Source organism: Rhodococcus sp. NPDC059234 (assembly GCF_042754225.1).
GTDB lineage: Bacteria > Actinomycetota > Actinomycetes > Mycobacteriales > Mycobacteriaceae > Rhodococcus_G.
The window spans coordinates 1-56,224 of the sequence record NZ_JBHZAH010000019.1; the positions used below are offsets into that span (position 1 = coordinate 1).

Consider the following 56,224-nt stretch of genomic DNA (forward strand, 5'->3'; position numbering starts at 1 on the left):
GCCCGGCACCGCTTGCACCCACTCGGTGTCCGCGTCGGTCCAGCCCTCCCGCATGCCTTCTCGCGCGCGCTAGTCCCGTGCGCCGGCGGTCGGGTCCTCTTCCTCGTCGGTGTGGTGGCGTTCCTCGGACCGGGGCGGGAACAGGCCCGGGTGATGCCCGAGTAGTCCCGCGGTCGGTCCGCCGTGCGCGAGGACGGCGTGCTCGTAGGCGGACTCGGCGTGCAGGGCCAGGTCGACGCCGGTGATCTCCTCCTCGGCCGTCACCCGGAAGCCGAGGTAGCGGTCGAGGAGTTTGCCGAGGCCGTAGGTGACACCGAACGCGTAGAGCCCCACCACCGCGACCGCGAGGACCTGCTTGCCGAGCTGTGCCAGCCCGCCGCCGAACAGCAGCCCCGCCGCCCCGTTCGTCATCACCTTGGCGGCGAGCAGGCCGATGAGCACGGTACCGACGATGCCGCCGACCAGGTGGACGCCCACCACGTCGAGGGAGTCGTCGTAGCCGAAGCGGAACTTCCAGCCGACGGCGAAGGAGCAGACGACGCCGGCCACCGTGCCGACGACCGCGGCGCCGAGGACGGTCACCCAGCCGCAGGACGGGGTGATGGCGACCAGGCCGGCGACCACGCCGGAGGCGGCGCCGAACGTGGTGGGGTGTCCGTCGCGGCGGGACTCGACCAGCACCCAGCCGAGCATGCCGGTGCAGCCGGCGACGAGGGTGTTGAGGAACACCGCGGCCGCGGTGCCGTTCGCGGACAGTGCGGAGCCCGCGTTGAAACCGAACCAGCCGAACCACAGCAGCCCCACGCCGAGCAGCACGAACGGCAGGTTGTGCGGGCGCATCGGCTCGGACCGGAAGCCGATCCGCGGGCCGAGGACGAGGGCCAGGGCGAGGCCGGAGGCGCCCGAGACGATCTCCACGACCAGTCCGCCCGCGTAGTCGAGGGCGCCGAGCTTGGCGATCCATCCGTCCGGCCCCCACACCCAGTGCGCGACCGGGACGTAGACGACCAGCGTCCACACCGGGACGAACACCATCCACGCCGAGAACTTGGCGCGGTCCGCGATCGCACCGCTGATCAAGGCGGCTGTGAGGATCGCGAACGTGAGCTGGAAGGTCGCGAACAGGAACTCCGGGACCGTCCCGTGCACGGTGTCCGGATCGATGCCGGCCATGCCGAGGTGTTCGAGGCCGCCGAGCAGGCCGCCGCCGAGGTCGTCGCCGAAGGCGAGGCTGTACCCGGCGACCAGCCACACCACCGTGACCAGTGCGATCGCGACGAAACTCATCATGATCATGTTGAGCACGCCCTTCGAGCGCACCATGCCGCCGTAGAACAGGGCGAGGCCGGGCGTCATCAGCAGGACCAGCGCGGTGCTCACCAGCAGCCAGGCGGTGTCTCCGGTGTCGATCGAATGCACGTCAACTCTCCTCACGCGCGGATCGGCCGCGCCGGGGATTGACGATGGCGGTTCGGGGTTTCCTCGGCACTGCAGGCGTGTTGCGGCTGTGTTTCGCGATCCTCACCGTGCCCGATTCGTCCCGAGTGCAGGGCCGATCGCCGCCGGGGAGCCGTTCCGGGGCGGCGATCGGCCGAGCGGGGCGGCCTACTCCGCGGCCACCGGACGGTAGGTGCACACGTGCACGCCGGTGCCGCTGATGGCCGTGGAGACCAGTTCGAGGGTGTGCAGCCCGCCGTCCGCGGGGAAGATCGTCTTGCCGCCGCCGAGGAGCACCGGCATGACCATCAGGCGGAGTTCGTCGACCAGGCCCTCGCTGAGCAGGGTGCGCACGAGCGTCGGGCTGCCCATCACGAGCAGGTCGCCGCCGTCGGTCGCGCGGAGCTCCCGGATCCCGGCGACGGCGTCGCCGCCCGGGACGCGCGTGGTGTTGTCCCAGGTCAGCTCGTCCTCGCCGAGAGTCTCGGACACGACGTACTTCGGGATGGCGTTCATTCGGTCGGCGAACGGGTCGCCCGCGCGCTCGGGCCAGGCCGCGGCCATCGTCTGCCACGTGCGACGCCCGAACAGCAGCGCTTCCGCCTTGGAGAGCGCGTCCTCGAAGGCCCCACCGACCACCTCGGGATCGAAGAACGGATGGGACCAGCCGCCGTGGGCGAAGCCGCCGGCGGTGTCCTCGTCGGGTCCACCGGGGGCCTGCACGACGCCGTCCACGCTGATGAACTCACTGATCACGATGCGCATGGGTCTCGCTCCTCTTGTCGATTCGGGGTGTCCTGGAGTGGAGACCGTCGCGCGTGTCCGAGGTCATCGTCGCCCACGCGATCACAGGGTGTGATGTGGGGCACACGGCGGTCCGGGTCTGTCGGCGAGGTGTCGGGGTTCGCCGGTACCCTCACCGCGTGGCCCTCTACCGGAAGTATCGACCGGCGACCTTCGCTGAAGTGGTGGGGCAGGAGCACGTCACCGAGCCCCTGAGCACGGCACTCGACGCCGGACGCATCAACCACGCGTACCTGTTCTCGGGTCCGCGCGGATGTGGCAAGACGTCGTCCGCCCGCATCCTCGCCCGCTCGCTCAACTGCGTCGAAGGTCCGACGTCCACGCCGTGCGGGGTCTGCAACTCCTGCGTCGCGCTCGGCCCCGGCGGTCCGGGCAACCTCGACGTGATCGAACTGGACGCGGCCAGCCACGGCGGCGTCGACGACACCCGCGAGCTGCGGGACCGTGCCTTCTACGCGCCCGCAGAGTCCCGCTACCGAATCTTCATCGTGGACGAGGCGCACATGGTCACCACGCAGGGCTTCAACGCCCTGCTCAAGATCGTGGAGGAGCCGCCGGAGCACCTCATCTTCGTGTTCGCGACCACCGAGCCGGAGAAGGTGCTGCCGACCATCCGCTCGCGCACCCACCACTACCCGTTCCGGCTGCTGGCGCCCAACACCATGCGCGGGCTGCTGGAGAAGATCTGCGCCCAGGAGAGCGTGACGGTCGAGCCCGCGGTGTACCCGCTGGTCATCCGCGCGGGCGGCGGCTCGCCGCGCGACTCGCTCAGCGTGCTGGACCAGCTGCTGGCCGGCGCCGGGCCCGAGGGCGTGACCTACGCCCGGGCGCTCGCGTTGCTCGGGGTCACCGATGTGGCCCTCATCGACGACGCCGTGGACGCCCTCGCGGCCGCGGACGGCGCCGCGCTGTTCGGCACGGTGGACAAGGTGATGGACGCGGGCCACGACCCGCGCCGGTTCGCGGTGGACCTGCTCGAGCGCATCCGCGACCTGATCCTGATGCGGGCGGTGCCGGACGCGGGCGAACGCGGCCTGGTCGACGCGCCGGGCGACGTGCTCGAACGGATGCGGGAGGAGTCGGAGCGGATCGGCCCGGCGACGCTGGCCCGGTACGCGGAGCTGCTGCACGCGGGGCTCGGCGAGATGCGCGGCGCGACCGCACCGCGATTGCTGCTCGAGGTCATCTGCGCGCGGATGTTGCTGCCGTCGGCGACGGATGCGGAATCGGCTGTGCTGCAACGGCTCGAACGGCTCGAACGCCAGGCGGACACCGGCCAGCCGCTGGCCGAACGGGCGACCGCGCCTCGGTCGGCCCCGCCCGCCGAGCCGGCGCAGCGCTCCGTCGTGGCGGCCGATGCCGGCCCCGCGCCGATGTACCAGCGACCCTCGCAACGCGCGGCGGCAGCCGCGCAGCAGGCGAGCCAGGCGCCCGCGAGCCCGGAGCCGGTGGCAACGCCGCCGGAGCCCGTCGTCGCGGCCGAGCCTGTCGCCGTGGAGCCTGTCGCGCCGCCGGAGTCGATGGCGCCGGAACCCGTCGCGGAGGAGCCCCTCGCACCGGAACACGTTGCGCCGGAACCCGTCGCGCCGGAACCCGTTGCGGCGGAACCGGTGCAGGCACCGCCCGCGGTCGAGGCCGTCGTGCCCGAGCCCGCGAGCACGCCCGAACCCGCGATCGCGCCCGAGCCGACGGCGGTGCCGGAACCCGTTGCGGCGGAGTTCGTTCGGCCCGAGCCCGTGGGTGTGGCCCCGGAACCGGAGCCCGCCCCGCCGGTGCCGGAATACAGTGCAACGCCCGAGCCCGAGTCCGAGCCCGAGCCCGAAGCCGTGCCCGCGGCGACCGCCGGCCAGCCGGATGCCGCGGCCGTTCGAGCGGTGTGGTCCGAGGTGCGCGCGAAGGTTCGTGAGCGCAGCCGCACGGTGGAGGTCATGCTGTCCGGTGCCACCGTCCGCGCGGTGGAGAGCGATCGCCTGGTCCTCGTTCACGCCTCGGCCCCGCTGGCCAAGCGACTGGTGGAACCGCGCAACGCCGAGGTGATCCGCGACGCGCTGCGCGAGGTATTCGGGGTGGACTGGGCGATCGACTGCGAGGTCGGCACCGCCGAACCGGTCGAGCAGTCCCGGCCGCAGGCTCCTCGCCAGCAGCCGAAATCGACTGGTGGGCCGCGGTTCTCGCGACCGAGTCAGGGTCAGGCCACCCAGCAGGCGGTGCCGCCGGTGCCGGAGACGCAGGCGCGGCCCGAGCCGACACCGGGACCGCCCGTCGACGACATCCCGCCGCCGGACTACCCGGACTACCCGGACGATCCGGGTCCGCCGCCCCCGGTCGAGCCGGCCGCTCCGGAATCGGTCACCGCGGAGGACGAGGAGGAGATGATGGCGCAGGCGGCGCAACCGTCCGACCCGTCCATTCGCCGGGACCCGGAGGAGATGGCGATCGAACTGCTCGCGACCGAGCTGGGCGCCAAGCGGATCGACGGCTAGCCGGGACCGACCTGGTTCGGCTTCGGCGACGGCCGGATCTGGTGCAGGCTGGCGATCGAAACCCGGTTGAACGCGTTGATCGCGATGGCCGCCCAGGTCAGCACCGAGACCTGGTCGTCGGTCAGGTGGGAGCGGACCGCGGCGTACGTGCGATCGTCGAGGTGGTCCTGCGTCGACAGCGTGACCGACTCGGCCAGTTCCAGCGCCGCGCGCTCGCGGTCGCCGAAGACGGTGACCTCACGCCATGCCGGCAACACGGCGAGCCGACGCGTCGACTCGCCGCCGGTCAGGGCGCGCCGGGTGTGCAGGTCGAGGCAGAAGGCGCACCGGTTCAGTTGCGAGACACGGATATTGACCAGCTCGATGATCGAGCGGTCCAGCCCGGCGTCGACGGCCTGCGCGCCCACCTCGACCGCCACCGCCGTCATCGCCCGGTAGATCGACGGCGACTGCTTGTCGATCGGAATCCGCTTGTGGGCGGTCACTGGCGGGCCGACCGCACCGCCTCCAGCGCCGCCGGGGTGACCGGGTCGACGCAGGCGGCGAAGTCGTCGTGCTTGCCGAGGTACTTCGCCACGTAGGGACAGATCGGGACGATCCGCTTGCCGGCCGCGACGGTGGCGGTGAGCGCCTCGTGCACCAGGATGCCGGCCAGGCCCTGGCCGGCGAACCGGTCGTCGATCTCGGTGTGGAAGAAGATTCGCTGACCGCCCTGGTCGAGGTACTCGGTGAAGCCGGCGAGTTCGTCGCCGAGCCGGATCTCGTAGCGATCTGCGGCATCGCGAACGGTGGGGGACTGCGCGGTAGAGCTTCGTTCGTCCGTCATGGGGCCACTATGCCGCAGCGCCGGTAACCGTGCGCGCCGGTTCGGCGCGGGATACGTTCGAACCGGGATGCCGTCGTCGGTGTCTGGCAACCGGACCCGAGAATCGAGTACCCATGAGCAATCTCGACCCCAACCCCGACGAGGTCGTCTGCGCCGGCCGCGACGGCCACCGCCCCAGGGTGCTGGACTACCGCGAGGTGCCACTCGGCGGTCCTCGTGCGATGACGGTGCGGCGATCGCTGCCCCAGCGCGGGCAGTCGTTGATCGGGGCCTGGTGCTTCCTCGACCACTACGGCCCGGACAACGTCGCCGACAGCGGAGGCATGCGCGTCGCCGGGCACCCACACACGGGTCTGCAGACTGTGTCCTGGGTGTTCCGCGGCGAGATCGAGCACCGGGACACCACCGGTGCCCACGCGATCGTGCGCCCGCGAGAGATCAACTTGATGACGGCGGGCTCGGGGATCGCGCACTCCGAGTTCTCGACGGCCGACACCACTGTCCTGCACGGCGTCCAGCTCTGGGTTGCCCTGCCAAACGCACACCGCTTCACGGAGCCCGCCTTCGAGCACTTCGAGCCGCCGCTCCTCGACATCGAGGGCGCTCAGGTGCTGGTGTTCCTCGGCAGCCTGTTCGGGCAGTCGTCGCCGGTGCGCACCTTCACCAGACTGCTCGGCGCGGAGATCACGCTGCGGCCGGGGCAGACCCTCTCGGTCCCGTTGGCCGCGGACTACGAGCACGGCGTGATGGTCGATACCGGGATGGTGTCCGTCGGCGGTGCGGAGGCGAAATCCGGTCAGCTGGTCTACCTTCCGCTCGGCGCGAGCGGCGTGGACATCGCTGCCTCGCCGGACGGATCCGCCAGGATCCTGTTGCTCGGCGGCGAGCCGCTCGGTGAGCAGATCGTGATGTGGTGGAACTTCATCGGACGCAGCCACGACGAGATCGTGGGGTACCGCGAGGACTGGCAGCGCGAACGGCGGGACCAGAGCTCGCCGCAGACCGGCCGTTACGGTCCGTTCCCCGCCGAATGGCAGCAGACGATTCCCGCGCCGGACCTGCCGAACGTCAGGCTCGCGCCGCGGGGATGACGATGCGGGTCCGCCTCGTCAGGCGGACTTCTCCAGCCGTGCGCCGACGTTGCGCCGGACGAAGTCCACGCTGAGCTCGACGATCTTCTCGCTCTCCGGCAGGACGGATCCGAGCACCGGGAACGCGTGGATCTGCCCGCTCCACAGGTGCGTCTCGACGGGACGTCCGGCTCGCTCGAAACGCTCGGTGAGGATCTCGACGTCGGGGCGCATCAGCTCGTGCTCGGCGGAGACGAGGAAGACCGGTGGGAACAGGGCCGGGTCGGCGTCGACCGGGGACTCCGCGCCGATGATGGCGTCCGGGCCGCCGAGCCACCGGTTCTCCAGCTTGTGCACCTTGTTCATCGGCAGGTACGCGTCCTTGCGCATGAAGTTCGGGTCGTGCCGTCCCAGGTGCAGGTTCAGCAGCGGCGAGTACCCGATCACGGCGGCCGGTGTGGGCAGGCCCTGCAGCGCCGCGATCTCGGCGACCTTCATCGCCAGGTAGCCGCCCGCGGAGTCGCCCGCGACGATGATCTTCGACGGATCCTCGCAGGAGTCCAGCAGCGCCCGGTACGCGGACATCGCGTCGGTGATCGACGTCCCGACGCCCCCGTACGGGAGCTGGCGGTAGTCGACCGAGACGACCGGAACCCCGGCCCGCTCGGCGAGCAGTCCGCACGCCGCGCGGTGCGTGCCCAGACCGCAGAAGACGAAGCCCCCGCCGTGCAGATAGAGGATGGTCGCGCCGTCCAGGTTGTCGGTCGCGCGTCGACGATGGGTGACCCGCTCGCAGCGCACCCCGCCGAGCAGCAGTGGCTCGACGGTGGTGTTCGGCGGCGCGGGCAGTCGGTCGAGGTAGGTCTCCAGCCGGCCCAGCGCCAGGATCCCGCGGTCCGTGGTCGGCCAGATCGTGAACAGCGGCTTGACCACCGTCCGCGCGAAACCCGAGACCAGGTGAGCCCGAAGGCTGGTGTCCCAGTGCCACACCGTGGATTCGCCCGTTCGCATGCCGACCCCTTCGTCGTTACAGAGTGTCACGCATACGATAGGGCGAGTGCTGCGAGCGCGCGGGCCATCGGCCAGAATCAATTCCACATTTTCGGAGCGACCTGTCAGGCGCGCGCCGCCTCTCGGGCGAGCATCCGCTCGCGGGACTCCTCGAACCGGGTCGCCGACTGCTGCAGTGTCTCGAGGTAATCGCCGAGCCGATCGCGGGCGCGTTCACCCTCGCCGGTGAAGTCGGTGCGTTCGAACACCTTCCACATGCGCAGCACGGGAAGCAGCACCTCGTCGAGGTGTTGACGCAGGTCGTAGATGCCGTGCTTGGCGAGCAGCACCGCGTTGCGCCGGAAACCGGGCATCGTCAGGCCGGGCATCTGGAAACGGGTGACCACCTCGGTGAGCGCTTCCATCGCCGAGTCGGGGGCGAGGTCGAGCGCGGCACCGGCGAGGTTCCGGTAGAACACCATGTGCAGGTTCTCGTCGGCTGCGACGCGGTCGAGCATCCGCTCCGCGACGGCGTCCGCGCAGGCCCTGCCGGTGTTGCGGTGCGAGAGCCGGGTCGCCAGCTCCTGGAAGGTCACGTACGCGACGGAGTGCAGGAACGATCCCTCCATCGGTGAGACCAGGCCGTTGGTCATGTGCTCGACGCGGAACTGTTCGAGTTGAACGGGGTCGACCGCGCGGGTCACCGTCAGGTAGTCGCGAAGGACGATCCCGTGCCGGTTCTCCTCGGCAGTCCACCGGTTCACCCACGTGCCCCACGCCCCGTCGCGGGAGAAGCTGGCCGCGATCTCACGGTGGTAGGAGGGCAGGTTGTCCTCGGTGAGCAGGTTCGTGACCATCGCGGCCTTCGCGACCTCCGAGAGCCTGGACTGGTCGGGTTCCCAGTCCTCGCCGCCCATCGCGGCGAAGTTCCGGCCCTCGTCCCACGGCACGTAGTCGTGCGGATTCCAGTTCTTGGCCATGGACAGGTGCCGGTTGAGATTCGCCTCCACCGTTGGTTCGAGCTCACGGAGCAGGTCGAGCTGCTGGGGTGTCGAGAACGTCGCCATGAGAACTCCCAGGGGCGTTGGGGATCGGGGGATCCGCCGCCCGCGTCGTGGTGCCCGGAGTCGTACCCAGCCAATTGAACACCGCCACCCGGGGCGGTTCCAGACTGTCGCGCAATTCGGTCCGCTTTATCCGATCCGTCGCCGTCGCCCGAGAATTCCCGGCCACTCGGGTCAGGTGACCCTGGTGGCCGGGACACCGGGTGCAGCACCGTGATCTGCAGTCGAATGCGCCGCGACCGCCGCGGGGCAGAGCAGGAGGTGGGCAGATGAGCACAGCCAGCGAGCTCCAGGCGTCGCCGGACGTCCCGGCCGGCACCCGGCAACGGTCGGGGTGGACGCTGATCGGCGTCCTCGCCGGGCTCGGCGGGATCGTCGGGACGCAGGCGAGTACCCGGATCTCCGTCACCTCGGAGGAGGGCATCGCCGGCAATGCCGTCGCGATGACGGCGCGGCTCGCCGACCAGCGGACGTCGATCCTCGTCGAGCACGTCGCCTTCGCGGTCGCCGCGCTCGCCCTGCTGGTGTTCGCCGCCGGTCTACAGCGGCGGATCGCGGCGCGGGTGGACCTGGGCAGCTTGCTGCCCTCGGTCGCGGCCGGCGGGTTGCTGCTCACCGCGGCGGCCTGCCTGATCGGGACCGGCCTGACCACCGAGCTGGTCTTCGGACTGTCCGAGCGGGAACAGCTGGTGCCGGAGTTCGCGGTGGTCGGGGCGCACTGGATGGGCACCATTCCGTGGCTGTGGGCGGGGGCAGGGGTCAGCGCGTTGGCCGCGGCTGTCGCCGCGCTCCGGCACGATGCCCTGCCTCGCTGGATCGGGTGGACCAGCGCGGTCCTCGGTGCGGTGACCGCCCTGTTCGGGATCTCCCCGCTCCAGTACATGGCGGGCTTCACAGGCCCGGTCTGGGTGCTCGTCTGCGCACTCGGGCTGTGGTTCTCGGGGCGCGCCGACCGTCGCTGACGGAGAATGCGGATCCGGAGAGACGGGAAGGGGAGCGCGTGAGCGAGCGATCCGAGGTGGTGGCGGGCGCCGGTGGATGGCCCGTACCCGCCGCGGTGCTCGCGCTCACCGCATGGCTGCTGGCGGTGCTGGCGCTGGTCGCGTTCCTCGGCGCGAGTCCCGCCCTCGACGCGAACCAACTGTTCTTTCTCGTGGACCTGGTGGGCGCGGGCGTCTACGGCACCGTCGGAGGGGTGGTGCTGTCCCGTCGCGCACATCCGGTTCCGATCATCCTGGGCCTCACCGCGATCGGGCTCGGTCTCGCCGCGTTCAGCTACGCCTGGACTCAACTGGCGGCCGTCCGTCCGGGACTGCCCGCGGTCGCCGCGATCGACCCCCTGCAGAACACCGCCTGGATCCCGGGCACCCTCGCGCTCTTCCTGGTCGTGCCCTGGCTGATTCGTGACCACCGGCTCGACACGGTCGCCGAGATGGGGCTGACGCTCGGCGTCGCGACGACGGTCTGGTTCTTCGTGGCCCGCACCTACGCCGAGACCGCGCCGGTCGCGCTGGTGGCCCCGGTCGTGACGGTCGGGCTCGCCGCCGCGGCCGACGTCGCCCGTCGATGGCGACGCGGGCCGGTGGCCGAGCGGGTCGGGCTCGGCTGGCTGTGTCTGGGCACCGCGATGATGGCGCTGTCCTTCGTGCCGCTCGCGCTGCCCTCGTCGTGGCCCTGGTTGTGGGTGCTGACACCGCTGACCCACCTGGTGGTGCAGACCTTCTACCCGGCCGCGATGCTGGTTTCGATACTGCGGCAACGGATGTGGGGGCTCGATCTGGCGGTCAGTCGGGCCGTGCTCGCGGGCACCCTGACGGTCGTGCTGATCGCGCTGTACGTGGCGGTCGCCACCGCCCTGGCCCGGCTGGTCCCGACCGCGGACTCGGTGGTCGCCCAGGCGGTCGCCGCGGGCGCGGTCGCGGTGGCGGTGCAGCCTGCGCGGCTGTGGCTGCAGCGCCGGGTGCACGACCTGGTGTACGGCGACGGGCTGGACCCGGCCCGGGCCGTCCGCAGCCTCGGCACCCGGTTCGCGTCCGCGGACCCCGACGAGTTGGTCTCGGAACTGGCGGGCGGTGTCGCGGCGGCGCTGCGGCTCGAGTCGGTGACGGTGTGGCGGGACGGCGACGCGGAGACGATTGCGCGCCACGGAGACCCGACCGGTCCGGCCGTCGAGGTCGATCTGATCCACCGCGGCGCTACCGTCGGCGGGCTGACCGCCACCGCGCCACCGGGCGAGTCACTGGATGCGCGGGCCCGGAAGTCGTTGCAGGAGCTGTCCTCGGTGGTCGCCGCCGGGCTGGTGCTGGTGCAGGCATCGCGGGATCTCGACGCCGCGAGGGCGCGGCTGTCCTCGGTACGGCTCGAGGAGCGGCGGGTTATCAGGCGCGAACTGCACGACGGACTCGGGCCGTCGCTCGCGGGGATCCGGTTGGGCCTTCAGGGGGTACGAAACCTGCTCGCCAGCGACCCGGGGGCGGCCGGTCGCCTGCTGGAGTCGCTGCAGGAGCAACTCGATCACCAGGTGGACGGCGTCCGGTCCTTGTCGCGCAGCCTGTTTCCGCCCATCCTCGACGAACTGGGCCTGGCCGCCGCGTTGCACGAGCTGGCCGCCCAGCACTCCCGCGGCGGATTCGCCGTCGAGGTGCAAGCCCACGTCCCGGTGGGCGTGGACGCGGACGCGAGCGTCGCCGCCTACGGGATCGTGGTGGAGGCGGTGTCCAATGCGCGCAGGCACAGCGGTGCGGACCGCTGTCGGGTCGAGGCGCTGTGTACGACAGCCGATTCGACGGACCGGCAGCTGATCGTGACGGTGCTGGACGCGGGCGCCGGGTTCGACGCGGTGCGGGCTCCCGGCGTCGGCACCCGGACGATGCGCGAGCGGGCCCGCGAACTCGGCGGCACCCTGGTGATCGATTCGACGCCACCGCACGGAACGCGGATCGTCGCCCGGTTACCGTTGGCGCCGTCATGACAGTCATCCGCGTCGCCGTCGTCGACGACCACCCAGTGTTCCGGCTCGGCATGGTCGCGCTGCTGTCGACCCTCGACGGCATCGAGGTCGTGGTCGAGGCCAGCTCGGCGGCCGAGGCGCTGCGGGCGGTGACCGACGAGGTGGACGTCGTGCTGATGGACATCGAACTCGGGGACGGCTCCGGGGTGGAGGCGACCAAGGAACTGGTGGCGCGACTGCCGGACCTGCTGGTGCTGATGGTGACCATGCACGAGGACGACGACTCGCTTGTCGCGTCGGTGCGCGCGGGGGCGCGGGGTTACCTGGTCAAGGGTGCGGGTCCGGAGGAGGTGGAGCGGGCGGTGCGGGCGGTGGCCAACGGCGAGCTGATCCTCGGCGCCGCCGTCGCGCAGCGGGCGATGGGTTTCATGGCGGCCTCGGTGAGCCTGCCCTCGGCGGTGTTCCCGTCGCTCACGGTGCGGGAACGGGAGATCCTCGACCTCATCGCTGCCGGTCACGACAACGCCACCATCTCCCGCCGCCTGGTGCTGAGCCCGAAGACGGTACGGAACCACACCTCGAACATCCTGGCCAAGCTCGGCGCGGCGGACCGGTCGTCCGCCATCGTGCTGGCACGTGACGCCGGCCTGGGCTGATCGCATCGGTCACGGACCTCGCTCGGTTCGGTCCTAGACCCCATTTTGGAACACGTTCTACTATTGCGTCTATCGGGGTGTCTGCCTCGGGTCGGTGCCGTGACCGGCGCCCGACCACGCTGGATCCGAAGACGAACCGCTCGCACGCGGCGCAGCCGTGCACAGGAAGGAACATCGTGACCACAGAGGCATTCATTTATGAAGCCATCCGAACCCCACGTGGCCGAGGCAAGAACACCGGCTCGCTGCATTCGGTCAAGCCGATCTCGCTGGTCACCGGCCTGATCGACGAGCTGCGCGTGCGCTTCCCGGACCTCGACGAGGACCGCATCTCGGACCTGATCCTCGGCGTGGTCTCCCCGCTCGGCGACCAGGGCATGGACATCGCGCGCATCGCCGCCACCGACGCCGGCCTGCCCGACACTGTCGGCGGCGTGCAGATCAACCGCTTCTGCGCCTCCGGGCTCGAGGCCGTGAACATGGCCGCACAGAAGGTGCGCTCCGGCTGGGACGAGATGGTCATCGCCGGCGGCGTCGAGTCGATGTCGCGCGTCAAGATGGGCAGCGACGGCGGCCCCTGGGTCAACGACCCGGCCACCAACTACGACAACTACGTCGTCCCGCAGGGCATCTCGTCCGACCTGATCGCCACCATCGAGGGCTTCAGCCGCGACGACGTCGACGCGTACGCCGTCCGTTCGCAGGACCTGGCGGCGAAGGCCTGGGCCGGCGGATACTTCGCCAAGTCCGTGGTCCCGGTCAAGGACATCAACGGCATCACCATCCTCGACAACGACGAGCACATGCGCCCCGGCACCACCGTGGAGAGCCTCGCGAGTCTTGCCCCCGCCTTCGCGATGGTCGGCGAGATGGGCGGCTTCGACGCCGTCGCGCTGCAGAAGTACCACTGGGTCGAGAAGATCAACCACGTCCACCACGGCGGCAACAGCTCCGGCATCGTCGACGGCGCCGCGCTGCTGCTCGTCGGCAGCGAGGAGGCCGGCAAGGCCATGGGGCTCACCCCGCGCGCCCGCGTCGTCGCGACGGCCACCTCGGGTGCCGACTCCACCATCATGCTCACCGGCCCGACGCCGGCGACGAAGAAGGTGCTCGCCCAGGCCGGTCTCACGGTCGACGACATCGACCTCTTCGAGATCAACGAGGCGTTCGCGTCCGTCGTCCTGAAGTTCCAGAAGGACCTGAACATCCCGGACGAGAAGCTCAACGTCAACGGCGGCGCCATCGCCATGGGCCACCCGCTCGGTGCCACCGGCGCCATGATCACCGGAACCATGGTCGACGAGCTCGAGCGCCGCGGCGCCAAGCGGGCCCTCGTCACGCTGTGCATCGGCGGCGGCATGGGCGTGGCCACCATCATCGAGCGCGTCTGACGCGGCCCGGACTACCAGGAGAGACGAAGTGAGCGAGCAGAACATCATCAACTGGGAGCAGGACGCTGACGGAATCGTCGTGCTCACCATCGACGACCCCAACCAGGGCGCGAACACCATGAACGACCGGTACATCGCGTCGATGAACTCCACCGTCGACCGGCTGTACGCAGAGAAGGACGCCATCACCGGTGTCGTCCTCACATCCGGCAAGAAGACCTTCTTCGCCGGTGGCGACCTGAAGAACATGATCAAGGTCGGCCCCGCGGACGCCGAGCAGATCTTCAACCACAGCGTCACCCTCAAGGCCGACCTGCGTCGCCTCGAGACCCTCGGCAAGCCGGTTGTCACCTGCATCAACGGTGCGGCCCTCGGCGGCGGCCTCGAGATCGCGCTGGCCACCCACCACCGGATCGCCGCGGACGTCAAGGGCGTCAAGATCGGCCTGCCCGAGGTCACCCTCGGCCTGCTGCCCGGCGGCGGCGGCGTGGTGCGCACGGTCCGCATGTTCGGCATCATGACGGCGCTGACCCAGATGCTGCTGCAGGGCCAGCAGCGCGGACCGCAGCAGGCCAAGGAGATCGGCCTCGTCGACGAGGTCGTCTCCTCCGTCGAGGAGCTCGTCCCCGCCGCGAAGGCGTGGATCAAGGCCAACCCCGAGTCGGGCGTGCAGCCGTGGGACGTCAAGGGCTACAAGATCCCGGGCGGCACCCCCGCCACCCCGGCGTTCGCGGCGAACCTGCCCGCCTTCCCGGCGAACCTGCGCAAGACCCTCAAGGGCTCGCCGATGGAGGCCCCGCGCGCGATCATGGCCGCCGCGGTCGAGGGCAGCCAGGTCGACGTCGACAACGCGCTGCGCATCGAGTCCCGCTACTTCACCAAGCTCGTCACCGGGCAGGTCGCGAAGAACATGATCCAGGCGTTCTTCTTCGACATGCAGTCGATCGGCTCCGGCGCCTCGCGCCCGAAGGACATCCCCAAGAGCGAGATCAAGAAGGTCGGCATCCTCGGCGCCGGCATGATGGGCGCCGGCATCGCGTACGTCTCGGCGAAGGCCGGCTTCGAGGTCGTGCTCAAGGACGTCAGCATCGAGGCGGCGACCAAGGGCAAGGCGTACTCGGAGAAGATCGAGGCCAAGGCGCTCTCGCGTGGCAAGACCACCGAGGAGAAGTCCGCGGCCCTGCTCGCGCGCATCACCCCGACCGCGGACCCGGCGGACTTCGCCGGTGTCGACTTCGTCGTCGAGGCCGTCTTCGAGAGCCCCGAGCTCAAGGCCAAGGTCTTCCAGGAGATCGAGGACATCGTCGAGCCGAACGCGCTGCTGGGCTCGAACACCTCGACCCTGCCGATCACCGGTCTCGCGACCGGCGTCAAGCGCCAGGAAGACTTCATCGGTATCCACTTCTTCTCGCCCGTCGACAAGATGCCGCTGGTGGAGATCATCCGCGGTGAGAAGACCTCCGACGAGGCGCTGGCGCGGGTGTTCGACTACGTGCAGGCCATCCGCAAGACCCCGATCGTGGTCAACGACTCGCGCGGCTTCTTCACCTCGCGCGTCATCGGCACGTTCATCAACGAGGCCATCGGCATGGTCGCCGAGGGCATCGAGCCGGCCACCATCGAGCAGGCCGGCATGCAGGCGGGCTACCCGGCTGCGCCGCTGCAGCTCTCGGACGAGCTGAACCTGACGCTGATGCAGAAGATCCGCGCGGAGTCGAAGGCCGCGGCGCTGGCCGAGGGCAAGGAGCTGCCCGCCGACCCGGCAGGCGACGTCATCAACTTCCTCGTCGAGGGCAACGACCGCAAGGGCCGCCTCGGCGGAGCGGGCTTCTACGAGTACGTCGACGGCAAGCGCACCGGCCTGTGGTCGGGCCTGCGCGAGCAGTTCAACTCGGGCTCGAACCAGGCCCCGATCAAGGACCTCATCGAGCGGATGCTGTTCATCGAGGCCATCGAGACCCAGAAGTGCTTCGACGAGGGTGTCCTGATGACCAGCGCCGACGCCAACATCGGCTCGATCATGGGCATCGGGTTCCCGGCCTGGACCGGTGGTGTGCACCAGTACGTCGTCGGCTACGAGGGTGGCAAGGCCGGCTTCGTCAAGCGTGCCGAGGAGCTCGCGGCGAAGTACGGCGAGCGGTTCACCCCGCCGGCGTCACTGAAGGCCTAGGCCCCGTCCGCCTCGAGGCGCTCCCCGCTCGGTCAGTCCGAGCGGGGGGCGCCTTTCGGCGTTTTCCGGTGCCTGCAACCTGCGGTTTCCCGCGACGAGGGAAAGGCTATGGGCGGTCGGATAAGTCGACACTAGGTTCACCCGGTGTGGCCTGGAGCACAGCAGTCTCGGGCCGATCGGAGAACAGGAGTCGCGGTGTCTCAGTCACTCGCCACGGGTCGTCCCCACGGTTTGTCGTGGGAGGAGCAGCTCGCTCACGTCGAAGCGATCAAGGCCCTCAAGCACAGGTACTGGCGGGCATGTGACGCGAAGGACCCCAGGGTGTTCCGCGCGTGCTTCATCGCCTCGGGTGCGTCGATCGACTACGGCGCCCTGGGCGCGTTCGACGATGCCGACAAGATCGCCGAGGTCTTCACACAGATCGCGCTGCAGCTGGTGGACGGCCGCCACGTGATCCTCGACATGCACCACGGCATGCACCCGGACATCACCGTGCACGACCACGGTTCGGCGTCCGGCCAGTGGACCCTCCGGTTCCGGCAGGTCAATCTCGTCGAGCGGACCGAGACCGTGATGTCGGGCGAGTACGACGACGAGTACGTCGTGGAGGACGGCGAGTGGAAGATGTCCAAGTGCCACTTCCGGCGGTCGTGGGCGATCACGCGACCGCTCGGTGACGACTGCCTCGTCGAGCAGTAGGCGACGCGCATGAGCAAGGTTGCTCTCGTCACCGGGGCGAGTCGAGGAGTGGGCAAGGGTATCGCGTCCGCCCTCGGAGCGGACGGCTGGACGGTGTACGTCACCGGGCGCGGGCCGGTCGGAGGCGGCGGTCCGCTCGACGCGACCGCGGCGGCGGTCACCGAGCGGGGTGGCACGGGTATCGCCGTGCAGTGTGATCACCGGGACGATGCCCAGATCGCGGACGTCTTCGCCCGCATCCGCGAGGAGCAGGATGCCCGGCTGGACCTGTTGGTCAACAACGTGTGGGCCAACCCGGACGGCTTCGCCGGATTCACCGAGCCGTTCTGGCAACGCCCCGTGAGCGACTGGGATTCGCTGATCGGCGTCGGCCTGCGAGCCCACTACGTCGCGAGCGTCGAGGCCGCCAAGCTGATGGTCCCCGCGGGTTCCGGTGCCATCGCGAACATCTCGTCCTTCGGTACCCGCGGCTATCTGCACTCGGTGCTCTACGGGATGTCGAAGGCGGGGCTCGACAAGATGGCCCACGACATGGCCGTCGAGCTCGAGGGCACCGGGGTGAGCACGCTGTCGTTGTGGCCCGGGCTGGTCAAGACGGAATTCGTGATGGCCATGGGTGTCGACGACATCGAGGGATTCCCCATCGCGGACGCGGAGTCGCCGGAGTTCGTGGGTCGCGTCGTTGTCGCCCTCGCAGGCGACCCCGACCTCAACGCCCGCTCCGGCCACACCCTGGTCACCGCAGAGGTGGCCCAGCACTACGGCGTCACCGACGTCGACGGCAACCAGCCGATCTCGCACCGCGCCGCGTTCGGCGGCGGGGCGGTGTTCGGTCCCGACACCAATGGAGTACCAGCATGCTGACTTTGAATTTCCCGGACGGTGCCGCGCTGGTGTTCGGCGGCAGCGGCGGCATCGGCAGCGGGGTCGCCCGCGAGTTCGCGCGGGCCGGCAGCGCCGTCGCGATCTGCTACAACTCCAAGCGCGAGGTCGCCGAGGCGACCGTGGCCGAGCTGCGGGCACTCGGGGTCAAGGCGAGCGCGCACCAGGTCGACGTCCGCGACGAGGCGGACGTGTCCCGGGTGCTCGGTGAAGTGATCGAGGAGCACACGCGCATCCACACCGTCGTGTGGGGCGCCGGCCCGGTGGTCGACCAGATCACCGTCGCCGAGACGACCCCCGCGCAGTACCGACGGTCGATCGAGATCGAGACCCTGGGCATGTTCACCGCCGTGCACGCCGTGCTGCCGCACTTCCGCGAGCACGGCGGGGGTTCGGTGGTCCACCTCGGATCCGCCGGCGACCACTGGTTCCCGATGCTCGACGGTCTGTCGGTGATCCCGAAGGGTGCCAACGAATCGCTGATCCGCGGGATTGCGAAGGAGGAAGGCGCGCACAACATCCGAGCCAACTCGGTGTTGGTCGGCGTGATCGAGGCCGGCATGTTCCTCGAGCTCAAGTCCCAGGGCGTCTTCGACGAGGAGTGGGAACGCGAGGTCCACAAGCTGGTGCCGCTCAAGCGGTGGGGCAAGCCCGCGGACATCGGTGCCGCCTGCGTGTTCCTGGCCTCGAACGAGGCGAACTACATTACGGGGCAGCAGATTTCTGTATCGGGCGGCTTCGGCGTCTAGTCCGCCGAAGAAGGAGAGGTGCGGCCGTGGAGAACGATCGTCAGCAGACTCAGGGCATGTCGATGTTCGACCGGGTCGAGCTCGTCCTGGAGGCCTTCGAGGACTGCGGGCACCTCAGCCTCAGCGAGACCGCCCGGCTGACGGGGATACCGACCTCCTCGGCGCACCGCCTGCTCGAGAAGATGGTGGAGAAGCGGTGGCTCAACCGGGTCGGAACCCGCTACGAGATCGGGGTCCGGCTGTTCGAGCTCGGATCGAGGGCGGTGCGAAGCCACTGGTTCCACCGCACCGCCCTGCCGACCCTGCAGGAACTGCACCGGTCCACGGGCGCGGTCGTCCACCTCGCCTTCCTCGACGGGTCGGACGGCATCTACTGGGAGAAGATCTCGGGCACCTTCGGGGCCAAGATCCCGTCGCGGATCGGTGGTCGGTACCCCGCGCACCGATCCGCGGTGGGGAAGGCGATGCTCAGTGCGCTTCCGCGTGAGGCCCTCGACGGGCCGGACTTCGACCGGCTCAACCGTGACGCTGCGCGCGGGTCCGGAGGCAGGCGCACGTTGGAGGCGGAACTCCACCGGGTCGACGCCGAGGGTGTCGCCTTCGACCGAGGCGAGGCACTGCCCGGGATCGGGTGCGTCGCCGCGACCATCGCGCACGGTCACCCGACGCCAGCCGCCGTGTCGATCTGCGGGCCGCTGGGCCGAATCACCACGGACCGACGCATGGTCGCGGCGGTGCAGAGTGCCGCGGCGGAGATCGCCCGCAGTGTTCGGCAGGCAGCGCCCTCCGCATGAGTCCGCCGGACTCTCGGCAGCTCCGTCAGAGGTGCCGACGGAGGAAGTCGAGAGTCGGGTCGAGTGCGACGTCGGAGTAGGCCACCGCGTGCTTCGATCCGGGAATCACGCGGGTTTCAGCCGGGGTTCCAACCGAGCGCAGGCGATCGGCGAATGCGGTCATCTGCTCGACGGGGACGGGTTCGTCAGCTGAATTGAACAGGAGCGCTGGTGGATTCCCCGCGGATACGTGCCGGATCGGGGAGGCCTCGACGGCTTGATCAGCGCATCGACTGGTGGTGGGCGCGCATCCGAGGTAGACCGCGGCCGCGCCGATCGAGATCGCGGTGTTCCTCGGGGTGTTCTGGACCGCCAGATCGTACGGGCCGGACCACCCGACCACCGCCTTCAGCGGGGCATGGCCCGCGGTCACCGCCTGCATGAGCAGGTGTGCTCCGGCAGATGTTCCGAGTCCGCCGATCCGGTCGGCAGCGATCCCGAAATCGATTGCGTGTGTGCGGATGTACTCGATCGCGGCCACCGCGTCCTGGTACTGGCGGGGGTTTCGGGGCGCAGACAGGCTGTAGTCGATGTTGAACACGACGAAGCCGTCCGCGGCGGCCCGGCGGGCTTCGTCGTCGAGCAGTGCACGTGAACCAGTCGCCCAGGCACCGCCGTGGACCATGACAATCGACGGTGTCGGGACCGAAGATGCCCCGTCGGCTGGGGAATAGACAGTCATCGCCCCAGGTCCGTGGTCCGTCGGATACTCGAGATCCGCCGTGGTCACCGATGCGGTTCTCGAATCGGCCGGGGCCGCAGGCTCGTGGATGCCGGCCGCGGCAACGCCCGACCCGAGTATGGTCAGCGAGACCGCCACGACGGCGGCCTTCATCAGAGTTGTCGACAGCCGCCGCTCAGTGACTACCACGATTGACACCTGGTCCCTTCGTATCCCACGCGCGACCCCACTCCACCGAGCCCGCCGCTCGGCTCGTGCACCGTCACCGCGCTGCTCCCGCCGAGCACCTGTTGCCGGCGAGCCGCGCTGTGTCGACGGCGGCGGCCATCGCCTTGTATCCGTCGGGGTTCGGGTGGAGATTGTCCGTGCTGGCGTACCGCCGGTCGAGAATGCTGTGGTTACCGGGGTCGCGGAGGGCGGCGTCGAAATCGACGACGCTGTCGGACAGGTGCTGGGACCTGATCCAGGCGTTGATTCGTGCTCGCACCGGCTCGGCAGGCGGGATGCTCAGGGCCCCATGGGTCACGGAGTTCGAGGCCGGGAGCAGCGTTCCGAGATGCACGCGCAATCCGGCACTGTGGAACTGGTCGATGAGGTTGGTGTACCCGACGACGACTTCCTCGTAGGTCACCCCGATCGGGGTGCCGATGTCGTTGATTCCCATCAGGACGATGACGTCGCTCACGCCGGCCTGATCGATCACATCCGCCTGTGCTCGCGCCACTCCGGACGGGCCGAACTTGGGGAACTCGGACGGTGTGTCTCGGGTGAGTCGATTTCCTCCGATGCCGGCGTTGGTGACGACGACCTCGCGGCCGACCTCGTCGAACCTTCGCTGAAGAAAGTCCGGGTACCGGACGTTCTTGTCGACGACTCCCTCGATCCGGGGGGCTCCGAGCGGGTCGTTGCCGACATGACCGTCGGTGATCGAATCTCCGAACGCGACGACCGTTGCCGTGTCCGCGGGGGCGAGGACATCCATCTGGGAGACGAAGGACACGCGGGTGGTTGCGCGGGCGAACGCGTCGGCGCCGGTGTCGCTCGAGTGGTCTCCGAGGCCGGGGGTCGTGAGAAAGCTCGTGGCGTTTCCGAGGTCGTGCCCGGTGACGGCCGATGGTGCCCGGTCCACGTAGATGCTGACGGCGAGCGGCTCGAATGCCGAGAACGCAATCGGTACCGGATCCGTCACGACATCCGAACCGGGTGCGGCCGTGATGGATTCACGACCGCCATCGAAACGTACCTCTTGCACGGACTCGGGTTCGACGGCGGCACCGTCCTTCTGGCGAGCGATCGTGACCCGTGTGAAGGTGACGGGTTCGCTGCCGAATCGATTGCTGAGGTGGAGGCGGACGTGTTCGCCCCCTCGGTGGGGCGTGACCACGACCCGGTGTGTCTGGTTGGTCGAGAGTCCGGTGCCTACGGGGCTCACCGCCATTCCGGCGGCGACGGCTTCCACACCGCCGATCGCGTTGGTCGGGCTGGCGGACCAGTTGCTGACCCAGTGGTCGTCACCGCAGCCGGGCGCTCCCGCGTTCGCAACGGCGGATGCGAACAGGCTTGTCGTCGCCGTCAGGACGGCACAGGCCATCGAGAAGCTCGTGGTCTTGAAACCTATTGTCATGTAACTACTTTCAATCCGGTTCACGCGACTCCGCAGAATCGGTCTGGTGAGTGGCGGTCGTGCTGCCGTGGTCGTGTGGAACGGAGTGTCGCGATCGCGGGTGACGCCGAGTCCGCAGTCACCTCGCGGCAGTGCAGTCGTTCCCGACGAATTTGGTGATGTCCACGGTGTCGGCGATCAGCCGATATCCCTCGGGGGTCGGGTGGAGGTTGTCCGCGCTGGCGTACCTGCGGTCGAGGATGCCGGGATTGTTCGGGTCGCGAATGGCAGCGTCGAAGTCGATCACGCTGTCGGACAGCCGCTGAGATCGAATCCACGAGTTGGCCCGGACCCGGACGGGATCGGACGGTGGGAAGCTCGTCAGTCCGTCGGCGAGCCCGTTCGACGCGGGCATCATGGTGCCGAGGTGCACGCGCAGGCCCGCGTCGTGAAGTCGGTCGATGACCCTGGTGTACCCCGCGACGAGCTGCTCGTACGATGCGCCGATCGGCATTCCGAGGTCGTTCATCCCGATCCAGACGATCACATCGGTGACACCGGACTGGGCGAGCACGTCGGCGTCCATGCGTGACTCGCCTGCCCGCCCGAGTGCGGGGACCATCCCGTCGGAGAGCAGGCGATTGCCGCCGATCCCGGCATTCGTGACGACGGCCTCGCCGCCGGCCTCGTCGAGCCGGTGCTGAAGGAAGTCCGGGTAGCGCACGTTCTGGTCGACGACCCCCGCGACCTGCGGGGTTCCCAGGAAGTCGGCGGCCACGTGCCCGTCGGTGGCCGAGTCCCCGAAGGCGACGACCGTGGAGACGCCGGCCGGCGCCGGCATGTCGACCTGGGAGACGAACGGCACGCGCGTGGTCGTGTGGCTGAACGCATCGCCGGCGATATCCGCGGCGTGGTCTCCGAGCCCGGGCGGCGTGTAGTAGCTCGTCGCGTTGCCGCTGGCGTGCTCGGTGACCTGCCGTGACCGGCCGTCGGTGTGGATGCTGATCGACAGCGGCTCGAACCCCTCCACGGTGATCGGGACGGGATCGGTCACGATGTCCGTCCCCGGCGCGGCCGTCGTCGACGTGCTGCCGCCATCGAAGGTGGCAGCACGGAGTGAATCCGGATCGATTGCGGCGCCCAGGGTCTGGCGTCCGACGGTCACCCGCGTGAAGGTGACGGGTTCGCTGCCGAACCGGTTGCTGAGCCGGATCCGCACGCTGTCTCCGCCGCGGTGTGGCGTCACTACGATGCGGTAGGTCTGCTCGCCGCCGGGCATCTCGGAGCCGATGGCCCCGACCGAGTCGGTCGGGCTCGCGGACCAGGTGCTGACCCAGTGGTGATCACCGCATCCGGCGCTGGGCACGCCGGCCCATGCGCTGGCGGTGACACTCGTCGCCGCCATGACGGACACGCAGATCGCCGCCAGCAGTCCGTACCCGAAGTCCCGTGACATATGGATCCTTCCGTCTCGTTCGCTCAGGTTTCCACTAGCTGACTGAGTGGTCGGTAGGTTAGCGCATCGATGCCTCGACAGGAAAGGCGTCATGGCTGCAGACCCGCGGGAGTCTCGAGCCCGTTGTTCCGCGCAACACGTCCGAGCCACGCAAGGCTTGGCTTCGGCGTACGGGTGAAGGTCGTACGGTCGACGCCGATCAGGCCGAAAGTTGGTGCCCAGCGCCCCCATTCGAAATTGTCGAGCGCGCTCCAGTGCAGGTAGCCGCGGACATCGATCCCATCGGCGACCGCCGCCTCCAGATGGGTGAGCGCCTCGGCGGTGTACGCGATTCGTCGCGCGTCGTCGGCGGTGGCAATTCCGTTCTCCGTCACCAGTAGCGGCACGTGCTCGGTGATGTCCCAGGCCCGGCGCAGCGCGATGCCCAGGGCGTCGGGGCGATACGCCCAGCCCATGAGGGTGTTGTCGGGGTGCTCCGGATGAGGGATCGGACCGTCAGCCCCCACGGGTTGGCTGGTGTAGGACTGGACCCCGAGGAAGTCGTCGCCACGCGCGCCCGCCAGGTACCGGTCCTCCCAGAGGTCGTTCGTCCGCGCGAGAACGTCTTCGTGCCCCGCCGTTCCCTCGAAGGCCTGCTGTCCCACCGTCCAGCCGACCTTGGCCGTGGTGGTGGTGCGGAGAATCTCGACCGCCTCACGGTGCGCCCGCACCAGGACGTCGCCGACTTCGTCGTCGGGTTCCAGCCTGTCGTTCGCCGGCCGGGAGGACCCCGCACGGGAGCCGAGCGTCAGGTCCAGGTACCGAACGCCGAGCGCGACGATGTTGGGCTCGTTGATGGTGCAGACCCAGTCGACTCCGCCCAGGACGGACGAGGCGCGATCGACGTAACGCGTGAAGCTGTCGATCGCGGCGGGATGCCGCCAGCCGCCCCGGTTGCTGAACCAGCGCGGCGAGGTGAAGTGGTGCAGCGTCACGACCGGCTCGAGCCCGACTTTCCTTGCGGTCTCGATCATTCGACGGTAGTGGTCGAGCTGGGCGCGGGAGAACTGACCCTCCTCGGGTTCGATCCGCGACCATTCGATGCTGAAGCGGTACGCGTTGAGGCCGGCATCGGCGAGCAATGCCATGTCCTCGGGGTAACGGTGGTAGCTGTCGACAGCGTCGCCGCTCCGGTCGGGGAAGTACGGTCTGGACCGGTTCTCGTACCCCCACCAGTCGGCGCCGGTGTTGGCTCCCTCGGTCTGGTGCGCGGAACTCGCTGCACCCCATAGGAAGTCGTCTCTGAGTCTCATCGATGTCCATTTCTCGAAGTGGATCGGTTCGCCGAACCGGGGCCGGTCGTCGTCTGGGTCAACGAACGCCTCGAACGCGGTAGATCGTGAACACACCCGCCAGGCAGGTGAGCGCGCCGAGGACGTACCACGTCCCGTAGCCGCCCAGGGCGGTGGCGCTGCCGAGACTGATGACGGCCGGCGCGACGGCGGGCCCGACGGATTGCGGCAGGGTGCCTGCGAGGGCGATCAGGCCCAGGTCCTTGGCATTGTCGTCGGGATTCGGCAGCACCTGCACCGCGAGTGCCTGGTCCACGGACATGAAGGCGCCGAGACCGAGCCCGATGATGCCCTGCGCCACAACGACGATTCCCAGCGATGGGGCGAATGCCAGCGCCAGCAATCCCACCACCATGATCAGCCCCGCGACGGCCACGAAGGGACGCCGCTTCCCGATTCGGTCGGAGAGCGCGCCCCCGAGGGGCGCGGACAGGGACAGGCACACGACGCTCACCACGTTGACCAGGAGAATCGCCTTCGCGACGTCGGCCTCACCGAGCTGGAACCGTTGCCCGAGGAAGAACGGGAAGAACGTTCCGATTCCGGCGTAGCCGAACATCACCAGGAAGCGGGAGGCCATCACCCACGAGAAGTTGGGGTGCCTCCGGGGGTTGAACGCGACGGAGCCGACGAACTCCCGGATACCGTGGCGCGGAGGTGTGTCCTCGAGCGGCGGATCCTCGAGTGCCACCAACAGTGGGATGGCGAACACGACGGCGACGATTCCGGGTACCAGGAACCGGAGCAGATCGCCGGTCAGCACGGTGACGAGAACGCTTCCCGCGAGAATGCTCAGCGGGGTGGTGACCCCGGTGATCCCGGAGACCACCCCGAGTCGGCGCGCGGGCACCTGGTCGGGAATCGTCGCCTGGGAGGCGACGAGTGCCGCACCGAAGCCGGCCTGCGCGACGCACCAGGCGATCAGGACCTGCGGCACGGTGTGCGCGAGACCCACGCACACCAGAGCGCCGGCCCCGACGACGGCGCCCCCGAGGATCCACGGTCTCCGACGTCCGAACGAGGACCGCGTGCGATCGGACAGACGGCCCACGACCGGCTGGGCGATCATCCCGACGATCGCGCCGGTACCGGCGACCACGCCCAGCGCGTGCGTCGCACTCTCGATCGAGCCCGAGATGTGCTGCAGCTTGAACGCCAGGGCGAACATCACGGGGGTCATCAGGGCGAGGTAGACGCCGAAGTAGGACAGGGCGAGTCCGACCAGGAAGCCGCTCGGCTCGCGGCGCTCCGGGTCGCGCCGCGGCGTGTCGGCTCCGGGGCCGCCCTCGTCGACGGCGACGGGGAGCGAGTGGGGTTCTGACATGGGAGTCCTTGGAATGTGGGCGAATACGGTCGGGAGTCGGGGTCGCCGCCCGGGTGTCGAGCTACCGATCGACCCGGTGTGCCCGTTCCTCGTCGAGGTCGCCCACGAACGCGTCCGTCGAGCCGACGAGGGCGTCGTCCGCCATTCGCCACAGGTCCCGGACCTGCTCGCGGAACTGGGCGTGGCTGTGCTCGGGCAGCGCGAAGACGATCGGGGCGTTGCGCACGATGCCCTCGACTGCGAGCCGCGCGACGTCGCCGGGCTCGATCGCCATCGGGATGACCTCGGTGCCGAAGGGTTCGGCGGCGCGGCGACCGAATTCGGCCGGCCGGTTGCGCTGCGAGTCGAGGATGCGGGTCGCGGCCTGGCCGGGGCAGAGGGCGGTGACGCCGATGCCGTCGGGGGCGAGCTCGGACCGCATTCCGAGGGTCAACCCGAGGATGGCGTGCTTGGCCGCGGTGTAGAGGCCGGTGAACGCGGGGTCCGGAAGGAAGGCATGAGTCGACGACGTGTTCATCACGTGCCGCCATCCGGTCTGGCGACGCATCCTCGGCAGGAACGCATACAGGCAATTGAGCATGCCCTCGACGTTGACGGAGGACAGCCAGCGCCAGTCGTCCATCGATGAATCCGTGAGGTTTCCGAGCAGCAGCACTCCCGCGTTGTTGCAGAGCAGTTCGACGGAACCGAACTCGTCGTAGCTGACCTGCGCGAGATTCTCGACCGACCCGGGGTCGGCCACGTCGACCTGCACACCGAGCGCACGCACGCCGAGTGCGCGCACGCTCTCGGCGGTCCGCTCGGCGCCGTCGCCGTCGACGTCGGCAACGACCACCGACATGCCGTGTGAACCGAGCTCGGCCCCCAGCGCGGCTCCGATCCCGCTCGCTGCGCCGGTGACCACCGCCGTTCGGCCTGCCAGTCTGTCGTCAAACCTGGACATTCATGTCCTCCCTCTTTTGGTCGACCGCGGCCAGGCTAACAACCCGACCAGTCGGTCTGTCTGCTAGGACGTGCCTGACGCCGTCTCGTGAGCGGCGACGCAGGGCGTCATGTCCACCCGTAGGACGGAGGCATGTCCGAGCCCCTCGGGCCATCGGATTCCGCGAACAGGAGCCGACGGAGCTAGCCTACCGATCGGTCCGTCTGCTTGTTGTGGAATCGGCTAACTCATGTCGCGGGACTGGCAGAATCGGACGACGAGTCGTGAACCGCGTCGTGGCAAGCTGTCGTCGGGTCACGTGGGGCGGAGACCCGACACCGCCGTCCGCGAACACCGGACGGATCGGCACGTAGGCCGATGGGCTGTGCGTAGGTAACTAACGTGAGGAGATCGGACACGATGGCGAGAACACGCGACGCCGAACAGTCGGGACTTGCCCGGCGCGCCGACATCGTCAGCTCGGCCATATCCCTGTTCGCGGCCCACGGATACCGCGGGACCTCGCTCGCCGCGGTCGCGCGAGAATCAGGAATCACGAAGTCGGGTCTGCTGCATCACTTTCCGAGCAAGGAAGTTCTGCTGACCGCGGTACTCGCGGACCTCGACCGCCAAACGCTGGACTCGGTCGAGATAGATCGAGACTACGAGGGCCCGGCTCTCCTGCGCGCGCTGGACATAGTCGACGAGATCGTTGCCCGAAATCAGCAGAACCGAGAACTGACCCGGCTGGCGCACGTCGGCATCTTCAACTCCGAGGACACTCCCGAACTCGCACGAGAGTGGGCACAGCGGCGGATCGAGGGCTTCCGCGCGAACTTGGCCGGTCTCATCGAAGAGGGCATCAGGGTGGGCGAGGTACGTGCCGATGTCGATCCCGCTGCCATGGCGTCCGTCATCATCGGGGCCATCTCCGGCCTCGAAGAGCAATGGTTGCAGGACGAGTCGTTCGACATGGTCGGCGCGATGAGAACTCTGACCACCGTGCTGCGGCGCGACCTGCCGATCGAGCCCGACCGCCCATCCGCCACTTCACCTCGCGGCGCAGTCAGGCGCCAAGCCCTGACGTAGGTAGGCCTCCCTCGTGTCGAGGGGAGGTAGCCCGCGACGGTGTTCGATCGCCAGCGCTGCGCCGATGACGCCCGCAGCGTTGCCCAACTCGGCCGCGGCAACTGCGGTCCGGTTCGTCAGCAACGGAATCCACCGGGCACCGCTCTGGCTGATCTCGCCGCCGACGATGAACAGCTGTGGGGACAGCAGATCCTCGATTGCCGTCAGCACCCGACTGACTTCCCGCGCCCAGCTCTCGAAGGACAAGGCTCTGGCCGTCTTGACGGACGCGGAGGCGCGATGTTCGGCGGTGACTCCGTCAACGACGAGATGCCCGAATTCGGTGTTGGGCAACAGCACTCCGTCGTGGAGGATCGCAGAACCGATGCCGGTTCCGAATGTGAGCGCAACGACGACGCCGGTGGTGCCGCGCGCAGCGCCAAACCTGTGCTCGGCTACTCCGGCGGCGTCGGCGTCATTGGTGACGACGACGTCGCGACCGCCGAGTGCGTCGGCGAACAGAGCCGCCGCGTCGGTACCGATCCACGACCGGTCGATGTTCGCTGCAGTCTGGACGATGCCGCCGGCAACGGCGGCCGGGAGTGCGACCCCGACTGGACCCTCCCAGCGGTAGTGCGCTGCGAGATCGGAGACCGCGGAGGCCACCGCGGCGGGTGTGGAGGGCCTAGGGGTGGATATCGTGACCCGGTCCCCGACAAGTCGACCCGCCTCGAGGTCCACCAGACCTGCCTTGATGCCGGTGCCTCCGACGTCGATTCCAAATCCTGTACTCATGTAAACCTCGATGCCTTCCGTGTGAGAACGGCGATCTGCCGCCTGTTCCGAGGTGGTTTGGGCGGCATGCAGCCGGGTCGGCTGGACCGACGATGTCAGTTCGCTGGGTGCAGGCAACTGTCGAGGCCGTCGACCAGCGAACACGCGGTCGGGGGCCGGCTGGGCTGATAGTCGGCGGGGACCCCACCCTGGGTGACGAGCGACCGGTACGCCGCGACCGCCTCGGTCGGCTTCCGCTCGAGTGCCGGATCGCCCTTCACGTCGACGGTGTAGAGGCCGAAACGGGGTGTGTAGCTGCCCCATTCGTAGTTGTCGGTCAGGGCCCAGTAGTTGTAGCCGACGACATCGATGCCGTCGTCCTTTGCTCGCTGCAGCCAGTAGGCGGCGTCACGGAGGTGATCGGCGCGGGCGTACCCGTCCGGGCGGGGTTTGCCGTCCTCGGTCGGCATGCCGTTCTCGACGATGTACAGGGGCTTGCCCGGGAAGCGCTTCGCATAGTGACGCAGCGCGTAGTAGAGGCCGTCGGGTGCGGAGTTGGCCTTCCAGGGCTCGGAGAAGACGTTGGCGTAGCTCAGGTCGGTGGGGGACATCGAGTAGTAGTAGTCCAGGCCGACGAAGTCGAGCTTGTCGGTGATGCGGTCGAGGAAGGTGGTGTCGATCGCGGCCTCGACCGCCTGGAAGTAGGCCACGTTCGAGGACACCTGGGCGCCCGGCTGCACCTGATGGATGTAGTCGTAGATCCCGGAGTGCACCTGCACCCACCGATCGAGGGCGGCCGGGGTGTTCGCCGGAGCGAGGCCACCGTGGCTGACCTCCTGGAACAGATACGCCGAGGGCTCGTTGATCGTGATCCAGGACGGGTCGTACTTCGCGTACCGGTCGACGACCTTGCGGGCGTTGGCCAGCCAGTCGGCGACCATCCCCGTGCTGTTCCAGCCGCCGCGGTCGACCTCCCACCCGGGGTACACCCAGTGGTCGAGGGTGATCATCGGTTGCATGCCCGCGGCGCGGATGCTCGCGATCACGTCGTCGTAGAACGCCCAGGCGGTCTCGTCGTAGTGGCCCTGCCGAGGTTCCAGGCGCGCCCACTCGACGCCCATGCGGTACACCTTGGCCCCGAGGTCCTCGGCGTGCTGGATGTCCTCCCGGTAACGGTGGCGGAAGTCGGCCGACGTGCCGACCGGATCCTTGGTCTTGCCGGTCGCTTCGTAGCGCGTCCAGTTGCTGTCCGGCGAATAGCCCTCCGACTGGAATCCCGACGAAGACACGCCCCACAGGAAGTCGGCGGGCAGGCTCTCGACCCGCTCGACCTTGCCTGTGCTGCCGCTGTCGCTCGACGCCGCGGAGGCGGGTCCGCCGGTCAGTAGGGCAAGCCCAACCGTTACCGCCAGCATGCCGGCCGATCGTCGACGCATCAGTTCTCCTCGCATCGGGCGCCCTCCGGCGCGGTGGTGGTGCGGGACACACTAACTGACCAAGTGATCGGTAGGCCAGCTTTGTGATGCGTTCGCCGTCCGCGGACAGTCGGTGCCCGCCCGAGGTCAGTCCGTCGTGGCCACCGCTCGGCGCAGGCCGTCTGCGAAGCTGGCGAAGGAGCCGACGATGTCGACGCCACCATCGAGTAGCCACTGGTTCTCCAGGCCCTCCGAGGCCGCGATGACCAGGTTGGTGACGGTTCGTGCGTCGACGTCCGCGCGCACGGTGCCTGCATCGATACTGCGCGTCACCGCGGCCTCGACCATCGACCGCAGGAATTCGAGGCGGCCCACCACCCATGCGTGCGCGGGGTGGTCGGCCCCCGCCGCCTCGGCGGCGGTGAGGTGGGCGAGTTGAACGAGGTTGCGGTTCTCGGCGTTGTGTCGGACGATCCTGACGAGGAACGCGAGCACCTCGTCGAGGTCCATGTCGGTGAGACGTTCCGGATCCGTCTCCGCCTCCTCCAGGTCCCGCACGTCGCGCTGGACCAGCACGGCCTGTAGCAGCGCCGCCTTGTTGGGGAAGTGGTGCAACAGGCCCGCTTGAGAGATCCCTACCTCCGCCGCGATGCGCGCCAGCGAGCTGCCCCGGTATCCGTGGATCGCGAAGTGATCGAGGGCGATCTCGAGGATCCGCGCGCGAGACAACTTGCCGGACCGTTCCGCGGAATCTGTGCTGGCCATGGCCTCGCAGCTTAGTTGCCCGGGCTACCCCTCAGGCCGTCGCGATCGCGGCGACGGCCCGAGGGGGCTGTCCGAGGTCGTTCAGGCCTTCCACCACGGGCGCAGCGGGAGGTCCGCGTGGCCCTTGCGGTCCGTGTTGACGGCCAGCACCTGGTGCAGCTGAATGCCGTTGCGCTCGAAGCCGAGCCGTGAGCCGGCCATGTACAAGCCCCAGACACGCGCGGTGCCCTCGCCCACCTCGGCGACGCAGGCGTCCCAGTTGTCGACGAGGTTGCGGCACCAGCCGGCCAGGGTGAGCGCGTAGTGCTCGCGCAGGTTCTCCTCGTGGCGCACCTCGAGCCCCACGTCCTGGATCTCGCTGATGATCCGCCCCGACCCGGTGAGCTCGCCGTCCGGGAAGACGTAGCGGTCGATGAACCCGCCTGCCCGTGCGTTGTGCTTGTTGTCGGGCCGCGTGATGCAGTGGTTGAGGAGCAGGCCCCCCTCGCGCAGCTTGCCCTTGATGAACGCGAAGTACGCGGGGTAGTTGTGCACGCCGATGTGCTCGGTCAGGCCGATCGAGGAGACCGCGTCGAAACCGGTCTCGGTGATGTCGCGGTAGTCGGAGTGACGGACCTCCGCGAGTTCGGACAGTCCCTCGTCGGCGATCGCCTTCTGCGCCCACGCGGCCTGTTCGGCCGACAGCGTCGCGCCGATCGCCTTGACTCCGTGTCTGGCCGCGTACCGGACCATTCCGCCCCAGCCGCACCCGATGTCGAGCAGCCGGTCGCCCTCCTTCAGGCCGAGCTTCTCGAAGACGAGGCGGTACTTGTTGTCCTGAGCGTCCTCGAGGGACTGGTCCGGGGACTCGTAGGCCGCACACGTGTAGGTCATCGACGGACCGAGGACCATCTCGTAGAAGGCGTTCGACACGTCGTAGTGGTGGTGGATGGCCTCGGCGTCGCGGGTCTTGGAGTGCCGCAGGCCTTCCGCGAATCGCCGCCATCGCGGCAGGTGCTCCTGCGGTGGCGGCGCGACGGGCTTGAGCAGTTCCCAACCGAGGGACCGGGTGATGGCCGCCAGCTCCTTCGCGGACGGCCGACTGAAGTGCAGCTGCTCGCCGAGGACGCGGAGGATCTCGTACGGGTCGCCGGGGTGCACGCCCGACGCCTCGAGGTCGCCGGAGACGTAGGCGCGGGCCAAGCCGAGGTCGCCCGGGGCCGTCACGAGGTAGGTGGTGCCGCGTGGTGTCTTCAGGTCGAGGCCGTACTCGGCGTTCTCGGCGCCGATGGAGCTACCGTCGTACGCGGTGAATCGAACTGGGATGTCTTCTCCGACAACGGTTTCGAGGATCTCCGCAATGGAGAGCTTGCCGGTGTCGTTCCCGGTCGAGGTCTTGTCTTCTTTGAATGTCGTCACTTGCGTTGCACCGCCTTGGAGAACAGGTCGAGGAGACGTGAATCGGGGTCGTAGTGCTTCTTCAGTTCGTCGTATCGTTCGCCGCCGTAGAGCGCGGTGAATTCGTCCTTCGAGTAGTAGGAGTCGGAGTAGAGCGACTTGTGCCCGTCGAACTCGGTGACCGTCCGTTCGATCAGCCGGTTCGCCGCGCCCTCGGGTTCGCCGGCCACGATCGGGACCGACGACCAGAAGCCGATGTTGACGTAGGTGCGTTTGGGCTCGAGTGGGTACAGCGGCCACGGACGGACGGCGGAGGCTCCGGCGGGGCCGGGTTCGCGCAAGCGCAGCGGGCACAGCCACAGTGGTTCGATCGGGATCTCCCGCAGGAACCAGCGCACGAAGTCGGCGGTGCGCTCGATCGGCACCTCGACGTCCTGGACGACCCGTTCGCGCGGGGGGTTGCCCTTGCGTCGTTCGATGCGGTCGCCGATGTCGTACTTCTGGTCGAGGGCGATCAGCTTCCAGTAGAAGCTGCTGCGGCGGTAGCGCTTCGGCCACAGCCGCCGGATCCGCGGGTTCTGTGCGCCGAAGGCGCGCGAGCACCAGAACCAGTCGGTGTCCCAGCGCCACAGGTAGTCGGCGATGGTGAGCCGGTCGCTCTTCGGATGCGTCACCGATTCGTGCTGGATCGAGCGGTAGTAGACGTCCTGGCCGGTGTAGTCGCTGACTGGCCCCGGCGCGTCGGTCGCCGCGCCGAGGGTCAGGTAGCTCTCCTTCGCAGAGAACACCGTGCCGTCGAGGTAGTCGACGGCGATGCCGTCGTAGCTGCGGGTCTCCACGATGCGATCCATCGTCGTCTGCAGGTCGGTCAGGTCGTCGAAGCGCAGATGGCGCAGCGCGACAAACGGTTTCACCGGTTCGAGCTGGATCCGCAGCCGGGTGGAGTAGCCGAGGGTGCCGTACGAGTTCGGGAACCCCCAGAACAGGTCCGCGTGCTCGCCGTCCGGGGTGGCGGTGACGATCTCGCCGCTGCCGGTGAGGACGTCGATCTCGAGCACCGACTCGTGCGGCAGACCGTTGCGGAACGAGGTGGACTCGATGCCCAGCCCGGTCACGGCTCCGCCGAGAGTGATGGTCTTGAGCTGCGGGACCACCAGCGGCGCGAGGCCGTAGGGGAGCGTGGCCGCGACCAGGTCCTCGTACGTGCACATGCCCGCGACGTCGGCGGTGCGCGCTGCCGGATCGACCGAGATCACGCCGGACAGGCCGGAGACGTCCAATCCGGGCGCGTCGGTCCGCGCCCGGGCGCGGAAGAGGTTGGACGTCTTCTTCGCCAGGCGCACGTTCGCCGACGGCGGGATGGCGTGATAGCTCGTCAGCAGACGTTCGACCCCCGCGCGGTGGGCCTGCGCCCCGACCTCGCGCGGTGTGGAGGATCGTCGACCAACTCGGTTGCGCAACGCACTCGAAGTGACAGCCACACCTCGACGCTATCGCCTACGGGCGATCGCTGCGACAGCAGACCGCGAGCGAATCGGGAAATGTCACGCAAATGTTGCGAGCGCACCCGATTGGGCCCGGGCTCCGGCCGTCGTGATCCCGGGCACACGCCCGGTGGCGGGCTTCCCCGCCGTCAGCGGAGCGGGCACCATGGTGGCGACGGGAACGTCATTCGACTCGGGTCGGCGTCGCGCCGCCCGCACGGCTAAGGAGATTCACGGTGGGACAGGTCAGCGCGAGCAGTTCGGTCGAGGTTGCGGCGGCACCGGAGAAGGCGCTGGAGGCGCTCGCCGACTATCAGACGGTGCGGCCCCGCATCCTCACCGAGCAGTACCTCGGCTACCAGGTGCTCGAGGGCGGTCAGGGCGCGGGCACGGTCGCCCAGTGGACCCTGAAGGCCACCGAGAAGCGTTCGCGCAACATCAAGGCCACCGTCACCGTCGAGGGCAGCACGATCACCGAGACCGACGCGAACTCGAGCCTCGTCACGACCTGGACCGTGACCCCGAACGGGACCGGGTCCACCATCGCCACGACCACCGCGTGGAACGGTGCGGGTGGCATCGGCGGGTTCTTCGAGCGGACCTTTGCGCCGCTGGGCCTCAAGAAGATCCAGGCCGCCGTGCTGGCGAACCTGGCCCGCGAACTGGCGTAGTCGGGCCGGCGTCAGCGCCGAGGAAACTGGTGATGCCGGCGACAACGGCGCGGGCGTACCGGGCCCGGCCGTCGTCGGCGGTCATCGCGCGCGCCTCGTCGGGGTTGCGCATGTTGCCCAGTTCGACCAGCACCGAAGGTCGGGTCGCGAGGTTCAGCCCGGCGAGATCGTCGCGGCCCAGCAGGCCCCGGTCGCCGATGTAGGTCGACGGCGTGAATCCCGCCACCGTCATCGCGTCGCGCATGGCGGTGGCGAAGGCGACCGACGGGCCGGTCTGGACGGCGTTGAGCGGCGGCACCGAGTAGCAGACGTGGAATCCGTGCTCGCGGGGTGCCGCGCCGTCGGCGTGCACCGCGACCACCGCGTCCGCGCCGGAGGCGTTGGCCGCCGCGGCCCGCTCGTCGACGCAGCTGCCGACCGAGGTGTCGTCGGTGCGGCTGAGAACCACTCGGGCGCCGAGGTTTTCGAGCTGGGTCCGCATCTGGCCGACAACCTCCCAGGCGAGCGTGTGCTCGGGATAGCCGTCGTCGGTGTTGGTTCCGGTGGTCTGGCAGTCCTTGGTGCCGCCCCGGCCGGTGGGTACCTGGGCGGTGATCGCCGCGTCGTGCGATCCGCTGTGGCCCGGGTCGAGAAAGATCGTCCGACCGTGCAGTCCGGTCGGCGTGACCGGTGCTACGGAGAGCAGGGGAGCGGGCACCGTCGGGTCCGAGTTGTCCGCCGCCGCGGCACCCTCGGTGGGGATGGTGCACCCGGTCAGGGTGAGCGCCGCCGCCACGACCGGCAGCAGGCGCAGCCGCATCGTCGCTCGCACGCCGCCCACCGTAGCTCGATGCGTCTACGCTGACGGTGCAACACGCAGAAAGGACAATCGACGTGCAGCCTGGTGGACAACCCGACATGCAGCAACTTCTCGCACAGGCCCAGCAGATGCAGCAGCAGCTGATGGCCGCGCAGGCGGAGATCGCCGAGGCGGAGGTGACCGGTCAGGCCGGCGGCGGCCTGGTGACCGCCACCGTCAAGGGCACCGGCGAGGTGGTCGCGTTGACGATCGATCCGAAGGTCGTCGACCCCGACGACGTCGAGACCCTGCAGGACCTCGTGATCGGCGCCATCGCGGACGCGTCGGCGAAGGCGCAGGAGGTCGCGGCCGGCAAGCTCGGGCCGCTCGCAGGCGGCCTCGGTGGCGGTCTGCCCGGACTCCCGTTCTAGAGGCGAGGACGTGTACGAAGGTCCAGTTCAGGATCTGATCGACGAACTCGGCAAGCTGCCGGGCGTCGGTCCCAAGAGTGCGCAACGGATCGCCTTCCACCTGCTCAGCGTGGAGCCGCCGGACATCGACCGGTTGCAGAACGCGCTGCAGAAGGTCCGGGACGGGGTGCAGTTCTGCGTCGTCTGCGGAACGGTGTCCGACAAGGAGATGTGCCGGATCTGCTCGGACTCGCGCCGCGACCGCACGATCATCTGTGTGGTCGAGGAACCCAAGGACGTGCAGGCCGTCGAGCGCACCCGGGAGTTCAAGGGTCGCTACCACGTGCTCGGCGGTGCGCTGGACCCCCTCAGCGGCGTCGGGCCCGACCAGTTGCGGATCCGGGAGCTGTTGGCGCGTATCGGCAATCAGGACGACGGGGTGGACGTCTCCGAGGTGATCATCGCGACGGACCCCAACACCGAGGGCGAGGCCACCGCGACCTACCTGGTGCGGATGCTGCGAGACTTCCCGGGGCTGACGGTCACCCGGTTGGCCTCGGGTCTGCCGATGGGCGGCGACCTGGAGTTCGCGGACGAGCTGACGCTCGGGCGCGCGTTGTCGGGCCGCCGGACGATGTAGCGGGTTCGGACGCCACTGCGTCAGGACGCGAAGTCTGGCCGCGCTGCCCGCGCAGACTCGGTGCGTCCCTTGGGCTCCTCCCACTCCTCCTGCCTGCCGAGGGCGGTGAGGTCGAGGAAGTAGTAGGAGCCGCCGGTCGACTCGAGCCCGCGGGCGTACTGCGAGTAGGTGTGGAAGACGCGGCCGTCCACCTGGAGGAAGCAGCTCCGACCCGGCATCTCGAACGGCTGGTCGTAGGTGAAGAAGTCCGAACCGGCGGCCTCGAACTCGGCCCGGCTCCGAAAGTTGTACCGCCCCGGCGCCACCGATTCGTCGATGGTGACGCCGAAGTCGTAGTTGAAGTCGGTCTCGAAGGACGAGTACCAGGGCAGCTCCCAGCCCCGCTCGGCCTTCCATCGTTCCAGCTTGGCCAGCGGTGCCCGGGACACCATGGCGTAGCTGGTGTCCCGGGTGTGCAGGTGGTCGAGGAAGCCGGGTGAGAGTTCGTCGGTGCCCGCAGTGCAGCTGGGGCAGCCTTCCTCCCAGGCCGGGTCGAACATGAAGTGGTAGACGATCAGCTGACGCCGGCCCTCGAACATGTCGAGCAGGCGCACGTCACCGGCGGGCCCGTCGAAGACGTAGTTCTTCGAGACCTCGACCATCGGCAGGTTCCGCCGCTCGGTATTGAGCGCGTCGCGTGCCCTGGTGAAGGCCTTCTCCTTGGCGAGCAGTTCCGTGCGGGCGGCCAGCCACTCGTCGGGCGTTCCGATTCTCGGAAGACTCATCGCGATCTCCTCTGTCTCGAATCCTGCGTGTACCCACGCCGGCGGCCGGGTGCCGCCGTACACGTGTCGACGTGCCCCGCCGCGCAAACTCATCGGTCGTCGCCCAGTCGGGTTACTCGACGGGATGCTCCTCGAGCCAGATCCTGCGCCTGCGCTCCGACGCCCGGGACAGCCACGCGTCCTGGACGACCTCGGCCACCTCGCGCCGGGACAGCTCGCCGAGTCGGCTCGCCCGCACCAGGACCGAGAGGTGGCCGTCGAAGTGCGGCGTGGTGAAGAACGGCGATTCGCGATCCTGGATCATCGCCTGCTTGTCGGACTCGGAGCCGACCCAGAACACGATCACGTCGGTGTAACGCTCGCCCGTCGCGGGGTCGAACGCATCGGGTCGTGGTCCGCGGAAGAACACGAACGACTTTCCGCCGACCTGATAGACCGGGTTGCCGCGCGGCCCCGGTGAGGGGGTCACGTGCGGCATGCCCTGGGCGAGTTGATGCACGTCCTCGACCTGTGCGCGCCGTTGTTCGCCGGTCATGGACCCAGCGTAGTCACGTGGCGCGACTGTCCGGCCTGCTCCGGTGCGGGTCCGGTCGTGGCCGCGAGATCCATCGTCTCGCGCAACGAGTCCACCAGGTGCGCCATCGCGGGCGAGCCGGCGGCCCCGCTGCGGACCACTGCGCACACCGGTACCCGGAGCCTGCCGCGCGCCTCCCGCATGATCCGCAGACCGGCCCGGGGGACCCCGGTCACCGTGCTGGCGTACAGCACAGTCCACCCCCGCGGGTGGTTGATGACGTCGAGGGTCGCCGTGTGGTCCTTGGCGATCGGCGGCCCGAGCTGCACCCGCCGCCCGACCTCGACGAAGGCGTCCTCGACGACCGAGTGGATCAGGACCTGACTGTGCCGCGGCGGCAGCAGCAGGGGATAGGGTGCCAGCTCGCCGAGTTCGACGGTGGAGAAGGCGGACAGCGGATGCTGGCTCGAGGTGACGATCAGCAGGTCCTCGACGCCGAGTTCGACGGTCTCGAGTCCCGGCCGGTCCACCGCGCCCCGGACCAGCGCAATGTCGGAGTCGCCGGCGGCCACCGCGTCGATGCGTTCGGCGAAGCTCTTGATCACGAACTCGATGTCGAGGTCGGGATGCAGCTCGCGGACCCGCGCCACCGCGTCGAGGGACTGCGGCGCGAAGCTCATGTTCGCGGTGATCCGGATCCGATTCCTCGGCTCCTTGGCGACCGCGTACGCCTGCGTCTCCAGGCTGAGCACCTCTTGCGCGATCGGCACCAGCCGCGAGCCCGCGTTGGTCAGCCGGACCACCCGAGTCGACCGCTCGAACAGCGCCGCACCCAGTTCCTGTTCGAGACGCGACACCTGGTGACTGATCGCCGACTGCGAGATGAAGCACTTCTGCGCGGCGCGGCTGAAGCTCAGTTCCTCGCTCACTGCCAGGAAGTATCGCAGCTGACGGAAGTCCATGCCGCCATCCTACTTATGAGCGATCCAGATAACTGTATTCCGAATATCCCAGCTGACTAGCGGAAACCACTTCGTGATCCTTAGCGTGGCTTTCATACATCTGATTGTGATCGAGCAGGAGGTCGTGGTGGGCGAGACAGTGCTGGACCGTACCGAGGTTGTCATCGTCGGGTCGGGCTTCGGTGCCCTGGCGGCGGCGAAGAAGCTGGCCAAGGCGGGGACCCCCTTCGTGCTCATCTCCGAGACCACCGAGCACCTGTTCCAGCCGCTGCTCTACCAGGTGGCGACGGGCGTGCTCTCGGCCGGCGAGATCGCACCCTCCGTCCGGGCGATCCTCGCGAAGTACCCGAACGCCGACGTCCGACTCGGCCGGGTCGTGGACGTGCGTGCCGACGAGCAGGAACTCGTCTACGAGGCCGCAGGCGAGCGGCACACCCTCGGCTACAACTTCCTGATCGCCGCCACCGGAGCGCGCCAGTCGTACTTCGGCCGCGACGAGTTCGCGAAGGTCACCTACGCGCTCAAGACCGTCAACGACGCGAAGCGGCTGCGTGACCAGATCGTGCGTTGCTTCGAGGAGGCGCACACCACCACCGACCCCGAGCGCGCCAAGAACCTGCTCAGCTTCATCGTGATCGGCGCTGGCGCGACCGGCGTCGAGCTGGCCGGACAGATCAAGGAGCTCGCCGGGCGCTACTTCGAGCAGTCGATCCGCGGCATCACCGCCGACGACGTCACCGTCACCCTGGTCGAGGGCGCGGGTGTCGCGATGCCCGCCTACGGTGGCAAGCTCAGCGAGTACACGAAGGCCTCGCTGGAGAAGTCGGGCGTCGAGGTGGTGCTGAACACGCTGGTCACCGACATCGACGAGCACGGCGCCACCTTCAAGGCGCACGGGAGCGAGGCCGGGGTGCGGCGCACCGCCGAGACCATCGTCTGGTCGGCGGGCGTGCAGGCCAACGACTTTGCGGGTGTGCTCGCCGAGCGCACCGGCTGCGAGACCGACCGGGCGGGCCGACTGCTGGTGAACCCGGACCTGACGGTCGGCGGCCGCGCAGACATCTTCGCCGTCGGCGACATGACCTCGCTGAACAACCTGCCGGGCCAGTCCCCGGTGGCGATGCAGGGTGGACGCCACGTCGCCAAGACCGTGCTCGGCAAGACCCCGCGCGGCACCGCCTTCAAGTTCCGGGACAAGGGCTCGATGGCGATCATCAACCGTTTCCGTGCGGTGACGAAGGTGAAGAGCATCGAGCTCACCGGCTTCGTCGCCTGGGTGCTGTGGCTGGCCGTGCACATGGTCTACCTGGTCGGGTTCCGCAACCGCTACATCGCGGTGATGTCCTGGTTCGGCTCGTTCCTCGGCCACCGTCGGCCGCACTTCCACTACGCGCAGGAACCGACCGTCCTGGAGGCACCCGCGCCCGAGGCGATCGAGACCGACGTCATCAAGTCGGACGTGCCGACCGAGGACCGGGTAGCCGTCCCCGTCTCCTGACGCCGTCCGGCGATTGCGTGGCACGCCCGCGCAATCGCCGGGCTCCGCTCGCTCCTGCGCTAGCGGCGGGCCTGTGCCGGTCCTCCGCGCGAGATCGGGTGTTCGGATGCGCATTTCGGTACGGGCTGCGGCTCGCGACCATGCCGTCGGCCGTCGGCGATCCGTTCTTCGATTCGTGGCCGGATGCATTGGGCGACAAGCGCAACGGTGAGGTGCTCGAGTCGAGGGACGTGACGCGCCAGGCCGCTCCCTTCATCGCCGCCCTGTGCGCGAGGTGCGCCGGCTCCAGGTGAGGCCGACGACCGCGCTCGCCGCCCAGCGCGGCTACGCGGTGCTGATTCCCGACCACGAGGGTCCCCGGATCGCGTACGCGGAGCCGTTCGTCGCGGGCCACGCCGTGCTGGACTCGATCCGGCGGCTGCGCGGTGCGCTTCCGGACGAGTTCGGGGACAGCCGGTTCGCGATGGTCGGGTACTCCGGTGGCGCGACAGCCACGCACGGCGCGGCGAAGCTGATCGACTCCTACGCACCGGAACTCGCCGGCCACGTCGTCGGCGCCGCACTCCGCGGGATCCCGGCGCCGAGCGAGTGCTGACCCCGCCCGCTGTGTCGCGGCGCCGCGGTCCCCGGCGGATGTCGGTGGTCGCGCGTAGGTTCATCAGCGCACCAGTCCTCAGCAAATCCGCTCAAGGAGTCAGACGTGCCTGAACGCAAGTCCCAGGTCGGCGCACCCTGTTGGGTCGACCTCACCAGCTCCGACCCGTCGCGGGTCATTCCCTTCTACGCCGGCGTGTTCGGCTGGGCTTCGGACACCAACGAAGACCCGCAGTACGGCGGCTATTCGATCTTCAGCAAGGACGGCGCCCCAGTCGCCGGGCTCGGCCCGCAGCAGCCGGGCAACCCGTACGGGGACGTCTGGACCGTCTATCTCGAGTCCGCCGACGCCGCGGCGACCGCGGAACGGGCTGCGGCTGCGGGCGGACAGGTGATGATGCCGGCGATGCAGGTCGGCGAGCAGGGCACCATGGCCATCCTCGGCGATCCCGCCGGCGCGGTGATCGGTGTGTGGCAGCCCGACCAGCATCGCGGGTACGGGCGTTGGGGGGAGCCCGGCACCCCGGCGTGGTTCGAGACCCTCTCGCGCGACTACCAGGCCGCACTGTCGTTCTACGAGAAGACCTTCGGCTGGACGTACAACACGCTCTCCGACTCCGGTGACTTCCGCTATTCCCAGGCGCAGCTCGGCGGGGACAACATTGCCGGCGTCATGGACGCCTCCGGATTCCTGCCCGAGGGCGTGCCGTCGTTCTGGCAGTTCTACCTCGCGGTCGAGGACACCGACGCCGCGCTGGCGAAGGTCGTCGAGCTCGGCGGAACCGTCGTCCGGCCGGCGGAGGACACGCCGTTCGGAAGGTTGGCGACGGTGGCCGATCCGCTCGGGGCGCAGTTCCAGATCACCGAGAACCAGGAGTCGTAGCCCGGCAGTCTCCGGTACCCGCCCGGTCGGGCTCGAGGCGGGTACCGGGGCGTCCTGGCTGTCGAGAAATTCCGCTGACTTTGCTGGTCAGGGCTATTGCGACGATGTCGGCCCGGGCGTACCGTGAGTGATGCGGATCAAGAAAAGTAGGCCGGTAACGGTCAGAAATCTTGAGAAGCAGAGATCCGGCCGAGGATGCGATATATCGCTACATCCCCGGCCGAACCCCTGTCTGGGGGAGATCGGTAACTCCGGCACCGATCAGCTGAGTAGTTTCGCCTTGAGATCGGTGATGTCCTGGCTCGTCAGACCGAGTCCCTCGCTCACGTAGTTGTCGAAGCTGCCGTACTTCTGGTTCGCCGCGGCGAACGCGTTGTCGAGCCAGGCCTGCTCCACGGGATTGGGCCCGCTGATGCTCCCGATGCTGCCCAGCCCGCCGCTGTCCGGGTCTACGTACTCGTTGCTGAGCATGTAGTCGGCGTTCACGGTCTCGCGGGGGACGCCGAGGATCGTGAGCAGGACCGCCGACAGCCAACCGGTGCGGTCCTTGCCGCTCGTGCAGTGGTAGAGCACCGAGTCGGGCGAGTTCTTGATGTCCAGCAGGGCGGCCTTGAACGCGGCGGAGGCGCCGGCATCGGTGGGCATGACCTTGTAGAACTCGGCCAGGTTCAACATCGCGATCGCGTTCGCGGGGTTCGAGCCCGCCACGTCGCGGTTCACCCAGGTGGCGCCGGCCGGGAGCTTGTCCTTCGCGCGTGAGATCTCGAAGCCCGTGCGCAGATCTTCGACCGTCTTGACATTCAGGCCCTGGAGCTTGGCCAGGTCCTCGTCCGTGACGGCGTTGAGTGCGTCGCTGCGCAGCACCAGTCCGGAGCGCACCGTCTTGCCGTCGGTGGTGGTGTAACCGCCCAGGTCACGGGCGTTCGGAGCGCCCGTCAGGTGCAGCGAATGGTCGATCGCGGCAGGCGCGACGACCGGCGTCGGTGCAGCCGCGGCGATCGACGGGACGGGAGCGAGCAGGAGGCCGGCGGTCAGGGCGAGAGCTGCCGCCGACCTGGTCCGGGTGAGGGTTCGGTGGGACACGGAGGGTTCTCCTCTTTCGGTCGAGGTGACATTGGCATGGTGCTCGAGCGAGAACGGCTCCGAGGGTAGCGGCGTGTCGGATCGCGAGAGGTGCATTTCGTGTAAATACAGTACGTAATCTCAGGCGTCACGGAGACCGCTCGTCACCGCTCGTCGTGGAGCCAGGTGATTCCGAAGGGCGCGAGTGCGTCGAGGAACCCCTTGCCGTCGAAGGCCTCGGCGGCCCGGTCACCGAGACCGCGCACCCGGGCGAGGCCGGCGAGATCCCTGGACCATCCGATCGGCGTTGCGGCCCACCAGGATCGGGGTGATGCCGACTGAACGGGTCGAGCGGGCCCGCCGGGTTGCCCGGAGTCAGACCCGTTCGCGCAGTGTCTCGAGGCCGTCGCCGGACAGCTCGTCCAGGCCCGCGGAACGGCCGGTCATCGCCAGCACCAACGCCAGCATCGGGCCGGACACCTCCGGGCCCGCCCCGATCGTCCACGCGGTATCGGTGGATCGAAGGGTCAGCCCCGCGATCCGGGACTTGCTCCCGATCAACAGGTTCGAGCCCTTGTAGAAGTCCGCCACGCGCACCAGCGCGTCCGGCGGGTAGGCGTGCGCGATACCGAGCGGCCTGCGGATGTCCTCCGCGTGCACGATGGTTTCGCCGAGCCAGGTGTCGACCGGCCCCGGGGGAGAGCTCGTCGCGGTGGCGACCCTGCGGAACTCCGCGAGCGTGTCGGCGGGGGTGCCCGCGGTCTCCGCGGCGATGTTCTTCGCGCCGAACGACTCGAACCGGAAGCCGGTCCCGGCCATCTTCAGGAAGAACTTCGGCGGCGTCATCTTGGCGGTCGCCGTCATGTGGCCGAGCGTCTCCCAGACGGACCACTGAGAGCACAGCGACGTGGTGGACCACTGGTCCTCCGTGAGTGAGGCGAGATCGTCGGCGAGCGAGATGCGTTCGGCGTGGATGACGGGCCACGGGCTCTGTGCTGCCATGTGTCCTCCCGGATCGGGTGTACATCGGAAATTACACCGATCCGGGTGCGCCGGCTTGGCGAATCGGCCACCCCGGCAGGCTCGGGTCAACGCCCGACGGCGAGCCTTTCGCGGCGCAGTCGGTCCACCTCGTCGAGGTGCAGCGGTTCCAACGCGTCGACACCCATCGCGCGGGCCAGCAGCAGGTCCGCCAGTTCCGGGTTGCGGGCCAGCGCGGGGCCGTGCATGTAGGTGCTGATCACCGAGCCCTGCACCACACCCTCGTGCCCGTCGCCGACACCGTTGCCCACGCCGTGCGTGACCCGGCCGAGCGGCTTGGCGTCTGCTCCGAGACTGGTGCCGCCCCGGTGGTTCTCGAAGCCGGTCAGTGGCTGGGTCAGGCCCTCGATCAGCGGCCGGGTGATCACCTCGCCGATCGACCGCGTCGCCTGCGGGGAGGTGGTCACGTCCAGCAGCGACACGCCCTCGACTCGCTCGCCCGCGGACGTCTCGTACCAGTGCCCGAGCACCTGGATGGCCGCGCAGATCGCCAGCACCGGCGCGCCCCGCTCGGCGGCCTTCTGCAGTCCGGGATAGCGGACCAGGTGCCGGGTGGCGAGCCGCTGTGCTGAATCCTCGGCGCCGCCGAGGGTGTACACGTCCAACGAGTCGGGAACCGGATCGGAGAGGGTGATCTCGACGATCTCCGCGTCGATGCCGCGCATCCGCAATCGCTGACGCAGGATCAACGCGTTGCCGCTGTCGCCGTAGGTGCCCATGACGTCGGGAAGCACCAGGCCGATCCGCACGGTGGACTCAGGCATCCCGGTTCTCCTTCGCGATGGCGGTGTTCAGGTCACGGAACGCGGTGTAGTTGGCCAGCACCTCGACGCGACCGGGCGGGCAGGACGCGATGGCCCGCAACGGATCCGGTTCGAGAGTGTGCTCGACGCCGGCGTAGGTCAGCCGGACTGCCAGGTCGGTGGCGCGCTCCCCGGCGGCCACCACCTTGACGCCCTCGAAATGCTCGAACCGCACGTCCCACAGCCAGGACAGGTCCTCGCCGTCGGGCACCTGGCCGTTGACGGCGATCACCAGTCCGTCGACGGTCGGGTCGATCATCGACAGGGCCTCCTGCCAGCCGGCCGGGTTCTTGGCGAGCAGCATGCGCAGCGAGTGCGGGCCCACCTGCACTGCGGCGTAGCGGCCGGCGATCTCGCGGACCGCGGCCGCAGCGGCGACCGCGTCCTCCGGACGGGCACCCTGCGTCACGGCGGCGGCCACGGCCTGGGCGGCATTGCCGCGGTTGGCCTTCCCCGGCAGCGTCAGGGTCATCGGGATCTTCAATCCGTCCGGGCCGTAGAGGTTCTCGCCGTCGAGCCACCAGTCGGGAGTGGGCCGCTCGAAGTCGGTGCCGGTGCTGCGCCAATGGTTGTAGGCGATGCCGGTCACATCTCCCGTCCGCTCCTCCCAGACGATCGGCTCGCCGCTGCGCGGGCAGCTGACCGAGTCGCCGGCCCAGCCGCCACCCGCCGCGACCCACACCACGTTGGGCGCGTCGTAGGCGGCGGAGGCGACGAGCACGTCGTCGCAGTTGGCGATCACGACCGCGTCCGGATGCCGGGCGAGGCCGGCCCGCAGCTTGCGCTCGATCATGTTGATCTCGCCGACCCGGTCGAGCTGGTCGCGGCTGAGATTCAGCAGCACGACCGCCTGCGGGCCGAGCGCGTCGGAGACGTGCGGCACGTGCAGTTCGTCCACCTCGATCGCGGCCAGCGGGGCGTCGACGTGGGAGCTCAGCGCCGCGACGATGCCGGCGTCCATGTTCGCGCCGTCGGCCTGGGTGGCGACCTCGCCCAGGGTGGCCAGCGCTGCGGCCGTCATGCGGGTGGTCGTGGACTTGCCGTTGGTGCCGGTGATCACCACGGTGCGCTTGCCGCGCCCGAGCTGAGTCATCAGCGTGGGGTCGATCTTGAGCGCGATCAGGCCGCCGATCATCGAGCCCTTGCCGCGACCCGCCTTCTGCGAGGCCCAGGCGGCCAGGGCGGCGGCGCGCAGCGCGAGGCGTCCGCGCGCGGAGAATCGGGTACCCGGGCTGCTCGCCCCGGGACTGCCCGGGCGGGTCGCCCCATGATTGTTCGGGCTGCTCGCCCCATGATCGCTAAGTGCCACGGGCAGAGTTTTCCACACCGGCCGTGGGCGCTCAGGGGCGCGCCGCCACCGGCGTGGGCGCCGTCACCACCTCCGTCGCGGCTGCCGGGGTCTGTGCGGGCGCGACGGCGGGGCGAGCCATCCCGCCGAGGCAGCCGCCCACCACGACCGCGGCGCCCACCAGGGACAACGCGCTCGGCCGCTCGCCGAGTACCAGCCAGGCCGCGGCGATCCCGACGACGGGCACGAGCAGGGAGAAGGGTGCGACCACCCCCGCCGGATGGCGACTCATCAGGTAGGTCCACAGCCCGGACCCGACCACGGTCGCGAGCACCACGATGTAGGCGAGGGCGGCCAGGGCGGGCCAGCCGGTCGGGCTCATCGAGTCGCGCAGGGCGTGCACACCCGCAGTCGGACCCTCCACGACAGCGGACAACGCCAGCAGCGGAAGCGGCGGGATCACCGTCATCCACAGCGTCAGGTGCATCGGGTTCTCCGGCCGGGCCTGGCGGCTGCCGATGTTTCCCAGCGCCCAGCCGAGCCCGCCGAGCAGGGTGAGCAGGACCGGCAACAGGGCCGCGGTGGCGGCGCCGCCGACATGCATGCGGTCCCAGCCGATCGTCGCCATCCCCGCCACCGCGACCAGAATCCCCGCCGACTGCCTGCGGCCGACCCGCTCGCCGAGCAGCATCGCGCCGAGCAGCACCGTGAACGGCGCCGACGACTGCAGCACCAGCGACGCCAGTCCGGTCGGCATGCCGGTGTTCATCGCCCAGTACAGGAAGACGAACTGCAGCACGCCGAAGCCGATCCCGTAGAGCAGCAGCCACCGCGCCGGCACCTTCGGGCGGGGAACGAACAGGATCACCGGAGTCGCGATGACCAGGAAGCGCAGGGCCGCGAAGAAGAAGGGCGGAAAGTAGTCGAGGCCGACGCGGATGGCCAGGAAGTTCAGCCCCCACAGCACTGCGACGGTGAGGCCGATCAGGCGGTCGCGGTTGGTCATGCCGTCCATCGTGAGCGAGCAGAACAATCAGGACAATCGAATATAGATGCATCATTGCTGTAGTTTTTCTACATGGATGTCGAGCGGCTGCGGGTGCTTCGTGAGCTCGCCGATCGCGGCACCGTCTCGGCCACCGCGGCGGCGCTGTCGCTGACCCCGTCGGCGGTCTCTCAGCAGCTCAAGATCCTCGCGCGTGAGGCGGGTGTGGCGCTCCTCGAACCGGACGGGCGCCGGGTCCGACTGACCGACGCGGGTCGGGCCCTGGTGCTGCGCGCCGAGGAAGTGCTGGCCGCGCTGGAGCGGGCGGGTGCGGAGATGGCGTCGTACCGGCGCTCCCCGCGCGGGCGGGTGCGGGTGGCGATGTTCCCGTCCGGCGCGGCGCTGCTGCTGCCGGGGGTGCTGTCCCGGATCGCGGAATCCGGCGTCGAGATCGATGCGCAGGACGTGGACGAGCCGGCGTCGTCGGTGCCGCAGTTGCTGGCGGACTTCGACGTGATCCTGACCCATCGGGACGAGCGGGCGCCGTCACTGATCTCGCCGCGGGTGCGGCTGGAGCCGATCATGCGTGAACCGATCGACCTGGTGCTGCCGCCGGATCACCGGCTCGCGGGCAGGCCCGCGGTGGGGATCGAGGAGCTGTCCGAGGAGAGCTGGATCAGCGTGCGCGGTGGGTTCCCCGTCGACGACGTGCTGCAGTCGGTGGCCGCCGCGACCGGTGTGCAGCCACGGGTCGTGCAGCGGATCAACGACTTCCGGGTGATCGAGGAGCTCGTCCTCGGCGGTCACGGCGTGGCGCTGATGCCGCGGTACGTTCCCGCGCACGGTGGTCTGGTGAGCGTGCGACTGGCCGGGGTACGGGCCGCGCGGATCTACGAACTCGCGACCCGGCCGGCGGCAGTGGATCGCCCCGCGGTGGTCGCGGTGACGGCGGCGTTCCGGGCCGCGGCGGAGGCGGTGCGGGCGGCCTGACAGGTCGAACGACCGCCACGACGAGCAGACGCCCCGGGCTTCGCGGCGGTGCGAAGTCCCGGGGCGTCTGTCGGAGTGCGGAGCGCAGGGCCGCGGAGCGACGGCCCTGCCGAGCCGGCCCTGTCTAGCCGAGCGCCTTGGCCTTGAGGGTCTGGAACTCGGCGTCGGTGATGGTGCCGTTGTCGAGCAACGCCTTCGCGTCGGCGATGTGTTCGGCGGGGGACTTCCCGGCGACCTCGCGGATGTACGCGTCCTGCTGGTCCTTGGCGTGCTGCGCCGCTCGAACGGAGCGCTTGGTCATCTTGTCCCCGTTGACGATGAGGTAGATCAGCGCGGTGATGAACGGTACGAAGATGAGGAAGACGATCCAGATCGCCTTGACCCAACCGGAGGTCTTGTCGTCGCGGAACATGTCGCCGATGATCGCGAACAGCAGCATCAGGTAGGCGATGAACGCGAAGCAGACGATGATGTACCAGATGATGTCCCAGAAAGACATGTGGAGCCCCGTTTCTCGATGGTGAAGTCTTCGTTTTCCTGAAGGATTGCAGACTCGGCGCGACGGCGTCTCATCCTCGGAAGGTGAATCGGCGAATTCTCACCCTCCAGGGGTGATGGGTATCGGGTGGTGCCGGTGCCACGCTGGACGGCATGAGCGACTCTTTGAACATCGGTCCGGTGGAACTGGTCGTGCTGACCTTCCCCGGCGCCCAGGTGGATCCGGGGACGATTGCGGCGCTCCAGGACGTCGTGGAGCGGGGATACGTGACACTGCTCGACCTCGTCTACATCGCGAAGGACGTCGACGGCACCGTCACTCAGGTCGACGTCGACGAGGACCTCGACGAGGTCGGACTGGCGGTGCTGTCGATCGAGGCCAAGGCGCTGATCAGTGACGAGGACCTGGACGTCGTACGGGACACGCTCGAGCCCGGCACCTCGGCGGCGATCATCGTCTACGAGGAGACCTGGGCCCGCGAGTTGGCCGCGAAGGTTCGCGGCTCCGGTGGCGAGGTCGCGTTGCACCTCCAGATTCCGCGTGACGCGGTGGTCGCTGCCGTGTCGGCCGCCCTGTAGGCAATCCGTACCAGGACAAGGAGAATCACATGGTCTTCAGAGCCGGCCGCGTCGGCCGTCCGGGGTTGCTCGGTACCGTCGCGCGTACCGCGGTGATCGCGGGTACAGCGCAGGCGACCTCCAATGCCGTGAACCGCCGCTCGCAACGGAAGGCCGCCGAGCAGCAGGCCTATGCGCAGCAACAGCAGGAACAGGAGTATGCCCAGCAGCAGGCCTATGCGCAGCAGCAGGCCTACGCCCAGCAGCAGGTGCAACAGGCGCCCGCCGCTGCACCCGCAGGCGACGACCTCATCGCCAAGCTCGAACAGCTGGGCCAACTGCACCAGTCGGGCGTGCTCTCCGACGACGAGTTCGCCGCAGCCAAGGCCAAACTGCTCGGCTAGGGATCTGCGGACTCCCACCTACCGGCTCCGCCGGGCGCGGACAATTCAGCGCCATCCGCGCCCGGGCACCTCGGTGCGCGGCGAGCCCTCGGGATCGCGGCTGCGGTAGACGATGTACGGCCGGAACAGATACTTGACCGGGGCGCTGAACGCGTGGACGAGCCGGGTGAACGGCCACAGCATGAACAGCACTATGCCGAGCAGCGCGTGCACCTGATAGGTGAGCGGCGCGGAGGCGATGAGGTGGATCTCCGGCTGGAGGACGAACAGGCTGCGGAACCAGGGCCCGATCGTCTCCCGGTAGTTGTAGCCGTCGTGGAGCGAGTTCGCGGCGACGGTGGTCCACAGCCCCGCGCAGATGGTCGCGACGAGCGCGATGTACATCCCCTTGTCGTTGCGGGTGGTCGCCATGAACACCGGACCTGTCGTGCGTCTGCGCCACAACAGGATCGCGAGACCGACGAGGGTGCAGAACCCTGCCAGGCCGCCCAGGACGTAGGCCACGTAGTGGTAGCGGGTCTCGGTCACCCCGAGTGCAGCCGTCCACTCGTCGGGAATCACCAGCCCCAGCACGTGTCCCGCGACGACGAACACGAGTCCGAAATGGAACAGCGGGCTGCCGATCCGCAGCAGTCGGGACTCGTACAGTTCGGACGAGCGGGTGGTCCAACCGAATTGGTCGTACCGGTACCGCCACACGACGCCGCCCACGAACACCGCGACCATCACGTACGGCAGCACCGCCCACAGCAGGATGTCGGCGAGACTGTTGTCGTTCATCGCCCACCTCCGGTCGGAAACGGTTCGAGCCCAACGTCCTCCTGAGGCGGCCCGGTCCGGGCCAGCGCCAGCACGGCGTCCCGGTCCGTCGGGGTCGGCCCCGGCAGTGTGGACAGGATGCCGTCGAGGATCATCCGGTACGGACTGTCGACCTCCACCAGCCCGAGTCGGATCAGGTGCAGACCCAGCACGTGTTTGGTGAGCAGCGAGCGGTCGCCGGTGGCGGCGCCGAACTCGAGGACCACGGGCAGGAAGTCGGGCAGGTCGGCGGCGCCGAACTCGAATCCGGCGCGGCGGTAGTACTGCTTGAGCCGAACCAGCGTGACCCCGCGACGGCGGGTGTCACCGTCCGCGTAGTACGTGAGGTACAGGCAGTTCTTGCGGCGCAGGTCGAACGTCTCGACGTAGTGCCGGGCCAGGTCCGGGAGATCCCGGCCGCGGAGGTGCTCGACGAACGCGGTGAGTTGTTCCACAGCGGCGCTACGCGGTTGCTCCGACAGCGCGGCGGCCACCATCGGCAGTCGCGCGGTGAGATCGGCGGTCGGATAGTCCAGCAGCAGCGACGTTGCCTGGTCGACGACGCGGTGCGGGGACTGCGTCGCGATCCGGGGGGACCGGCGCGGTTCGGGCCGCTTCATCGTGCGTCACCGCCACGCTCGGGGAACATGCCGTCCACGACACCCCGGCCGTCCCAGTTCAGCAGGTTGACCCGCGCGCGGCGGTCCCGTGGATCGGCTACGCCGTCGGCGGACTGCCGGCGCTCGAGGGCGTGGAACGTCTCCACCGCGACCGGTACCGGCCGGCCCGACGCCTCGCCGAAGGGCCCGCTGTCCAACATGCCGGGCCCGCCCTCGAAGTCGAGGCTGCAGCCGAGTTCCTCGAGTTCGTGCGCCTGTTCGGCGTGCGCGGTGGGGATGACGTAGCGTTCGTCGTACTTCGCGATCGCGAGCAACCGGTACATCTCGTAGATCTGCTCCCCGGTCATGCCGACCGAGGTCGCGATCGACTCGTCTGGGTCGTCGGCGAGATTGAGATCACGCATGTACGAGCGCATCGCCGCGAGGCGCTGCAAGACGTCGGTGACCGGCATCGGATCCCCGGCGGTGAACAGTCCGGCCAGATACTCGATCGGGATGCGCAGGGCGTCGATCGCGCCGAACAGATTGTCCAGATCCTCACCGTCGTGGCCTGTTTCGGTGAGCACGTCGACCACCGGTGAGAGCGGAGGCACGTACCAGACCATCGGCAGCGTCCGGAACTCCGGATGCAGGGGCAGCGCCACACGGTACTTCTCGATCAGGGCGTAGACGGGGGAGCGGCGGGCCGCCTCCATCCAGTCCTCGGGAATGCCCGCCGCCCGGGCCGCCTCGATCACCGTCGGATCCGCGGGGTCGAGCAGCAGGCTGCGCTGCGCGTCGTAGAGGTCTCGTTCGTCGGGTGTCGACGCGATCTCGCCGACTCGGTCGAGGTCGTACAGGACCAGGCCGATGTAGCGGAGCCTGCCGACGCAGGTCTCCGAACACACCGTCGGCAGCCCGACCTCCACCCGTGGATAGCAGAAGGTGCACTTCTCGGCCTTGCCGGTGCGGTGATTGAAATACACCTTCTTGTAGGGGCATCCGGTGACACACATCCGCCAGCCGCGGCACTGGTCCTGGTCGACCAGCACGATGCCGTCCTCGGCGCGTTTGTACATCGCCCCCGACGGGCACGACGCGACGCACGAGGGGTTGAGGCAGTGCTCGCAGATCCTCGGCAGGAAGAACATGAACGTCTTCTCGTACTCGAGCTGCACCTTCTCGGTGGCCTGCCGACGCATCTGCTCGAGGATCGGATCGTGCGCCTCGGTGGCGGGCGTGCCGCCCAGGTCGTCGTCCCAGTTGGCACTCCACTCGATCGGCATCGGTTTGCCCGACAGCAACGAGATCGGCTGCGCGACAGGGAAGTCGTCTCCGAGTGGGGCCGAGGTGAGGGTGTCGTAGTCGTACGTCCACGGCTCGTAGTAGTCGCGAATGTTCGGCAGCAGCGGATTCGCGAAGATCGACAACAGCTTCTTCGCCCGACCGCCGGCGCGCAGGGTGAGGCGACCTCGCCGGTTCAGGGTCCAGCCGCCCTTCCACAGATCCTGGTTCTCGTACTTGCGCGGATAGCCTTGTCCCGGGCGGGTTTCGACGTTGTTGAACCACACGTACTCGGTTCCGCTGCGATTGGTCCACGTCTGTTTGCACGTCACCGAGCACGTGTGACAGCCGATGCACTTGTCCAGGTTCATCACCATCGCCATCTGCGCTGCCACCTGCATCAGAACCGCACCTCCTGGTTGCGACGGCGGATCACCGTCACCTCGTCGCGCTGGTTGCCGGTGGGGCCGAGGTAGTTCCATCCGAACGAGAGCTGGGCGTAGCCGCCGATCAGGTGCGTCGGCTTCACCAGCACCCGGGTGAGCGAGTTGTGGATGCCGCCGCGCCTACCGTCGATCTCCGACTTGGGCACGTTGATCAGGCGTTCCTGCACGTGGTGCACGAACACCGTGCCCGGTGGCATGCGGTGAGTGACGACGGCTCGCGCAACCAGCACGCCATTGCGGTTGACGGCCTCCACCCAGTCGTTGTCGGCGACACCGATCGCGGCGGCGTCGTCCAGGTTCATCCACACGTTCGGTCCGCCCCGAGAGAGCGAGAGCATCAGCAGGTTGTCCTGGTACTCCGAGTGGATCGACCATTTGGAGTGCGGCGTGAGGTACCGCACCGACAGGGCCTTGCCGTCGCGGTCACCGAGCCTGGTCTCGCCGAACAGCCGGGTGATGTCCAGCGGCGGCCGGTAGGTGGGCAGCACCTCGCCGAACTCGCTCATCCATGCGTGGTCGAGGACGAAATGCATTCGGCCCGTGAGGGTGTGCCACGGCTTGAGTTCCTCGACGTTGATGCTGAACGGTGCGTACCGCCGCCCGCCGGTCTCGCTGCCCGACCACTCGGGACTGGCGAGGGTCGGCACCGGCTGGGCCTGCGTGTCCGCGAACCGGATCCGGCGCTCCTCGCTGCCCGCGGCCAGGTGGCGCAGGGGTCTTCCGACCCGCCGCTCCAGGTCCTCGAAACCGGTGAGGGCGAGCCTGCCGTTCGTGGTGCCCGACAGCGCCAGGATCGCCTCGGCCATCTTGGCGTCGGTGTCCAGCGCCGGGCGGCCCGCGCCGACACCGCCGGACATCACCCCGCACCGTTGCGCCAGGTCGGCGACCTCGGGGTCGGCGTGGAACGTGACCCCCTTGGTGTTCAGGCCCAGCCTCTCCACGAGGGGGCCGAGGGTCGCCATCTTCTCGGCGATCGCGGTGTAGTCGCGTTCGACCAACTTCAGGCCCGGCATCGTCCGGCCCGGCACGGGCTCCGCCTCGCCGGCCCGCCAGTCGCGGACCTCGCCGAACGGCTGCGCCGTCTCGCCGGGGGTGTCGTGGCCGAGCGGCGTGGCCACCAGGTCGTGCCGCGTGCCGAGATGGATCTGGGCGAGTTCGCTGAACCTGCGGCCGATTTCGGTGAACGCGTCGAAATCGCTTCGCGCCTCCCACGGTGGGTCGACCGCCGGGGTGAAGGCGTGCACGAACGGGTGCATGTCGGTGCTCGACAGGTCGTACTTCTCGTACCACGTGGCGGCGGGCAGCACGACGTCCGAGAGCATCGTCGAACTGGTCATCCGGAAGTCCAGCGACACCAGCAGATCCAGCTTTCCGCGGGGCGCGTCGTCCCGCCAGCGCACCGACGTCGGCCGGCTCTCCGGAGGGGTCTCGGAGGCGCGCAGGCTCGACCCGGCGCCCAGCAGGTGCTCGAGGAAGTACTCGTTGCCCTTCGACGAGGATCCCAGCAGATTCGCGCGCCACAGCGTCAGTACCCGCGGCCAGTTCTCCTCCGCATCCGGATCCTCGACGGCGAACTTCAGTTTGCCGCTGCGCAGCTGGTCGACGACATAGTCGCCGGGCTCTTCCCCGGCCGCTGCCACCTCGTCGGCGAGGTCGAGTGGATTGCGGTCGAACTGCGGGTACGACGGCATCCACCCCAACCGTGCCGACAGTGCCATCGTGTCCGCGGTGTGCAGCCCGGCGAGGCGACCCTCGGCGAGCGGGGAGGTGAGCGCGTCGGCGCGGTAGCCGTCGTAGCGCCACTGGTCGGTGTGCATGTACCAGAACCCCGTGCCGATGGCCTGCCGCGGCGGCCGCGACCAGTCCGTCGCCATCGCCACAGTCGCCCACCCCGTGAACGGGCGGACCTTCTCCTGGCCGACGTAGTGCGCCCATCCGCCGCCGTTCTTTCCCATACTGCCGGTGAGCATCAACAACGCCAGCACCGCACGGTAGGTGGCGTCGCCGTGGAACCACTGGCAGATGCCGGCGCCCATGATGATCATCGAACGCCCGCCGGACTTCTCGGCCGAACGCGCGAACTCGCGGGCGATCCGAACCGCCACCCCCGCGGGCACCGAGGTCAGGGACTCCTGCCAGGCCGGGGTGTACGGCTCGTCGGGGTCGTCGAAGCCGCTCGGCCAGCTGCCCGGCAGTCCCTCGCGGCGCACCCCGTACTGCGCGAGCATCAGGTCCAGCGCCGTCGTCACGAGGTGCCCACCGACCTCGCGGACCGGGACCCCGCGGTGCATCACCGCACCCCGCTCGCCGACGTCGAAGCGCGGCAACAGGATGTCGACGTCGCGGGCGTCGCCGGGAGCGTCGCGGACGCTCAGGGCCGGCGCGGTGTCGCCGAGGTCGAGATTCCACTGCCCCGCCCCGGCTTCGGTGTAGCGGAAGCCCACGCTGCCGGGCGGGACCACGGGCGATCCGTCTGCGGCGTCGAGGAGCACCGTCTTCCATTCGGCGCCTTCGTCGTCGTCGCCGAGGTCGGACGCGCGCAGGAACCGGCCCGGGACGTACGCGCCGTCACGCTCGGTGAGCGTCACCAGGAACGGTAGATCGGTGTAGCGGGATGCGAAGTCGGCGAACATCGGGACCCGGCGGTCGACGTAGTTCTCCTTCAGGATCACGTGGCCCATCGCCATCGCGAGGGCGCCGTCGGTGCCCGGCTGCGCGGGCAGCCACGCGTCCGCGAACTTGGTGGCGTCCGCGTAGTCGGGGGAGACCACCACGACCTTCTGGCCGCGGTATCGGGCCTCGGCCATCCAGTGCGCGTCCGGCGTGCGTGTGACCGGGACGTTCGAGCCCCACACGATCAGATACGCGGCGTCCCACCAGTCGCCCGACTCGGGGACGTCGGTCTGGTCGCCGAACACCTGCGGCGATGCCACCGGAAGATCGGCATACCAGTCGTAGAACGAGGTCATCACCCCGCCGAGCAACTCGATGAACCGCGAACCAGCGGCGAACGAGACCATCGAGAACGCGGGGATGGGGGAGAAGCCGGCGACACGGTCGGGCCCGTACTTCGCGATGGTGTGCACGTGCGCGGCGGCGATCATGTCCACCGCGTCCTCCCACGACGCCCGCACGAGCCCGCCCTTGCCACGCGCACGTTGATACCTCGCCCGACGATCGGGATCGCCGACCACCTCGGCCCACGCGAGGACCGGATCGCCGAGCCGCGCGCGGGCCTCCTGGAACATCTCGAGCAGCAGCCCGCGGACGTACGGGTAGCGAACCCTGGTCGGGGAGTAGGTGTACCACGAGAATGCAGCCCCGCGCGGGCATCCGCGAGGCTCGTACTCGGGCCGGTCCGGGCCCACCGACGGGTAGTCCGTCGCCTGCGTCTCCCAGGTGATCACGCCGTCCTTGACGTAGACCTTCCACGAGCAGGAGCCGGTGCAGTTCACGCCGTGAGTGGAGCGGACCACCTTGTCGTGGCTCCATCGGTCGCGGTAGAACACGTCGCCCTCGCGCCCGCCGGTTCGATAGACCGCACGCAGGTCCTTGGACACGGTGGAACGCGTGAAGAATCGCCCGGTCTCGAGCAGGGCGGCGCCGAACGGGCCCTCGATCGGTGCGGGCGACGGGTCATCGGTTGCACGCGACATGTCTTCCTCCCACGTTTCAGGATGGCCGAAGCGGGCCGACCTCGCAGTGGAACTCGCGGGGAACCACCCGTTCGGGTCGCGGGTGCTCGCCGACCCGCGCATCATGAAGGCGTGTCCGACCGTCCGGATGTGAAGGCAACCTCCGCCCGCGCGCTGACTGCCATTCCGGCGGGTGCCGGCGCCGCGGCGATGTCGACTGGCATCGTGTCGGTGGCCCTGCACCTCGCCGACTTCGAATGGTTCTCCCGCGCTTGGCTGGTCGTCGGCGCGCTGATCTGGGCGCTGCTGGTGGTGGTCTTCGTCTCGCGCCTGTTCGACGATCGGGCCCGCTGGGTGAACGAGGCCGACACCCCGCCCGCGCTCACCGGCGTGGCCGCGACGTGCGTGCTGGGCGCACGGTGTGTGCTGCTCGGCTGGAACCACGTGGGCTGGGTGGCTCTCGGGATCGCGCTCGTCGCATGGGTGGTACTGATCCCCGCGGTGGTGCGGCACTGGGCGTCGCCTACCGTCGGTGTCCACTTCCTGCTCTGCGTGTCCACGCAGGGGCTCGCGGTGCTCGGCGGGTCGCTGGTGGTATCGGCGTCGGCGGACTGGCTGGCCGGCCCGGCGTTCGTCGCCTTCCTGCTGGGTCTGTTCTTCTACCTGATGGTGCTGATCCGCTTCTCGTACGACCAGTTTCGTGTCGGCGCCGGTGACCAGTGGGTGTTCGCGGGCGCCCTTGCGATCAGCGCGCTCGCTGCGGGCAAGCTCGCGCCCGCCGCGCTCATCTCGGGGTGGCCGCAGGGCGTTCACGTCGCGATCCAGGTCGCGGGCGTCGTGATCGTGTGTCTCGCCATGGCCGGCTACGTGGTCCTGGTGGCTTCCGAGATCCGTTGGCCCCGATTGCAGTACGA

53 protein-coding genes (1 of these 53 cut by a window edge) are annotated in these 56,224 nt (G+C 69.1%); 22 read left to right on the plus strand and 31 right to left on the minus strand.

All coding sequences use genetic code 11. The features are described from left to right. Window positions 1-69: 69 nt before the first annotated feature. Complete coding sequence (locus tag ACFXGJ_RS06460; RefSeq protein WP_378617523.1) at window positions 70-1,419, minus strand: ammonium transporter; 1,350 nt, start codon at window positions 1,417-1,419, stop codon at window positions 70-72. A gap of 186 nt (window positions 1,420-1,605) precedes the next feature. After that, window positions 1,606-2,202 carry a dihydrofolate reductase family protein gene (locus ACFXGJ_RS06465; RefSeq protein ID WP_378617524.1) on the minus strand — a complete coding sequence of 199 codons (597 nt, stop codon included), beginning with the start codon at window positions 2,200-2,202 and terminating at the stop codon, window positions 1,606-1,608. A gap of 158 nt (window positions 2,203-2,360) precedes the next feature. Between ACFXGJ_RS06465 and ACFXGJ_RS06470 the strand changes: the two genes are divergently transcribed. Next, window positions 2,361-4,724, plus strand: coding sequence for a DNA polymerase III subunit gamma and tau (locus tag ACFXGJ_RS06470; protein WP_378617525.1), 2,364 nt, complete (start codon window positions 2,361-2,363; stop codon window positions 4,722-4,724). Here ACFXGJ_RS06470 and ACFXGJ_RS06475 read toward each other — a convergent pair. Then, the gene (locus ACFXGJ_RS06475) at window positions 4,721-5,152 is read right to left on the minus strand and encodes a carboxymuconolactone decarboxylase family protein (RefSeq protein ID WP_378617572.1); all 432 of its coding nucleotides are present in this window, start codon (window positions 5,150-5,152) and stop codon (window positions 4,721-4,723) included. The two genes, ACFXGJ_RS06470 and ACFXGJ_RS06475, sit on opposite strands and share 4 nt — an antisense overlap. A 53-nt stretch (window positions 5,153-5,205) precedes the next feature. Next, a complete protein-coding gene (locus tag ACFXGJ_RS06480; RefSeq protein WP_378617526.1) occupies window positions 5,206-5,550 on the minus strand; it encodes a GNAT family N-acetyltransferase in 345 nt (114 codons plus the stop codon). A 113-nt stretch (window positions 5,551-5,663) separates the two neighbouring features. Here ACFXGJ_RS06480 and ACFXGJ_RS06485 point away from each other — a divergent pair, with 113 nt between their 5' ends. Then, window positions 5,664-6,641, plus strand: a complete 978-nt coding sequence (locus ACFXGJ_RS06485) for a pirin family protein (RefSeq protein WP_378617527.1) — start codon at window positions 5,664-5,666, stop codon at window positions 6,639-6,641. Window positions 6,642-6,659: 18 nt separating this feature from the next. On the opposite strand, the gene ACFXGJ_RS06490 is transcribed toward ACFXGJ_RS06485, so the two are convergent. Together ACFXGJ_RS06490 and ACFXGJ_RS06495 are read right to left on the minus strand one after the other, a co-directional pair. Further along, entirely contained in the window at window positions 6,660-7,631 is a 972-nt protein-coding gene (locus ACFXGJ_RS06490; RefSeq protein ID WP_378617528.1) for an alpha/beta hydrolase, read from the minus strand. A 104-nt stretch (window positions 7,632-7,735) separates the two neighbouring features. Then, the gene (locus tag ACFXGJ_RS06495; protein WP_378617529.1) at window positions 7,736-8,677 is read right to left on the minus strand and encodes an acyl-ACP desaturase; all 942 of its coding nucleotides are present in this window, start codon (window positions 8,675-8,677) and stop codon (window positions 7,736-7,738) included. A 266-nt stretch (window positions 8,678-8,943) separates the two neighbouring features. On the opposite strand from ACFXGJ_RS06495, the gene ACFXGJ_RS06500 reads away from it, so the two are divergent. The 9 genes from ACFXGJ_RS06500 to ACFXGJ_RS06540 all read left to right on the plus strand — a co-directional run bounded on the left by ACFXGJ_RS06500 (window position 8,944) and on the right by ACFXGJ_RS06540 (window position 18,965). Then, window positions 8,944-9,636 (plus strand): hypothetical protein, encoded by a 693-nt coding sequence (locus ACFXGJ_RS06500; RefSeq protein WP_378617530.1) that lies wholly within the window; start codon window positions 8,944-8,946, stop codon window positions 9,634-9,636. A 38-nt stretch (window positions 9,637-9,674) separates the two neighbouring features. Further along, window positions 9,675-11,645, plus strand: a complete 1,971-nt coding sequence (locus ACFXGJ_RS06505) for a histidine kinase (protein ID WP_378617531.1) — start codon at window positions 9,675-9,677, stop codon at window positions 11,643-11,645. After that, window positions 11,642-12,280, plus strand: a complete 639-nt coding sequence (locus ACFXGJ_RS06510; protein ID WP_378617532.1) for a response regulator — start codon at window positions 11,642-11,644, stop codon at window positions 12,278-12,280. The genes ACFXGJ_RS06505 and ACFXGJ_RS06510 overlap by 4 nt, the downstream gene beginning before the upstream one ends. Window positions 12,281-12,456: 176 nt before the next feature. Next, window positions 12,457-13,671, plus strand: coding sequence for an acetyl-CoA C-acetyltransferase (locus ACFXGJ_RS06515; protein ID WP_378617533.1), 1,215 nt, complete (start codon window positions 12,457-12,459; stop codon window positions 13,669-13,671). 28 nt (window positions 13,672-13,699) lie between these two features. Then, window positions 13,700-15,841, plus strand: coding sequence for a 3-hydroxyacyl-CoA dehydrogenase NAD-binding domain-containing protein (locus tag ACFXGJ_RS06520; RefSeq protein ID WP_378617534.1), 2,142 nt, complete (start codon window positions 13,700-13,702; stop codon window positions 15,839-15,841). A 195-nt stretch (window positions 15,842-16,036) separates the two neighbouring features. Next, entirely contained in the window at window positions 16,037-16,540 is a 504-nt protein-coding gene (locus ACFXGJ_RS06525; protein WP_378617535.1) for a nuclear transport factor 2 family protein, read from the plus strand. Window positions 16,541-16,549: 9 nt separating this feature from the next. Then, window positions 16,550-17,404, plus strand: coding sequence for an SDR family NAD(P)-dependent oxidoreductase (locus ACFXGJ_RS06530; RefSeq protein ID WP_378617536.1), 855 nt, complete (start codon window positions 16,550-16,552; stop codon window positions 17,402-17,404). Next, the gene (locus ACFXGJ_RS06535; protein ID WP_378617537.1) at window positions 17,398-18,171 is read left to right on the plus strand and encodes an SDR family NAD(P)-dependent oxidoreductase; all 774 of its coding nucleotides are present in this window, start codon (window positions 17,398-17,400) and stop codon (window positions 18,169-18,171) included. The genes ACFXGJ_RS06530 and ACFXGJ_RS06535 overlap by 7 nt, the downstream gene beginning before the upstream one ends. Window positions 18,172-18,197: 26 nt before the next feature. Then, window positions 18,198-18,965: an IclR family transcriptional regulator gene (locus ACFXGJ_RS06540; RefSeq protein ID WP_378617538.1), complete on the plus strand. Its 768-nt coding sequence runs from the start codon at window positions 18,198-18,200 to the stop codon at window positions 18,963-18,965. A 25-nt stretch (window positions 18,966-18,990) separates the two neighbouring features. Here ACFXGJ_RS06540 and ACFXGJ_RS06545 read toward each other — a convergent pair whose 3' ends face one another. The 6 genes from ACFXGJ_RS06545 to ACFXGJ_RS06570 all read right to left on the minus strand — a co-directional run bounded on the left by ACFXGJ_RS06545 (window position 18,991) and on the right by ACFXGJ_RS06570 (window position 26,343). Next, window positions 18,991-19,839: an alpha/beta hydrolase gene (locus tag ACFXGJ_RS06545; protein ID WP_378617573.1), complete on the minus strand. Its 849-nt coding sequence runs from the start codon at window positions 19,837-19,839 to the stop codon at window positions 18,991-18,993. A gap of 109 nt (window positions 19,840-19,948) precedes the next feature. Further along, window positions 19,949-21,310, minus strand: a complete 1,362-nt coding sequence (locus ACFXGJ_RS06550; protein ID WP_378617539.1) for a GDSL-type esterase/lipase family protein — start codon at window positions 21,308-21,310, stop codon at window positions 19,949-19,951. Between the two features lie 118 nt (window positions 21,311-21,428). Then, entirely contained in the window at window positions 21,429-22,745 is a 1,317-nt protein-coding gene (locus ACFXGJ_RS06555) for a GDSL-type esterase/lipase family protein (protein ID WP_378617540.1), read from the minus strand. 89 nt (window positions 22,746-22,834) lie between these two features. Beyond that, entirely contained in the window at window positions 22,835-24,037 is a 1,203-nt protein-coding gene (locus ACFXGJ_RS06560) for a glycoside hydrolase family 1 protein (protein WP_378617541.1), read from the minus strand. Window positions 24,038-24,095: 58 nt separating this feature from the next. Then, entirely contained in the window at window positions 24,096-25,400 is a 1,305-nt protein-coding gene (locus tag ACFXGJ_RS06565) for an MFS transporter (protein WP_378617542.1), read from the minus strand. Window positions 25,401-25,461: 61 nt separating this feature from the next. Continuing rightward, window positions 25,462-26,343, minus strand: coding sequence for an SDR family NAD(P)-dependent oxidoreductase (locus tag ACFXGJ_RS06570; RefSeq protein WP_378617543.1), 882 nt, complete (start codon window positions 26,341-26,343; stop codon window positions 25,462-25,464). Between the two features lie 399 nt (window positions 26,344-26,742). Between ACFXGJ_RS06570 and ACFXGJ_RS06575 the strand changes: the two genes are divergently transcribed. Beyond that, a complete protein-coding gene (locus tag ACFXGJ_RS06575; RefSeq protein WP_378617544.1) occupies window positions 26,743-27,411 on the plus strand; it encodes a TetR/AcrR family transcriptional regulator in 669 nt (222 codons plus the stop codon). Here the strand turns inward: ACFXGJ_RS06575 and ppgK are convergent. The 5 genes from ppgK to ACFXGJ_RS06600 form a co-directional block, all read right to left on the minus strand. Then, window positions 27,373-28,185, minus strand: a complete 813-nt coding sequence (gene ppgK, locus ACFXGJ_RS06580) for a polyphosphate--glucose phosphotransferase (protein ID WP_378617545.1) — start codon at window positions 28,183-28,185, stop codon at window positions 27,373-27,375. The genes ACFXGJ_RS06575 and ppgK overlap by 39 nt on opposite strands. A 95-nt stretch (window positions 28,186-28,280) precedes the next feature. After that, window positions 28,281-29,600, minus strand: coding sequence for a family 1 glycosylhydrolase (locus ACFXGJ_RS06585; protein ID WP_378617546.1), 1,320 nt, complete (start codon window positions 29,598-29,600; stop codon window positions 28,281-28,283). Between the two features lie 126 nt (window positions 29,601-29,726). Continuing rightward, a complete protein-coding gene (locus tag ACFXGJ_RS06590) occupies window positions 29,727-30,344 on the minus strand; it encodes a TetR/AcrR family transcriptional regulator (protein ID WP_378617547.1) in 618 nt (205 codons plus the stop codon). An 81-nt stretch (window positions 30,345-30,425) separates the two neighbouring features. After that, complete coding sequence (locus ACFXGJ_RS06595; RefSeq protein ID WP_378617548.1) at window positions 30,426-31,742, minus strand: class I SAM-dependent methyltransferase; 1,317 nt, start codon at window positions 31,740-31,742, stop codon at window positions 30,426-30,428. Beyond that, complete coding sequence (locus ACFXGJ_RS06600; RefSeq protein WP_378617574.1) at window positions 31,739-33,181, minus strand: FAD-binding oxidoreductase; 1,443 nt, start codon at window positions 33,179-33,181, stop codon at window positions 31,739-31,741. Before ACFXGJ_RS06600 ends, ACFXGJ_RS06595 begins: the two co-directional genes overlap by 4 nt. Window positions 33,182-33,441: 260 nt before the next feature. On the opposite strand from ACFXGJ_RS06600, the gene ACFXGJ_RS06605 reads away from it, so the two are divergent. Beyond that, complete coding sequence (locus ACFXGJ_RS06605; protein WP_378617549.1) at window positions 33,442-33,876, plus strand: SRPBCC family protein; 435 nt, start codon at window positions 33,442-33,444, stop codon at window positions 33,874-33,876. Here ACFXGJ_RS06605 and ACFXGJ_RS06610 read toward each other — a convergent pair. Next, window positions 33,824-34,675 (minus strand): Rv3717 family N-acetylmuramoyl-L-alanine amidase, encoded by an 852-nt coding sequence (locus ACFXGJ_RS06610; protein ID WP_378617575.1) that lies wholly within the window; start codon window positions 34,673-34,675, stop codon window positions 33,824-33,826. The two genes, ACFXGJ_RS06605 and ACFXGJ_RS06610, sit on opposite strands and share 53 nt — an antisense overlap. A 98-nt stretch (window positions 34,676-34,773) precedes the next feature. On the opposite strand from ACFXGJ_RS06610, the gene ACFXGJ_RS06615 reads away from it, so the two are divergent. Then, window positions 34,774-35,085, plus strand: a complete 312-nt coding sequence (locus ACFXGJ_RS06615) for a YbaB/EbfC family nucleoid-associated protein (RefSeq protein ID WP_378617550.1) — start codon at window positions 34,774-34,776, stop codon at window positions 35,083-35,085. 10 nt (window positions 35,086-35,095) lie between these two features. Continuing rightward, window positions 35,096-35,704, plus strand: a complete 609-nt coding sequence (recR, locus tag ACFXGJ_RS06620; RefSeq protein ID WP_378617551.1) for a recombination mediator RecR — start codon at window positions 35,096-35,098, stop codon at window positions 35,702-35,704. 20 nt (window positions 35,705-35,724) lie between these two features. Here recR and ACFXGJ_RS06625 read toward each other — a convergent pair whose 3' ends face one another. The 3 genes from ACFXGJ_RS06625 to ACFXGJ_RS06635 all read right to left on the minus strand — a co-directional run bounded on the left by ACFXGJ_RS06625 (window position 35,725) and on the right by ACFXGJ_RS06635 (window position 37,944). Next, window positions 35,725-36,468 carry a DUF899 domain-containing protein gene (locus ACFXGJ_RS06625; protein ID WP_378617552.1) on the minus strand — a complete coding sequence of 248 codons (744 nt, stop codon included), beginning with the start codon at window positions 36,466-36,468 and terminating at the stop codon, window positions 35,725-35,727. Between the two features lie 112 nt (window positions 36,469-36,580). Further along, window positions 36,581-37,003 (minus strand): MmcQ/YjbR family DNA-binding protein, encoded by a 423-nt coding sequence (locus ACFXGJ_RS06630; protein WP_378617553.1) that lies wholly within the window; start codon window positions 37,001-37,003, stop codon window positions 36,581-36,583. After that, window positions 37,000-37,944 (minus strand): LysR family transcriptional regulator, encoded by a 945-nt coding sequence (locus tag ACFXGJ_RS06635; RefSeq protein ID WP_378617554.1) that lies wholly within the window; start codon window positions 37,942-37,944, stop codon window positions 37,000-37,002. Before ACFXGJ_RS06635 ends, ACFXGJ_RS06630 begins: the two co-directional genes overlap by 4 nt. A gap of 142 nt (window positions 37,945-38,086) precedes the next feature. Between ACFXGJ_RS06635 and ACFXGJ_RS06640 the strand changes: the two genes are divergently transcribed. The 3 genes from ACFXGJ_RS06640 (at window position 38,087) to ACFXGJ_RS06650 (ending at window position 40,919) form a co-directional block, all read left to right on the plus strand. Next, the gene (locus ACFXGJ_RS06640; protein WP_378617576.1) at window positions 38,087-39,442 is read left to right on the plus strand and encodes an NAD(P)/FAD-dependent oxidoreductase; all 1,356 of its coding nucleotides are present in this window, start codon (window positions 38,087-38,089) and stop codon (window positions 39,440-39,442) included. A gap of 289 nt (window positions 39,443-39,731) precedes the next feature. Beyond that, on the plus strand, window positions 39,732-40,037 hold the full coding sequence (locus tag ACFXGJ_RS06645) for a lipase family protein (RefSeq protein WP_378617555.1): 306 nt from the start codon (window positions 39,732-39,734) through the stop codon (window positions 40,035-40,037). A 105-nt stretch (window positions 40,038-40,142) separates the two neighbouring features. Then, the gene (locus ACFXGJ_RS06650; RefSeq protein ID WP_378617556.1) at window positions 40,143-40,919 is read left to right on the plus strand and encodes a VOC family protein; all 777 of its coding nucleotides are present in this window, start codon (window positions 40,143-40,145) and stop codon (window positions 40,917-40,919) included. A gap of 261 nt (window positions 40,920-41,180) precedes the next feature. Here the strand turns inward: ACFXGJ_RS06650 and ACFXGJ_RS06655 are convergent, their stop codons facing one another. The 5 genes from ACFXGJ_RS06655 to ACFXGJ_RS06675 all read right to left on the minus strand — a co-directional run bounded on the left by ACFXGJ_RS06655 (window position 41,181) and on the right by ACFXGJ_RS06675 (window position 46,119). Further along, on the minus strand, window positions 41,181-42,002 hold the full coding sequence (locus ACFXGJ_RS06655) for a tyrosine-protein phosphatase (protein ID WP_378617557.1): 822 nt from the start codon (window positions 42,000-42,002) through the stop codon (window positions 41,181-41,183). A 354-nt stretch (window positions 42,003-42,356) separates the two neighbouring features. Beyond that, on the minus strand, window positions 42,357-42,983 hold the full coding sequence (locus ACFXGJ_RS06660; protein ID WP_378617558.1) for a maleylpyruvate isomerase family mycothiol-dependent enzyme: 627 nt from the start codon (window positions 42,981-42,983) through the stop codon (window positions 42,357-42,359). An 86-nt stretch (window positions 42,984-43,069) separates the two neighbouring features. Then, window positions 43,070-43,786 carry a type 1 glutamine amidotransferase gene (locus ACFXGJ_RS06665; protein WP_378617559.1) on the minus strand — a complete coding sequence of 239 codons (717 nt, stop codon included), beginning with the start codon at window positions 43,784-43,786 and terminating at the stop codon, window positions 43,070-43,072. After that, window positions 43,779-45,020: a MurT ligase domain-containing protein gene (locus ACFXGJ_RS06670; RefSeq protein ID WP_378617577.1), complete on the minus strand. Its 1,242-nt coding sequence runs from the start codon at window positions 45,018-45,020 to the stop codon at window positions 43,779-43,781. Before ACFXGJ_RS06670 ends, ACFXGJ_RS06665 begins: the two co-directional genes overlap by 8 nt. Before the next feature lie 145 nt (window positions 45,021-45,165). Next, window positions 45,166-46,119, minus strand: a complete 954-nt coding sequence (locus ACFXGJ_RS06675; RefSeq protein WP_378617560.1) for an EamA family transporter — start codon at window positions 46,117-46,119, stop codon at window positions 45,166-45,168. A gap of 72 nt (window positions 46,120-46,191) precedes the next feature. On the opposite strand from ACFXGJ_RS06675, the gene ACFXGJ_RS06680 reads away from it, so the two are divergent. Then, the gene (locus ACFXGJ_RS06680) at window positions 46,192-47,088 is read left to right on the plus strand and encodes a LysR family transcriptional regulator (protein ID WP_378617561.1); all 897 of its coding nucleotides are present in this window, start codon (window positions 46,192-46,194) and stop codon (window positions 47,086-47,088) included. A 124-nt stretch (window positions 47,089-47,212) separates the two neighbouring features. Here ACFXGJ_RS06680 and ACFXGJ_RS06685 read toward each other — a convergent pair whose 3' ends face one another. Beyond that, entirely contained in the window at window positions 47,213-47,587 is a 375-nt protein-coding gene (locus ACFXGJ_RS06685; protein WP_378617562.1) for an SHOCT domain-containing protein, read from the minus strand. A gap of 152 nt (window positions 47,588-47,739) precedes the next feature. Between ACFXGJ_RS06685 and ACFXGJ_RS06690 the strand changes: the two genes are divergently transcribed. Together ACFXGJ_RS06690 and ACFXGJ_RS06695 are read left to right on the plus strand one after the other, a co-directional pair. Then, a complete protein-coding gene (locus ACFXGJ_RS06690) occupies window positions 47,740-48,165 on the plus strand; it encodes a DUF6325 family protein (RefSeq protein ID WP_378617563.1) in 426 nt (141 codons plus the stop codon). A 29-nt stretch (window positions 48,166-48,194) separates the two neighbouring features. Further along, entirely contained in the window at window positions 48,195-48,548 is a 354-nt protein-coding gene (locus tag ACFXGJ_RS06695) for an SHOCT domain-containing protein (RefSeq protein ID WP_378617564.1), read from the plus strand. Between the two features lie 45 nt (window positions 48,549-48,593). On the opposite strand, the gene narI is transcribed toward ACFXGJ_RS06695, so the two are convergent. From narI to ACFXGJ_RS06715, 4 genes are read right to left on the minus strand one after another with little or no spacing between them, the layout of a single operon-like run. Beyond that, complete coding sequence (narI, locus tag ACFXGJ_RS06700) at window positions 48,594-49,328, minus strand: respiratory nitrate reductase subunit gamma (protein ID WP_378617565.1); 735 nt, start codon at window positions 49,326-49,328, stop codon at window positions 48,594-48,596. Next, the gene (gene narJ / locus ACFXGJ_RS06705) at window positions 49,325-49,966 is read right to left on the minus strand and encodes a nitrate reductase molybdenum cofactor assembly chaperone (protein ID WP_378617566.1); all 642 of its coding nucleotides are present in this window, start codon (window positions 49,964-49,966) and stop codon (window positions 49,325-49,327) included. Before narJ ends, narI begins: the two co-directional genes overlap by 4 nt. Further along, a complete protein-coding gene (gene narH / locus ACFXGJ_RS06710) occupies window positions 49,963-51,630 on the minus strand; it encodes a nitrate reductase subunit beta (RefSeq protein ID WP_378617567.1) in 1,668 nt (555 codons plus the stop codon). The genes narJ and narH overlap by 4 nt, the downstream gene beginning before the upstream one ends. Further along, window positions 51,630-55,331, minus strand: coding sequence for a nitrate reductase subunit alpha (locus ACFXGJ_RS06715; RefSeq protein ID WP_378617568.1), 3,702 nt, complete (start codon window positions 55,329-55,331; stop codon window positions 51,630-51,632). The genes narH and ACFXGJ_RS06715 overlap by 1 nt, the downstream gene beginning before the upstream one ends. Before the next feature lie 129 nt (window positions 55,332-55,460). Between ACFXGJ_RS06715 and ACFXGJ_RS06720 the strand changes: the two genes are divergently transcribed. After that, on the plus strand, window positions 55,461-56,224 hold the 5' portion of the coding sequence (locus ACFXGJ_RS06720) for a tellurite resistance/C4-dicarboxylate transporter family protein (protein ID WP_378617569.1). Its footprint extends 196 nt past the window's final position; only the first 764 of its 960 coding nucleotides appear in the window; it begins with the start codon at window positions 55,461-55,463; the stop codon falls past the right edge of the window.

Excerpts from the sequence above, each read along its gene's own strand:
- ACFXGJ_RS06560 (WP_378617541.1), bottom strand. The coding sequence starts at position 24,037 with ATGAGACTCAGAGACGACTTCCTATGGGGTGCAGCGAGTTCCGCGCAC.
- ACFXGJ_RS06475 (WP_378617572.1), bottom strand. The coding sequence starts at position 5,152 with ATGACGGCGGTGGCGGTCGAGGTGGGCGCGCAGGCCGTCGACGCCGGG.
- ACFXGJ_RS06530 (WP_378617536.1), top strand. The coding sequence starts at position 16,550 with ATGAGCAAGGTTGCTCTCGTCACCGGGGCGAGTCGAGGAGTGGGCAAG.
- ACFXGJ_RS06495 (WP_378617529.1), bottom strand. The coding sequence starts at position 8,677 with ATGGCGACGTTCTCGACACCCCAGCAGCTCGACCTGCTCCGTGAGCTC.
- ACFXGJ_RS06545 (WP_378617573.1), bottom strand. The coding sequence starts at position 19,839 with ATGAAGGCCGCCGTCGTGGCGGTCTCGCTGACCATACTCGGGTCGGGC.
- ACFXGJ_RS06500 (WP_378617530.1), top strand. The coding sequence starts at position 8,944 with ATGAGCACAGCCAGCGAGCTCCAGGCGTCGCCGGACGTCCCGGCCGGC.
- ppgK (WP_378617545.1), bottom strand. The coding sequence starts at position 28,185 with ATGAGTACAGGATTTGGAATCGACGTCGGAGGCACCGGCATCAAGGCA.
- ACFXGJ_RS06685 (WP_378617562.1), bottom strand. The coding sequence starts at position 47,587 with ATGTCTTTCTGGGACATCATCTGGTACATCATCGTCTGCTTCGCGTTC.
- ACFXGJ_RS06715 (WP_378617568.1), bottom strand. The coding sequence starts at position 55,331 with ATGTCGCGTGCAACCGATGACCCGTCGCCCGCACCGATCGAGGGCCCG.
- ACFXGJ_RS06695 (WP_378617564.1), top strand. The coding sequence starts at position 48,195 with ATGGTCTTCAGAGCCGGCCGCGTCGGCCGTCCGGGGTTGCTCGGTACC.
- ACFXGJ_RS06570 (WP_378617543.1), bottom strand. The coding sequence starts at position 26,343 with ATGTCCAGGTTTGACGACAGACTGGCAGGCCGAACGGCGGTGGTCACC.
- ACFXGJ_RS06485 (WP_378617527.1), top strand. The coding sequence starts at position 5,664 with ATGAGCAATCTCGACCCCAACCCCGACGAGGTCGTCTGCGCCGGCCGC.
- ACFXGJ_RS06480 (WP_378617526.1), bottom strand. The coding sequence starts at position 5,550 with ATGACGGACGAACGAAGCTCTACCGCGCAGTCCCCCACCGTTCGCGAT.
- ACFXGJ_RS06590 (WP_378617547.1), bottom strand. The coding sequence starts at position 30,344 with ATGGCCAGCACAGATTCCGCGGAACGGTCCGGCAAGTTGTCTCGCGCG.
- ACFXGJ_RS06665 (WP_378617559.1), bottom strand. The coding sequence starts at position 43,786 with ATGCCTGAGTCCACCGTGCGGATCGGCCTGGTGCTTCCCGACGTCATG.
- ACFXGJ_RS06565 (WP_378617542.1), bottom strand. The coding sequence starts at position 25,400 with ATGTCAGAACCCCACTCGCTCCCCGTCGCCGTCGACGAGGGCGGCCCC.
- ACFXGJ_RS06615 (WP_378617550.1), top strand. The coding sequence starts at position 34,774 with ATGCAGCAACTTCTCGCACAGGCCCAGCAGATGCAGCAGCAGCTGATG.
- ACFXGJ_RS06675 (WP_378617560.1), bottom strand. The coding sequence starts at position 46,119 with ATGACCAACCGCGACCGCCTGATCGGCCTCACCGTCGCAGTGCTGTGG.
- narH (WP_378617567.1), bottom strand. The coding sequence starts at position 51,630 with ATGCAGGTGGCAGCGCAGATGGCGATGGTGATGAACCTGGACAAGTGC.
- ACFXGJ_RS06680 (WP_378617561.1), top strand. The coding sequence starts at position 46,192 with ATGGATGTCGAGCGGCTGCGGGTGCTTCGTGAGCTCGCCGATCGCGGC.
- ACFXGJ_RS06555 (WP_378617540.1), bottom strand. The coding sequence starts at position 22,745 with ATGTCACGGGACTTCGGGTACGGACTGCTGGCGGCGATCTGCGTGTCC.
- ACFXGJ_RS06535 (WP_378617537.1), top strand. The coding sequence starts at position 17,398 with ATGCTGACTTTGAATTTCCCGGACGGTGCCGCGCTGGTGTTCGGCGGC.
- ACFXGJ_RS06690 (WP_378617563.1), top strand. The coding sequence starts at position 47,740 with ATGAGCGACTCTTTGAACATCGGTCCGGTGGAACTGGTCGTGCTGACC.
- ACFXGJ_RS06660 (WP_378617558.1), bottom strand. The coding sequence starts at position 42,983 with ATGGCAGCACAGAGCCCGTGGCCCGTCATCCACGCCGAACGCATCTCG.
- ACFXGJ_RS06550 (WP_378617539.1), bottom strand. The coding sequence starts at position 21,310 with ATGACAATAGGTTTCAAGACCACGAGCTTCTCGATGGCCTGTGCCGTC.
- narJ (WP_378617566.1), bottom strand. The coding sequence starts at position 49,966 with ATGAAGCGGCCCGAACCGCGCCGGTCCCCCCGGATCGCGACGCAGTCC.
- ACFXGJ_RS06635 (WP_378617554.1), bottom strand. The coding sequence starts at position 37,944 with ATGGACTTCCGTCAGCTGCGATACTTCCTGGCAGTGAGCGAGGAACTG.
- ACFXGJ_RS06575 (WP_378617544.1), top strand. The coding sequence starts at position 26,743 with ATGGCGAGAACACGCGACGCCGAACAGTCGGGACTTGCCCGGCGCGCC.
- ACFXGJ_RS06610 (WP_378617575.1), bottom strand. The coding sequence starts at position 34,675 with ATGCGGCTGCGCCTGCTGCCGGTCGTGGCGGCGGCGCTCACCCTGACC.
- ACFXGJ_RS06625 (WP_378617552.1), bottom strand. The coding sequence starts at position 36,468 with ATGAGTCTTCCGAGAATCGGAACGCCCGACGAGTGGCTGGCCGCCCGC.
- ACFXGJ_RS06630 (WP_378617553.1), bottom strand. The coding sequence starts at position 37,003 with ATGACCGGCGAACAACGGCGCGCACAGGTCGAGGACGTGCATCAACTC.
- ACFXGJ_RS06490 (WP_378617528.1), bottom strand. The coding sequence starts at position 7,631 with ATGCGAACGGGCGAATCCACGGTGTGGCACTGGGACACCAGCCTTCGG.
- ACFXGJ_RS06585 (WP_378617546.1), bottom strand. The coding sequence starts at position 29,600 with ATGCGTCGACGATCGGCCGGCATGCTGGCGGTAACGGTTGGGCTTGCC.
- ACFXGJ_RS06510 (WP_378617532.1), top strand. The coding sequence starts at position 11,642 with ATGACAGTCATCCGCGTCGCCGTCGTCGACGACCACCCAGTGTTCCGG.
- narI (WP_378617565.1), bottom strand. The coding sequence starts at position 49,328 with ATGAACGACAACAGTCTCGCCGACATCCTGCTGTGGGCGGTGCTGCCG.
- ACFXGJ_RS06465 (WP_378617524.1), bottom strand. The coding sequence starts at position 2,202 with ATGCGCATCGTGATCAGTGAGTTCATCAGCGTGGACGGCGTCGTGCAG.